Source organism: Erwinia papayae (assembly GCF_058241465.1).
Genome location: NZ_JBZCHT010000003.1, coordinates 1 through 54,996 on the forward strand (window position 1 = coordinate 1; position 54,996 = coordinate 54,996).

61 protein-coding genes and 2 pseudogenes (1 of these 63 only partly in view) are annotated in these 54,996 nt (G+C 56.5%); 6 read left to right on the forward strand and 57 right to left on the reverse strand.

The genetic code is table 11. From position 1 onward, the window contains the following. Positions 1-223: 223 nt before the first annotated feature. The 6 genes from AC3RPL_RS02185 to AC3RPL_RS02210 all read right to left on the reverse strand — a co-directional run bounded on the left by AC3RPL_RS02185 (position 224) and on the right by AC3RPL_RS02210 (position 4,905). On the reverse strand, positions 224-598 hold the full coding sequence (locus AC3RPL_RS02185; protein WP_490738833.1) for a hypothetical protein: 375 nt from the start codon (positions 596-598) through the stop codon (positions 224-226). A 493-nt stretch (positions 599-1,091) separates the two neighbouring features. After that, entirely contained in the window at positions 1,092-1,415 is a 324-nt protein-coding gene (locus tag AC3RPL_RS02190) for a theronine dehydrogenase (RefSeq protein WP_490738834.1), read from the reverse strand. Beyond that, positions 1,412-2,140: a plasmid SOS inhibition protein A gene (locus AC3RPL_RS02195; RefSeq protein ID WP_490738835.1), complete on the reverse strand. Its 729-nt coding sequence runs from the start codon at positions 2,138-2,140 to the stop codon at positions 1,412-1,414. The genes AC3RPL_RS02190 and AC3RPL_RS02195 overlap by 4 nt, the downstream gene beginning before the upstream one ends. Further along, positions 2,137-2,568, reverse strand: a complete 432-nt coding sequence (psiB, locus tag AC3RPL_RS02200; protein ID WP_490738836.1) for a conjugation system SOS inhibitor PsiB — start codon at positions 2,566-2,568, stop codon at positions 2,137-2,139. Before psiB ends, AC3RPL_RS02195 begins: the two co-directional genes overlap by 4 nt. Positions 2,569-2,610: 42 nt before the next feature. Next, on the reverse strand, positions 2,611-4,605 hold the full coding sequence (locus tag AC3RPL_RS02205) for a ParB/RepB/Spo0J family partition protein (RefSeq protein ID WP_490738837.1): 1,995 nt from the start codon (positions 4,603-4,605) through the stop codon (positions 2,611-2,613). Between the two features lie 69 nt (positions 4,606-4,674). Further along, positions 4,675-4,905, reverse strand: a complete 231-nt coding sequence (locus AC3RPL_RS02210) for a DUF905 domain-containing protein (RefSeq protein WP_490738838.1) — start codon at positions 4,903-4,905, stop codon at positions 4,675-4,677. A 284-nt stretch (positions 4,906-5,189) separates the two neighbouring features. On the opposite strand from AC3RPL_RS02210, the gene AC3RPL_RS02215 reads away from it, so the two are divergent. Beyond that, complete coding sequence (locus tag AC3RPL_RS02215) at positions 5,190-5,612, forward strand: hypothetical protein (protein ID WP_490738839.1); 423 nt, start codon at positions 5,190-5,192, stop codon at positions 5,610-5,612. A gap of 167 nt (positions 5,613-5,779) precedes the next feature. On the opposite strand, the gene AC3RPL_RS02220 is transcribed toward AC3RPL_RS02215, so the two are convergent. From AC3RPL_RS02220 to AC3RPL_RS02235, 4 genes are all read right to left on the reverse strand, one after another. Continuing rightward, positions 5,780-6,286, reverse strand: coding sequence for an antirestriction protein ArdA (locus AC3RPL_RS02220; protein ID WP_490738840.1), 507 nt, complete (start codon positions 6,284-6,286; stop codon positions 5,780-5,782). A 416-nt stretch (positions 6,287-6,702) separates the two neighbouring features. After that, entirely contained in the window at positions 6,703-7,119 is a 417-nt protein-coding gene (locus AC3RPL_RS02225) for a DUF1380 family protein (RefSeq protein WP_490738841.1), read from the reverse strand. A 47-nt stretch (positions 7,120-7,166) separates the two neighbouring features. Further along, positions 7,167-7,391, reverse strand: coding sequence for a YubE family protein (locus tag AC3RPL_RS02230; protein ID WP_490738842.1), 225 nt, complete (start codon positions 7,389-7,391; stop codon positions 7,167-7,169). Then, positions 7,388-8,068, reverse strand: a complete 681-nt coding sequence (locus tag AC3RPL_RS02235; protein ID WP_490738843.1) for a DNA methylase — start codon at positions 8,066-8,068, stop codon at positions 7,388-7,390. The genes AC3RPL_RS02230 and AC3RPL_RS02235 overlap by 4 nt, the downstream gene beginning before the upstream one ends. Before the next feature lie 448 nt (positions 8,069-8,516). On the opposite strand from AC3RPL_RS02235, the gene umuD reads away from it, so the two are divergent. Both umuD and AC3RPL_RS02245 read left to right on the forward strand, forming a co-directional pair. Further along, positions 8,517-8,939 (forward strand): translesion error-prone DNA polymerase V autoproteolytic subunit, encoded by a 423-nt coding sequence (gene umuD, locus AC3RPL_RS02240; protein WP_490738844.1) that lies wholly within the window; start codon positions 8,517-8,519, stop codon positions 8,937-8,939. Beyond that, positions 8,939-10,211, forward strand: a pseudogene (locus tag AC3RPL_RS02245) (Y-family DNA polymerase). The gene umuD and the pseudogene AC3RPL_RS02245 overlap by 1 nt, the downstream one beginning before the upstream one ends. A gap of 38 nt (positions 10,212-10,249) precedes the next feature. Here the strand turns inward: AC3RPL_RS02245 and AC3RPL_RS02250 are convergent. The 4 genes from AC3RPL_RS02250 to AC3RPL_RS02265 form a co-directional block, all read right to left on the reverse strand. Further along, a complete protein-coding gene (locus AC3RPL_RS02250; RefSeq protein WP_490738845.1) occupies positions 10,250-10,573 on the reverse strand; it encodes a hypothetical protein in 324 nt (107 codons plus the stop codon). Between the two features lie 433 nt (positions 10,574-11,006). Further along, positions 11,007-12,038, reverse strand: coding sequence for a ParB/RepB/Spo0J family partition protein (locus tag AC3RPL_RS02255; protein ID WP_490738846.1), 1,032 nt, complete (start codon positions 12,036-12,038; stop codon positions 11,007-11,009). Next, a complete protein-coding gene (locus AC3RPL_RS02260; protein WP_490738847.1) occupies positions 12,038-12,904 on the reverse strand; it encodes a ParA family protein in 867 nt (288 codons plus the stop codon). The genes AC3RPL_RS02255 and AC3RPL_RS02260 overlap by 1 nt, the downstream gene beginning before the upstream one ends. Positions 12,905-13,416: 512 nt before the next feature. After that, positions 13,417-14,379, reverse strand: a complete 963-nt coding sequence (locus AC3RPL_RS02265) for an Abi family protein (protein WP_490738848.1) — start codon at positions 14,377-14,379, stop codon at positions 13,417-13,419. Between the two features lie 276 nt (positions 14,380-14,655). On the opposite strand from AC3RPL_RS02265, the gene AC3RPL_RS02270 reads away from it, so the two are divergent. Next, entirely contained in the window at positions 14,656-15,285 is a 630-nt protein-coding gene (locus AC3RPL_RS02270; protein ID WP_490738849.1) for a recombinase family protein, read from the forward strand. Between the two features lie 188 nt (positions 15,286-15,473). After that, complete coding sequence (locus AC3RPL_RS02275) at positions 15,474-15,944, forward strand: hypothetical protein (RefSeq protein ID WP_490738850.1); 471 nt, start codon at positions 15,474-15,476, stop codon at positions 15,942-15,944. 295 nt (positions 15,945-16,239) lie between these two features. Here the strand turns inward: AC3RPL_RS02275 and AC3RPL_RS02280 are convergent, their stop codons facing one another. The 3 genes from AC3RPL_RS02280 to AC3RPL_RS02290 are packed head-to-tail and all read right to left on the reverse strand — an operon-like array spanning position 16,240 to position 18,819. After that, positions 16,240-16,851, reverse strand: coding sequence for a DUF2913 family protein (locus AC3RPL_RS02280; RefSeq protein ID WP_490738851.1), 612 nt, complete (start codon positions 16,849-16,851; stop codon positions 16,240-16,242). After that, the gene (locus AC3RPL_RS02285; protein WP_490738852.1) at positions 16,848-17,711 is read right to left on the reverse strand and encodes a 3'-5' exonuclease; all 864 of its coding nucleotides are present in this window, start codon (positions 17,709-17,711) and stop codon (positions 16,848-16,850) included. Before AC3RPL_RS02285 ends, AC3RPL_RS02280 begins: the two co-directional genes overlap by 4 nt. Next, positions 17,704-18,819 carry a DNA-binding protein gene (locus tag AC3RPL_RS02290; RefSeq protein ID WP_490738853.1) on the reverse strand — a complete coding sequence of 372 codons (1,116 nt, stop codon included), beginning with the start codon at positions 18,817-18,819 and terminating at the stop codon, positions 17,704-17,706. Before AC3RPL_RS02290 ends, AC3RPL_RS02285 begins: the two co-directional genes overlap by 8 nt. A gap of 263 nt (positions 18,820-19,082) precedes the next feature. On the opposite strand from AC3RPL_RS02290, the gene AC3RPL_RS02295 reads away from it, so the two are divergent. Further along, positions 19,083-19,571, forward strand: coding sequence for a cytoplasmic protein (locus AC3RPL_RS02295; RefSeq protein WP_490738854.1), 489 nt, complete (start codon positions 19,083-19,085; stop codon positions 19,569-19,571). A gap of 59 nt (positions 19,572-19,630) precedes the next feature. Here the strand turns inward: AC3RPL_RS02295 and AC3RPL_RS02300 are convergent, their stop codons facing one another. From AC3RPL_RS02300 to traB, 40 genes and pseudogenes are all read right to left on the reverse strand, one after another. Beyond that, positions 19,631-20,536 carry a hypothetical protein gene (locus tag AC3RPL_RS02300; protein ID WP_490738855.1) on the reverse strand — a complete coding sequence of 302 codons (906 nt, stop codon included), beginning with the start codon at positions 20,534-20,536 and terminating at the stop codon, positions 19,631-19,633. A 3-nt stretch (positions 20,537-20,539) separates the two neighbouring features. After that, positions 20,540-21,034, reverse strand: coding sequence for a GNAT family N-acetyltransferase (locus AC3RPL_RS02305; RefSeq protein WP_490738856.1), 495 nt, complete (start codon positions 21,032-21,034; stop codon positions 20,540-20,542). Positions 21,035-21,291: 257 nt separating this feature from the next. Then, positions 21,292-21,411, reverse strand: a complete 120-nt coding sequence (locus AC3RPL_RS02310; protein WP_490738857.1) for a replication-associated protein RepA4 — start codon at positions 21,409-21,411, stop codon at positions 21,292-21,294. 35 nt (positions 21,412-21,446) lie between these two features. Further along, positions 21,447-21,599 (reverse strand): replication-associated protein RepA4, encoded by a 153-nt coding sequence (locus AC3RPL_RS02315; RefSeq protein WP_490738881.1) that lies wholly within the window; start codon positions 21,597-21,599, stop codon positions 21,447-21,449. 449 nt (positions 21,600-22,048) lie between these two features. Next, positions 22,049-22,912, reverse strand: a complete 864-nt coding sequence (gene repA / locus AC3RPL_RS02320) for an incFII family plasmid replication initiator RepA (protein WP_490738858.1) — start codon at positions 22,910-22,912, stop codon at positions 22,049-22,051. Beyond that, complete coding sequence (gene tap, locus AC3RPL_RS02325; protein ID WP_125885564.1) at positions 22,905-22,979, reverse strand: RepA leader peptide Tap; 75 nt, start codon at positions 22,977-22,979, stop codon at positions 22,905-22,907. Before tap ends, repA begins: the two co-directional genes overlap by 8 nt. A gap of 237 nt (positions 22,980-23,216) precedes the next feature. Then, positions 23,217-23,471, reverse strand: a complete 255-nt coding sequence (locus AC3RPL_RS02330) for a replication regulatory protein RepA (RefSeq protein ID WP_125885525.1) — start codon at positions 23,469-23,471, stop codon at positions 23,217-23,219. 152 nt (positions 23,472-23,623) lie between these two features. Next, a complete protein-coding gene (locus AC3RPL_RS02335) occupies positions 23,624-24,178 on the reverse strand; it encodes a phospholipase D family nuclease (protein ID WP_165723327.1) in 555 nt (184 codons plus the stop codon). A gap of 11 nt (positions 24,179-24,189) precedes the next feature. Further along, the gene (locus AC3RPL_RS02340) at positions 24,190-24,426 is read right to left on the reverse strand and encodes a hypothetical protein (protein WP_243412644.1); all 237 of its coding nucleotides are present in this window, start codon (positions 24,424-24,426) and stop codon (positions 24,190-24,192) included. A gap of 97 nt (positions 24,427-24,523) precedes the next feature. Continuing rightward, the gene (locus AC3RPL_RS02345) at positions 24,524-24,832 is read right to left on the reverse strand and encodes a hypothetical protein (protein ID WP_257270506.1); all 309 of its coding nucleotides are present in this window, start codon (positions 24,830-24,832) and stop codon (positions 24,524-24,526) included. Further along, entirely contained in the window at positions 24,829-25,371 is a 543-nt protein-coding gene (locus AC3RPL_RS02350) for a hypothetical protein (protein ID WP_257270505.1), read from the reverse strand. Before AC3RPL_RS02350 ends, AC3RPL_RS02345 begins: the two co-directional genes overlap by 4 nt. 220 nt (positions 25,372-25,591) lie before the next feature. Continuing rightward, a pseudogene (locus AC3RPL_RS02355) lies at positions 25,592-26,199 on the reverse strand (DUF2726 domain-containing protein). Continuing rightward, positions 26,196-26,516, reverse strand: coding sequence for a hypothetical protein (locus tag AC3RPL_RS02360; protein WP_490738859.1), 321 nt, complete (start codon positions 26,514-26,516; stop codon positions 26,196-26,198). The pseudogene AC3RPL_RS02355 and the gene AC3RPL_RS02360 overlap by 4 nt, the downstream one beginning before the upstream one ends. A gap of 88 nt (positions 26,517-26,604) precedes the next feature. Beyond that, positions 26,605-26,877 carry a hypothetical protein gene (locus AC3RPL_RS02365; RefSeq protein WP_125885531.1) on the reverse strand — a complete coding sequence of 91 codons (273 nt, stop codon included), beginning with the start codon at positions 26,875-26,877 and terminating at the stop codon, positions 26,605-26,607. Between the two features lie 203 nt (positions 26,878-27,080). After that, entirely contained in the window at positions 27,081-27,872 is a 792-nt protein-coding gene (locus AC3RPL_RS02370) for a DsbA family protein (RefSeq protein ID WP_490738860.1), read from the reverse strand. Continuing rightward, positions 27,865-28,581: a fertility inhibition protein FinO gene (gene finO / locus AC3RPL_RS02375; RefSeq protein ID WP_490738861.1), complete on the reverse strand. Its 717-nt coding sequence runs from the start codon at positions 28,579-28,581 to the stop codon at positions 27,865-27,867. The genes AC3RPL_RS02370 and finO overlap by 8 nt, the downstream gene beginning before the upstream one ends. Before the next feature lie 33 nt (positions 28,582-28,614). Then, entirely contained in the window at positions 28,615-29,352 is a 738-nt protein-coding gene (traX, locus tag AC3RPL_RS02380) for a type-F conjugative transfer system pilin acetylase TraX (RefSeq protein ID WP_490738862.1), read from the reverse strand. Position 29,353: 1 nt separating this feature from the next. Then, positions 29,354-34,594 (reverse strand): conjugative transfer relaxase/helicase TraI, encoded by a 5,241-nt coding sequence (gene traI, locus AC3RPL_RS02385; RefSeq protein WP_490738863.1) that lies wholly within the window; start codon positions 34,592-34,594, stop codon positions 29,354-29,356. Next, a complete protein-coding gene (traD, locus tag AC3RPL_RS02390; protein ID WP_490738864.1) occupies positions 34,594-36,780 on the reverse strand; it encodes a type IV conjugative transfer system coupling protein TraD in 2,187 nt (728 codons plus the stop codon). Before traD ends, traI begins: the two co-directional genes overlap by 1 nt. A gap of 371 nt (positions 36,781-37,151) precedes the next feature. Continuing rightward, a complete protein-coding gene (gene traT / locus AC3RPL_RS02395; protein ID WP_096198065.1) occupies positions 37,152-37,883 on the reverse strand; it encodes a conjugal transfer complement resistance protein TraT in 732 nt (243 codons plus the stop codon). 74 nt (positions 37,884-37,957) lie between these two features. Next, a complete protein-coding gene (locus AC3RPL_RS02400; protein ID WP_490738865.1) occupies positions 37,958-38,389 on the reverse strand; it encodes a conjugative transfer entry exclusion protein TraS in 432 nt (143 codons plus the stop codon). Between the two features lie 16 nt (positions 38,390-38,405). After that, a complete protein-coding gene (traG, locus tag AC3RPL_RS02405) occupies positions 38,406-41,270 on the reverse strand; it encodes a conjugal transfer mating-pair stabilization protein TraG (RefSeq protein WP_490738866.1) in 2,865 nt (954 codons plus the stop codon). Further along, positions 41,270-42,640 (reverse strand): conjugal transfer pilus assembly protein TraH, encoded by a 1,371-nt coding sequence (gene traH / locus AC3RPL_RS02410; protein ID WP_490738867.1) that lies wholly within the window; start codon positions 42,638-42,640, stop codon positions 41,270-41,272. The genes traG and traH overlap by 1 nt, the downstream gene beginning before the upstream one ends. Then, positions 42,627-43,055 (reverse strand): conjugal transfer protein TrbF, encoded by a 429-nt coding sequence (locus AC3RPL_RS02415; protein ID WP_213808099.1) that lies wholly within the window; start codon positions 43,053-43,055, stop codon positions 42,627-42,629. Before AC3RPL_RS02415 ends, traH begins: the two co-directional genes overlap by 14 nt. After that, positions 43,048-43,602: a type-F conjugative transfer system pilin assembly thiol-disulfide isomerase TrbB gene (gene trbB, locus AC3RPL_RS02420; RefSeq protein ID WP_025759806.1), complete on the reverse strand. Its 555-nt coding sequence runs from the start codon at positions 43,600-43,602 to the stop codon at positions 43,048-43,050. The genes AC3RPL_RS02415 and trbB overlap by 8 nt, the downstream gene beginning before the upstream one ends. After that, entirely contained in the window at positions 43,592-43,840 is a 249-nt protein-coding gene (gene traQ, locus AC3RPL_RS02425; RefSeq protein WP_011901838.1) for a type-F conjugative transfer system pilin chaperone TraQ, read from the reverse strand. The genes trbB and traQ overlap by 11 nt, the downstream gene beginning before the upstream one ends. A 16-nt stretch (positions 43,841-43,856) precedes the next feature. Beyond that, on the reverse strand, positions 43,857-44,606 hold the full coding sequence (gene traF / locus AC3RPL_RS02430; protein WP_375531621.1) for a type-F conjugative transfer system pilin assembly protein TraF: 750 nt from the start codon (positions 44,604-44,606) through the stop codon (positions 43,857-43,859). A gap of 29 nt (positions 44,607-44,635) precedes the next feature. Continuing rightward, complete coding sequence (locus AC3RPL_RS02435; protein ID WP_125885541.1) at positions 44,636-44,824, reverse strand: hypothetical protein; 189 nt, start codon at positions 44,822-44,824, stop codon at positions 44,636-44,638. A 37-nt stretch (positions 44,825-44,861) separates the two neighbouring features. Then, entirely contained in the window at positions 44,862-46,712 is a 1,851-nt protein-coding gene (gene traN / locus AC3RPL_RS02440; RefSeq protein ID WP_490738869.1) for a type-F conjugative transfer system mating-pair stabilization protein TraN, read from the reverse strand. Then, positions 46,709-47,338: a type-F conjugative transfer system pilin assembly protein TrbC gene (gene trbC / locus AC3RPL_RS02445; RefSeq protein WP_490738870.1), complete on the reverse strand. Its 630-nt coding sequence runs from the start codon at positions 47,336-47,338 to the stop codon at positions 46,709-46,711. Before trbC ends, traN begins: the two co-directional genes overlap by 4 nt. Before the next feature lie 15 nt (positions 47,339-47,353). Next, a complete protein-coding gene (gene traU / locus AC3RPL_RS02450) occupies positions 47,354-48,340 on the reverse strand; it encodes a conjugal transfer pilus assembly protein TraU (RefSeq protein WP_063925890.1) in 987 nt (328 codons plus the stop codon). A gap of 2 nt (positions 48,341-48,342) precedes the next feature. Further along, a complete protein-coding gene (gene traW / locus AC3RPL_RS02455; protein WP_490738871.1) occupies positions 48,343-48,990 on the reverse strand; it encodes a type-F conjugative transfer system protein TraW in 648 nt (215 codons plus the stop codon). Continuing rightward, positions 48,990-49,337: a type-F conjugative transfer system protein TrbI gene (gene trbI / locus AC3RPL_RS02460; protein WP_011201813.1), complete on the reverse strand. Its 348-nt coding sequence runs from the start codon at positions 49,335-49,337 to the stop codon at positions 48,990-48,992. Before trbI ends, traW begins: the two co-directional genes overlap by 1 nt. Then, positions 49,334-51,964 carry a type IV secretion system protein TraC gene (traC, locus tag AC3RPL_RS02465; protein WP_490738872.1) on the reverse strand — a complete coding sequence of 877 codons (2,631 nt, stop codon included), beginning with the start codon at positions 51,962-51,964 and terminating at the stop codon, positions 49,334-49,336. Before traC ends, trbI begins: the two co-directional genes overlap by 4 nt. Beyond that, entirely contained in the window at positions 51,957-52,625 is a 669-nt protein-coding gene (locus AC3RPL_RS02470; protein WP_490738873.1) for a conjugal transfer protein TraP, read from the reverse strand. The genes traC and AC3RPL_RS02470 overlap by 8 nt, the downstream gene beginning before the upstream one ends. Further along, positions 52,615-53,019: a hypothetical protein gene (locus tag AC3RPL_RS02475; RefSeq protein ID WP_490738874.1), complete on the reverse strand. Its 405-nt coding sequence runs from the start codon at positions 53,017-53,019 to the stop codon at positions 52,615-52,617. Before AC3RPL_RS02475 ends, AC3RPL_RS02470 begins: the two co-directional genes overlap by 11 nt. Beyond that, positions 53,003-53,188 carry a hypothetical protein gene (locus AC3RPL_RS02480; RefSeq protein WP_008324139.1) on the reverse strand — a complete coding sequence of 62 codons (186 nt, stop codon included), beginning with the start codon at positions 53,186-53,188 and terminating at the stop codon, positions 53,003-53,005. The genes AC3RPL_RS02475 and AC3RPL_RS02480 overlap by 17 nt, the downstream gene beginning before the upstream one ends. Before the next feature lie 3 nt (positions 53,189-53,191). Then, positions 53,192-53,416 carry a TraR/DksA C4-type zinc finger protein gene (locus AC3RPL_RS02485; RefSeq protein WP_404600835.1) on the reverse strand — a complete coding sequence of 75 codons (225 nt, stop codon included), beginning with the start codon at positions 53,414-53,416 and terminating at the stop codon, positions 53,192-53,194. 119 nt (positions 53,417-53,535) lie between these two features. Beyond that, positions 53,536-54,075 (reverse strand): type IV conjugative transfer system lipoprotein TraV, encoded by a 540-nt coding sequence (gene traV, locus AC3RPL_RS02490; RefSeq protein WP_337258547.1) that lies wholly within the window; start codon positions 54,073-54,075, stop codon positions 53,536-53,538. Positions 54,076-54,096: 21 nt separating this feature from the next. Next, a protein-coding gene (traB, locus tag AC3RPL_RS02495) for an F-type conjugal transfer pilus assembly protein TraB (RefSeq protein ID WP_404600833.1) crosses the window boundary here: on the reverse strand, positions 54,097-54,996 show its 3' portion. It continues 495 nt past the right edge of the window; the window shows 900 of its 1,395 coding nt (coding positions 496-1,395); its start codon lies off the right edge, out of view — the gene reads right to left on this strand; it ends in the stop codon at positions 54,097-54,099.

Genomic DNA, 54,996 nt, shown 5'->3' on the forward strand with positions numbered 1-54,996 from the left:
TGAGTTCGCCCATATAGCGGTTTGCAGACTCGCCCAGCGCCGTTTTGTCCGTATTGCTCTGGTACTTCATCAGGGCTTTGCTGACGCGGTTTTGCAGGTTTTCAAGCTCGCTGAGTGCGCTTTTTTCCCATGCATCGAATCCGGACGTGCTGTTAGTGATACCGTTGCTCATGCTCATCATGTTCTCCGTTGTCGCTGACGGCATCACCTGCCGCCAGCTGGTCTAGTAATCTGCCACCAGTTCGTTCATCAGTCCGGCACACTCACCATGTGCACGGTCTTCTTCCGCCAGCGTCAGCGTGTAACCCCGCTTCGACGCCGCACCGATGAAAACCGGACGATCTTTAAGCGGTAGTTCGACGAGATATCGCATGGCCATTCCCAACAGGCGGGACTCGTAAATCTCGTAGTGCAGACCACACCCACGGTTAGCCTGTATTTCCATACGGGCCAGAACCACGTCCGCGCGAATAACATCGAACGGGTTACGGGAATGGATATTGCGCACAAAGCCATCAGTATGCAGGGACGAGGTTTTCACCCATCTTTCGGAAGATTCTTTGGTGGCGGTTTTGACGTTGACGTTCTGTGTGTTCATCCTGCTTTTCCTCTTATCTGGTGGTTAATCCATCTCTCGGTGAGTTCCCTGGCGGCAAAGGGCAAAGGAGCAACGGCGGGGCGGCAGGAGAAGGGCGGAGACAAAAGTTTTTGCGGTCCTTCGCAAAAAGTTTTGGCGGAGTTCATTTCACCCTTCGGATGACGACACGACGGTGCTACGACAAGCCCTCCGCCCGGGGACTTAACGGGAGAGGGCTCACCAGATGTATGGGGAGAGGATGAACACACCCGACACGGCGGTACGGCGTGGCGTCAGCGGACTGTCGGCAGTTTTACCGCCGACAGGGTGAAGCGGCGCGTCCGTTTACGGACGCAGCAAGCGCAGGGGTTGACGTTGCGTCAGGATGGACGCCCGGAGGGCAGAGACAGCTCGCTGGCTCTGTTCACGACAGCCGTGTCCCGTCAGGGACGACGCCCGGATATTGCCATACCGGTGATGCCAGCCAGTTCATTAGCCAGGCATGATATCAGACTCAGTGAGGCGACTTTCCCCGAAAATAGTCAGGCCGGGCCATCAGTTCCCGCCCGATGAGTTCATCAGCAAACAGGGGCGCGATCCTGTTAACACGACGCGCCAGATTCCGTCGCCGCGTGGCCGCCTTCCGCTCGTCGCTCCAGCGCCTGACGGGCCGTTCGCACAGAAAATCCACGCAGACGGCATATCCGGCTCCGGCCACCCACAGTGACATCACGGACTCAGGGACGGGCTTCCCTGCCTCCACCACTTCTGACGCCAGCTCAGGTTCACCGGGACAGGGACCGGGACGCTTCCAGCGCAGCGAGTAACGCCACTTCATGCCCGGTCCCGTGCTGTCAGCTTGTTGGGTACCATCCAGCGCTCCAGCTGCCGGACAGATCCCGGACTTTCCCTTGCCAGCGCATCCGTTTCAGCCATCACCGTCCAGAAAGGCTGGCTCTCCATCGTCCAGCGTTCCATTGGCTCCAGTGACGGAAAACGCTCGCTCCAGCGCCAGAACATCTCCTCCAGGTCGTACTGGCGCAGTTCAGTCCCCGACCAGCGCGCGCTCCAGCTGCTGACCGTTTCCGGCGTATGAAAGGCCAGCTCAATCTCCGCCTGCCCCGCCAGCGCCTGGTACGCCCGCTCACGCTGACACTGTTCTTTGTGGCGCTGGCGGGTGTATTTTTCATCCCGAAGGGCGTCCTGACAGCGAACCCGCTCGGTCTGCTGAAAGGCCACCTCCGGAAAGAGACGCTGACCTGCACCAACGGGAAGCGGCAGCCAGCAACGCGTCCCGCGACTTTCAATCAGAGCATCGATGGCACTGAGCCAGCTGTCCCTGCTGCCCCGCAGCTCCCGCGCCGTCAGCACCGGCGCAAAATGATGGATTTCCCTGAGTGAGATGCGCGTGCTGCCCGTGAGCCGCCGGAAAAAGGCGCTGGCATACGGATACATCGTGGACACCGCGCCGCGCGACCGCCGGCGTTCAACCTCAGCGATGGCCTCCATCGCGGCGCGTCGCTCAGGGCTGAAGGGAACCAGAGAGAGATGTGAAGGGATCATGCCGCGCCCTCCGCTGCCAGAATGCTGATGATGCTGGCCTGACCGTATCCGTCCGCATCGAGACGCGCCGTCAGGCTGACGGTGTGGCTGACAAGCTCCGGCTGGTAGCCGCTCAGGGTACGAATGACGGAAAACGGGCGACCGCTGGCGGGCACAAACACCACCATCCACGCCGGAGTGATGGCACCTGGACTGCACACGGCAATATGGTAATTGCCGTGCGAGGGGGTAAAGCGTATCTGTACGGGGAAGAACCCGCCGAACTCGCTGCGGTACTCGCCGTTCATGTCCCAGTTTTCAGGGCATGACAGGTCACGCATAACGGCGTGGGTCAGTTCACGGCGATAGTCTTCGCCGCTGTCGCGCCAGTCCTCCATCTCGTCAGGTGACATGGTTTTCAGCACATCGGGGGTCAGAACTGTTTGCATAACTATCTCCTTATCGCCGCCCCGCAGAGCGGCTCTCCGTTATCAGGCGGCGTGTGCCGTGTCAGTGGTGTCGGTATCTGAAACAGCGTCGTCAGCACCGGATTCAGCCGCTGGCTCCGGTCCTTTCAGCCAGGCAGGAACCCAGCGGGTGTGCTGCATAAAGTGCTCCGCATGCGCTGCTGCATCGCCCTTCTTCATCTTCTCCGCGTCACCCGCCGCGCCCGTCAGCCCCGCCTCTTTCAGGGAGGCCACAATCTGCGGATGTTTCAGGCCGGAGAAATAGTTGTCTTTCGTCGGCTGCCACCAGTCGCGCAGGTGGAATCCGATTGCCGCCTCGACCGCATCGAGGGTACTGCGCGAGGTGTGCCCCATATCGCGGGTCTGTACCCCGTCCACGGAACAGGCCGTGCAGAAGGCCATCAGCGACATCAACACCCCGCCGTCAAGGGCAAAGAAGGTGGTGAAGTCCTTCTCCCACCCTTCCGGCAGCAGGGCTTTCAGCCTTGCCTGTTCGGTCATCAGGATGTTAAACGCTGCGCCATCCTTACCGGACGGGGCATTCTCCGTCAGGCTGCCGTGGGACACGGTCAGGCTGATACGGAACGGGTGCGTTGTGGTGAGACAGCCGGAAAAGACGCAGGTACACATTCGCCAGACCATCAGCGCCACCGCCTTTTCGGGCTGCTGCATCAGCGCCGCCTGTACAGCCAGCGTACGCTCGGAGGTCATTTTAGTGAGCAGCGGAACGCTGATCCCCTCTGCGGCGTCGGGCTGGCGCGAGGTGAACGGCACCGTTACGCTGCTGGTTTCGGTTTCTTCCGGCATATCCGCTTTCAGGCGCACACCGCGCTGCACGTACACCTGCCCTTCGTACAGGCTGACCATCACCCCCGCACCTGACTTCATGTCGTCAGTCCACGCGCTGACTTCTGCCGCCGCCTGAATGGCGAGGATGTCCGCTTCGATCGCATCCGACTCGTCGCAAACGCTGTCATATGTGTCGTACTGCTCCCGCAGCGCATCAAGACGCTGCTGTTGTTCAGGGGTGTACACCGGATCGGGTTCGTCAGGCTGCACGAACTCTTTACCGTCTTCGCCGTGGTACCAGATGCGGGCTGCGCGTCCGCGACTCCATGCCCAGCCCTCACGCTGCTGAATGTCCAGAGCGATACGCTCCAGCTTCTCCTGCACCAGACGCTCAACCAGCACGCTGTCTGCCGTGCCGTCGCCCTCGTCCTGGCTGAAAAGATCTTCACGAACGTAACCCCCTGCCGCCTCATACGCTTCGCGCCCGATAAACCGGAATTTGGTGTTGTCGGTGCGCATCTCGGTGTCGGTAATGGCGCGTTTAATCAGGTGTGCGGGGGCATTCGACCAGCTGGCTTTAACGCTTTCGAATACCTCAACCTGACGGACAGGATCGTCCTCGAGACAGAGCGCCTGACACTGCTCAACGGTCAGTTCGTCCTGCGCGAGCTTCTCCATCAGGGACGGGGCGAGATTTGCCAGCTTCAGCATCCGCTGCACGTGGCGGGAGCCGAAGCCGAGGGCGTCGCCAATCTGTGCGGGAGTTTTGCCCTGCTCTGCCAGCGTACGGAAACCTGCGATTTGCTCGGCGGGATGCATGGCGGCGCGCTGCTCGTTCTCAGCAACGGAGGCAAGGGCAGCAATGTCGTCTGAGACGCGTTTCACCATGACGGTATGTTCGGCCGCAAGACGGTCTTCCTGTGCGAGCAACTGCAGGGCGGTCAGTCGGCGGCCACCTGCAGCCACGCCCGATTTCCCGTCTGCGAGGGTGTGAATAATGAGGTTCTGCAGCAGCCCGAGGGCCTCAATGGAGTCGGCCAGACCGCGTACGCTGTCCACGGAATACGGGATGGTGCGCACGTTAAGCGGGGATTTAACGAGAGCAGACAGCGGAACATACTCGACCACGGCGACCTCAAGGGCGGCCTTCAGGGCAACTTCCTGCGCCTTCGTGATTTTTTTGCTGCTCGCTTTTTTGGGTGCTTTTGCTTTAACATCGGTTACTGACATAGTTAATACCTCACAGATTGATGATTGTCCGGCCCTGCGGAGTTACCGCTCCGGCAGGGCACCTCTTTCTTACTGCTGTTTACGAATACCGTAACGTTCGGTGTAACGGTTGAGCCATTTCCCGGCATCCGCTTCAAAATTCCACGCGCGCCATACCATTACGCCGTTCTGACGAACGACCAGGCGAAAATGTGTACCCTGATCGTCCTCAATTGCCACGTTGTTGTACTCCGCCGCAACGGCCTCAGCCTGTTCGCGGGTAAAGGTGTCGTCGGGTAAAACCGCCAGCGCCTCGCTCATGTTGCTCCTCCTTCTGAACCTGTTTTGCCTTTAAAACCCCGTCACCCGTTGAGTTGCCGGGGCCGCGGTTTTGACGTTTTGCGGGGACCTGCTGAACGCTCCCGCTGGTTGTTACCTTCACCCGTTTGAGAGCCGTTCGCCGCAGGGGCGTAAACCAGCGCGGGCGATGGCAGCTGTCCAGGGCGCGGTTTACCGCGTGCCATTTACCCTGGACAGCTGACAGCGGCTGTGCTTGTCTCAGCCCAGGCGTTAGGACTCAAAAGGGTGAAAAAACCAGGCAAGGAATGAGCAGGAACCCGCCGCAACGGCGGAACGCGCGGGCGCGAAACGGCGTTGCCCCGAAGAGGCCCGGCAGCATTACCGCCGGGCTGGTGAGAGCGGCGCATCCGTTTACGGATGCCGCAAGCGTGATGTTTGCCCTGCGACAGTGCGATGGAAGCCCGACAGGGCGGAGACGGTTTACCGGCTCCGTTTACGACAGCGCCGGTTCCCGTCAGGGAAGTCGCCCGCAGGCAGATACAACGGGAAGAAAAGCCGACAGGACAGCGATATCAGCCAATACACCATCGGTATGGCCACTATTGCCAACGGCAACGGCAACGGCAACGGCAACGGCAACGGCAACGGCAACGGCAACGGCAACGGCAACGGCAACGGCAACGGCAACGGCAACGGCAACGCAGAAATTATCACCGGAACAGAAATAACGCCGACCAGCTGCAGCACACCGATATTCATACCCTGACACCACCGGAACATAAGGCACTGGCGAAGATGCGCGGCGCCGCAGGCGCGGCGTACTTCGCCGGCAGGCAGCGCCTGCCAGGGTTTTGCGCGCGGGCTGACAGGCGGCTGAACCGCCTGCCGGGGAAAATCAGTTGCTGAAGACGTAGCCGTCATGGAATACATAACCGCTGCTGAACAGGTCACGCGCCCAGGCTTCAAAATCGAAATAGCTGCGCAGCGGCTCCGGCACCACATTCAGCAGGCCGTTGTCTTCAGCCATTTCACGCGCATAGTCCTCCTCGCTCTCCGCCTCGCCGCGATACGCTTCGTCAAACGCGTCATAGTCACACTCGCCGGTATACTCCGCCCAGGCGATAAACGCGGCCTCCCTGCCCTCTTCTTCAGCCTGTTTGTACGCGGCGATAAAATCCCAGTCGATGGCGCATTCAGAGACGAACTTCGACGGAATGCCCTCCCAGTCCTGGAACATAAATTCTGCGTCCCATTCATCGGCGTGCAGCGCCTGACAGGCCTCATAAAAATCCTCCCTGCCGTCAAACTCCGTCAGGTCAAACCATTTGCCAAAAATGCTGCCGCAGTTGTATTTGTGGTACGTGCCAACGTAGACAGCGGGCGTGGTGGTCGTAATGCTCATGGAAATTCCTCCGTGGTCGATGTCGTCTGAGTTCCGGCTTACGCCGTGCCGACACGACAGCCCGACAGGGAGCGAAAAATGCAGGGGCGATGCATGAAGCCGCAGCGCCGGTAAACAGCGGAGAGGGTCTGGACGGTTAGCGAGCGAATATTGAGCGAGATAACGACGGGAAGAACCGCGACAGGCATTTAAACAAACGGCGACCGGGTGAAAGCATCGACGTCAGTGAACCCTTGCATTTGCAGCGTTCGGGCTAAAGTAGAGGCACGGCGTAAGCCGCAGGCCGCACGAACGTCACTCACTGCGCGGCCGTAACGCCGTGAAGGTCGCGCCGGCATAGCGGAGCGCGCGACATCCTTTTGCTTTGCAGGACCGGCAGAGCAGAGCCGGAATAACTTCCGGCCCTGTGGCCTGCATCAGATCCGTTCCATCAGCACTCTGACATCGTGAAGCGCCTGTTTAAGGGATTCAGGCGTGGGTCTCCCGGCCTCCCACGCCTGCCCGACAAGATTTTCCAGGTCGCCTTCCTGTCGCCGCAGTACGCGCATGAGCAGCGCCGCAGGAACGCTTACCTCGCGTGCCACGGCCTCACGGTGTCGTACCAGAAGGTCGCATACGCCTGAATTTGTAACGCCTTCCCTGCGATACACGGCCATATCCGTATTACCGGTTGTTTCCATCAGTCCCTGAATCTCGGCAGGTTCCGGCTTTACATCAAGTTCACCGCAGGCGACATAAAAAGCTTCTTCGGTCCATACCAGCAGTACCAGCGGCTCGTCGGGGGTGAACATGTTTTCGAGCCGGGTGCAGAGTTCTTCGCGTGTTCCGTACATTTTGATTCTCCTGATTCGTCTTCTACGGGCGTTTGCGCCCGCCCGTTTCAGTCTTTAAAGCTGGCGTCCAGCTCCAGCGCCTGCCGGTACGCTTCAAGATAAAGTGCGTTGATGCGGCAAATTGTCTGGCGGACCAGGCGCTCCGTCAGGTTCTCCGCGTCGTAGCGGTAGCGGGATTCCAGCGCATTGAGCGTGGCGCGCAGATCGCACATGCTGTTTGCCAGGGCGGCAACGTCGGCACGCAGCGCTTCGTTTCCGGCGTAGTTGGTCATGCGGCCTCCGGAAGCCAGTCACCGTTGGCGGCAGGCAGATGCATCGAGCGCTGAACGGCCGCCAGCCGCTGAACGCCAGCGCGGTGATACTGTTCGAGCAGCTCAATACCGATATAGCGACGGCCAGCCTGTAGCGCGGCCACGCAGGTAGAGCCGCTGCCAGCAAAGGGGTCGAGAACAATTCCGCCGGGGCGCGTGAAAGACTCGATAAGCGGCTGAAGGCTCGATACCGGCTTCTCCGTTGGATGATGTTTGTTGCCGGTGTACTTCCAGTCCAGCACGTCGCGCAACGGGGTTTCCGGCAGCGGCGGGCGGCCTTTTGCAAGCACGTAGGCGCATTCGTGGCTGTATCCGACGTAGGCGGAATTTGATGTGTAGGTCTTGGCAAAGACAAGATGACCAACCACGCTGAACCCGGCGTTTTTCCACGCAGCTATAAAGCGATCGGCACGGTTCCAGCCGTAGAAGCTGACCATCAGCGCGTCTTTTTTGAGCACGCGATACATTTCATTGCAGGCGGGCTGTAACCACTCATCGGTTTTGTCTCCCGCGATAGTGCGCCCGGAACGGTCGCGAAACCCAACGAGATAGGGCGGATCGGTGAGAATGAGATCGACTGCCTTATCAGGGAATCCGGCCATAACGTCAACGCAATTACCCAGGACGAATCGGGACATGATGTTTCTCCTCTGCTGAATGCGGCACCCTTTGCGCCGTGCCGATACGACAGCCGGGCGAAAAGCGCAGAATGCAGGGGCGGGACCGCAGGCCGCAGCGCAGTGAAACAGCAGACGCTGGCTGGACGGTTTGACGGCGAAAATTGAGCCGGAGAACGACGGGAAGACGGCGTGTTAAGCCTTTTAAATTAACTGCGACCGGGCGAGGATACCGGCGTAGCGGACCCTTGCATACGAAGCGGCCCGGCTACAGTAGCGGCACGGCGCAAAGGGAGAACGGCAACAACAGTTATCTCACAAGGTTATGCACCGTTTCTGTGGATAACCCATACACCTCTTTTTTCCGGCAGAACAACCACATGACAGGAACAGGTAAAATTCTCCTTGCAGGACGGGAGATTTCTTAAATAATACTGTATATAAAAACAGTAATTTTAAGAGGTATCCCATGATTGTTTTCGTCTCTCCCGCTTCTGAGCCGGCACTGTCTACAGCCCCGTTATTCACCGAACGCTGCCCGGCCGGATTCCCCTCGCCGGCTGCCGACTATACGGAGGACGAACTCGACCTGAATGCCTACTGCATCAGCCGTCCCAGCGCGACCTACTTTGTCCGGGCCATTGGTGATTCTATGAAGGATATGGGCCTACACTCTGGCGACCTGATGGTGGTTGATAAAGCGGAAACGCCTGTGCAGGGAGACATTGTTATCGCAGAGACGGAAGGGGAGTTTACCGTCAAGCGCCTGCAGCTGAAGCCCCGCATCGCCCTGCTGCCGATGAATCCCGCCTACCCCACGCTTTATCCTGAAGAACTACAGATATTCGGCGTCGTCACGGCGTTTATCCATAAAACCCGGGGATTAAGCTGATGTTTGCGCTCGCGGACGTGAACTCCTTTTACGCCAGCTGCGAGAAGGTTTTCCGGCCTGACCTGCGGAAAAAACCCGTTGTTGTGCTCAGCAACAACGACGGCTGCGTCATCGCACGTTCGAAAGAAGCAAAGCAGCTCGGCATCAAAATGGGCGTGCCGTGGTTTCAGCTGAAAGATGCGCAGTTTCCGGAGCCGGTCATTGCGTTCTCCAGCAACTACGCCCTGTACGCTTCCATGTCGAACAGGGTTATGGCGCACCTCGAGGATCTAGCGCCGCACGTCGAGCAGTACAGTATCGACGAGATGTTTCTGGATATCCGGGGCATCGATGGCTGTATGGATTTTGAGGATTTCGGGCGCCAGCTGCGCGAGCACGTGCGAAGCGGAACGGGGTTGACTATAGGCGTGGGGATGGGGCCGACTAAAACGCTGGCAAAATCGGCCCAGTGGGCATCCAAGGAGTGGCCACAGTTTGGTGGCGTCCTGGCTCTTACTCGAGGCAATCCAAAGAGAACAGAGAAACTGCTGTCCCTGCAGCCGGTAGAGGAAATATGGGGGGTTGGCAGGCGGATCTCGAAAACGCTCAACGCGATGGGTATCACGACGGCCCTGCAGCTGGCGCGCGCGAATCCGGCCTTTATCAGAAAGAATTTTAACGTTGTTCTGGAGAGAACGGTCCGGGAGCTCAACGGAGAGGCCTGTATCTCCCTCGAGGAGGCTCCGCCAGCGAAGCAGCAGAGTCTGCAGCCGTTCCTTTGGTGAACGCGTCACAACCTATGAGTCGATGCGACAGGCTGTCTGTCAGCACGCAGAGCGTGCAGCCGAGAAATTACGCGGTGAGAAGCAGTATTGCAGGCACATCTCCGTGTTCGTAAAAACATCCCCGTTTGCCGTGAACGAACCCTACTACGGCAATCTGGCCAGCGAAAAGCTGCAGACGCCCACGCAGGATACGCGAGACATTATCAATGCAGCCGTCAGGGCGCTGGAGCGTATCTGGCAGAATGGCCACCGGTACGCTAAAGCAGGATGCATGCTTAACGACTTCACGCCGACGGGCGTGTCGCAGCTGAACCTGTTCGATACTGCGCAGCCACACAGTAACAGCGAGCAGCTGATGAAAGTTCTGGACGGTATCAACCATTCAGGACTGGGGAAAGTGTGGTTTGCCGGAAGGGGGATTGCGCCTGAGTGGCAAATGAAGCGGGAGATGCTTTCTCCGGCATATACGACCAGGTGGGACGAACTACCGCTGGCCATCATAAGGTGATCGGACACTTGAAGATTTCGCATGCGAAATCTTATGAATCAATCACGCCTGTGCAGCTGTGTGAGTGCCAGAGAGGGCCGATAGTGCTGCTTCGCCCACCGCCCGTAATTATTAACGGACTCATACTGACGTTCTGCAGCACCATCACGGTAATACATTACCTGAATAATCCCATGCAACTGCAGATAGCTGGCTACAGTAGTTACATTATTGCGGACGAAGTGTGTATGGCCCTGGAAGTTATCAAGATCAACTCCGTCCTGTCCGTCATCAAGCGCATCAAGAATAAAAGCGATCAACGCTGAAGCTATAGAACGACGGCCAGAGCCTGCGATACAAGCATCAAGCTCCTGAAAGGTCATCTGGATTTCCTGCTATAACGGTAATGGGCGTCCTCTTCGATTGCAGCCACGAGCCATCCGGTAGCGGTTCGCCTGTCTATGTTCTCAGGCAAGGAAGCGACAAGCTGCTCAAGTGGAAGTGTACGATTAGATCTGAATAAAAGCGCCGACATTCCACACCAGTCCTGGTTACTTACTGGCTTCCATCCGGCGCCGAGCATCAACGTTAATGCCGTTTGAGCCGCCCATAACGGAGTTTCTTCCGGGCTCGAGGACCATGAGGTTAACGCTGCTCCGGGTACAGGCCGGCTTCTTGTTACGTACCCAAGATTGATAGCCGCTTCTGTTAGTGCGGCAGCAGCTTCGGATTGAGTTCCGGGATACTGAAGCGCCCAGAGGCGGACAATTTGGCCACGGAATCCCGTGGCCATTTCGGTGAACGGAGTAGATTTCATTACTGAGATCGCATCCCTTTAACACGGAGTTCAGATGCCTCAACTGAAATTTCACCAATTTCCAGTTTCACCCACACATATCCCTCTGCGTCTGGCGCGCGGTCAGTCATTATAGTCCCTTGTTGACCGTCTATGTCGACAACGACTTGCCAGGTTTTTACACCTGAATTGCTGTCTACAGGCCTAGCAGGATTTTTGTTCTGAGCCTTAGATTTCGCATGCGAAATCTTATCTTTGCCTTTGTTCTTTACTTCATCAAGAACAGCTTTAACCTGCGAGCGCGAAATACCTGACTCCCTCGCAGCTGCGACGAGCTTCTCGGCTTCTTCGGGGGAGTTTTCACTCACCTGAATCAATGTGTATGCCAGGTCGACATCGGATGTAACTTTATCCCGGAGAAGGGCAGTAACAATTTCTGGTGCATCAATGAGACGAAGGTGTTTACTGACAAACGAGGTAGGTTTTCCCATCGTTTTTGCGATCTGCTCACCTGTCATGTTGAACTGATGCTTGAGCTCATAGAACGATTTTGCAGTCGCTAATGGTTTCAAACCAGACTGCTGCAGGTTTTCAATGAGCTGGCCGATGATGCGTTCTTTTCTTTCCCGCGGTGGTTTACCAACATAAATATCAATATGGGTATCACCACGTTTTCGAGCAGTGCGAACTCGCGTTTCGCCTAACCATATCTGGTAGCCACGTCTGTCACGAGGATAGCAACGAGGTGGGGTAAGCATCCCTATAGTTTCAAAGGTGTCAGACATACCATCGATAACTTCTTCATCGAAGTCTTCTTCAGGTCGCACTTGTTCTTCAGCATATACAAGATTTATATCTACACGGATTATCTGCCCATCTGGTTCGATGTCCGGGCGAGCTATATCCGCCATAATCTGGTGCGCATCTATATCATGGCTCTGCACATCTGGCTGTTTGTTAACAATGACATGTTCGATATCAGGTACAGAAGTCGCATTTTTTTTCATTTCCTGCTGCGCCTGGAGTCGTTTCATGAACGGTTTCTTAGCCATCACTTGCCTCCAGCGAGCTTAATAATTTTCTGGGTAAGTTCTTTATACTGGATTGCAGGAAGACATTTAGGGTCATATTCATCAAAGGATAGGCCAAGCTCGATCGCCTCTTTTGCAGCTGCAGGTACAAATGATATATAAGCGAGAATGTATTCTTCGGAATACCCCTTACCCTGAAGGATCTCGATGAGGAGATTCAGGTTCAGTGTATCAATAGGCCCCAGGTACCCTTCTTTCAGCGGTTTTTTGTAATTTTTCACCTGCGTCTGGGTCACATACGTACCCATAAACTGAAGGGAAGGGTTATAGTTCCGCTTAATTTTCTGCATATAGGCAAGCTGTTTACCTACGGCATTACGGGCCTGTTTCTCCAGCAGGGTAGGGATCAGAAGGTAATCAGCTGACATATGAGCTGCGATCATAACATTCGAATATGATGGTGCTGAATCAGCAATAATAAAATCAAACTCCTTCTTCAGTTCTTCAATACGGTCCCTGAAGTCGAACATGCAATCGCTGTTGCGATAGTTAATTTCGTTTAATTCACTTGTAGCACCAATAAAGAAGCGCCCGCCGGGAAGTTCAATGGGTCGAACCTCTGTATCCGAGAAGAAAAGCTGGTATGTGTTCGCCTCGCCAGGTGTAAAACTGTTACTTAAAGGCTCGCGTTCAATTTCATAAGGTAAATCATCGGGGAAAGCTCTCTCCGTCAGACCAGTTGTCCAGTCCATATCAATTTCAAGCACACGGAAGCCAGCATTACGAAGGTCATGTGCAATTTCACTGGATGACTGCGATTTAACGATTCCGCCCTTCTGGCTGCATACAACTATAAGTTTTCCGATGGGTCCAATTTTCAGGGTCATGGATCTGTCCTTAAGATTTCGCATGCGAAATGTTTGTGAAGGGGCGGCAAGACTTGAGAGAGCAGTTTGGTAAAGCGATGATAATATGACAGTTTTTCATACACACTCCTGTGAGTCAGGCGTTTCGCCAGATGAAGAAGCAGCTATCTGCCTCTACGTTGATTGTCATGCTTTCAGGACGACACAAACAGTATACAGAAAAAATTTAGAGTATCAATAATGATACGCAATAGATTTCGGATCCGAAATTCATTCTTTGACAAGATACATATAACCAGTAAGTTTGGTTTACCAAGAGAGACTTCGCAAGGTACTGTCTTGTTCGAAAAAAAAAGTACCATATCCTTCAAGTTTAAGCTTGGGAATATGGAATTTTTTCTTCAAAGATATAAGTGGAAATAATTCTGAGGCAACAGTATCAAGTTTATTTTTATCTATAACAACTCAAATCAAGTCTATTTAAAATAAAAAATCCCACACTAGCTTCGCAGCAGTAGAATTTTTTTTACTTTTTAAATCCAGAACGGGTCTGCTAGCCAATTAGCAGGAAACCCAGCTTCACTCATATAATTTATCGACTCTGGATATTTAACGAATAAACTATGTAGCTCGTGCCGCAATGATATAGAATTAATTTGTAGGGATTTCATCATTTTGTGCACTACAACTATTGTGCCATAAGGTCTGTTCGACTGAGTTGGCATATGAACAAGTAAAGAATTTATATTTGATGGGGCAGCCAGCTTTGCATTCCATAGACGACTATGATGAGCACACCGATTTCGTACATCACGTAAACGTTGTATCCAATTTACTAAAATCTTATAATTTCCCGCACCAAATTCCCTAGCTAAATCATTCAATGCCAAATTATTTGGAGCGGGCAAATTATTTAAATATGTAAAATCTATAGAGTCATATAATTTCAAAACCTGTCCCAAGCTTATTAATTCACTGGCAATCCAAAAGGGAGGGAGGTTCTTATATTTATCATGTCTTTCGTTATAATACTTCGATCTGTAATTTTTTGCATACATTTCACCTTCGCGATTAAAATCAGAGGCTATACGATCTCGTATACTATCTATATTCCTTGTATTTCCCGGAGTGTAGAACCAAGAATTATCCAAATACCAAAAAGGATCGGAGCTAATTCCAGATATTGTATGATCCAGACGACTTCGAAGTTTCACCTCAATCTTCGCTATAACTTTAAACATTAATGACCGCAACTCTTCATCAAATCTATATAGCTCCACGCCTGTTTCAAAAAAAGTATTATTCATATAATGTTTTTTATTTGGACCATTTTTATCAATTAATGGATGCAAATAAATTTTGAAATGATAGTAGCTAATTTGACTTAGAAGTTTTTCAGCGGCAAGTTCATTTTTAAATGAAAGATTTTTTGCTTTTAAATCTTGAATGAGATCTGATGGTGTACGATACGGTTTAGCGAAAAGAGAGTAAGGCATGATTCATCTCATCCCTGATGTGAAAATCCCAAAAAAAAAGCCCACTAACTTCCACTAAAGTGGTTGTTGCAGGCGTCATTGAGATCAAATCTATACTAACAAATCCGTAATGTCAACACAGTTCGTAGTACATAGCTAGCTAATCGGCCCTTGATGTGTCACATTTGGGTATGCTCTATATATACCACCAGTAAAGATACCGACGAATGTTATTGTGACCACATAAGTGATACCATAGTACACAAGACCACTTAAATGTTACCAGAAGGACAAATAATGTTCGTTTTTGGTTACCTCCGGGCATCCACTTCAGAGCAGGATGCCAGCCGGGCAAAAAATGCACTGAAGGCATTTGCAAACCAACATGGCCACCGTATTGCTGGCTGGTATATCGATAATGTCTCCGGTACTACAATGAACCGTCCTGAACTGATCAGGCTTCTTGGGGATGCGGAGCCTGGCGATGTCATTCTTATTGAACAGGTCGACAGGCTTACCCGCCTGGATGATGCAGGCTGGGAGACACTCAGAAAGCAAATCACCGACAAGCAGCTGGCCATCGTCAGTCTTGATCTACCGACCAGCCATCTGGCGCTATCCAGCGCAGTAAGTGATGACTTTACCCGAAGCATGCTGAAGGCCGTAAATAGCATGATGCTGGATATGCTCGCCGCTATTGCCCGAAAAGACTACGAGGATCGACGACGTCGTCAGGCTGAAGGTATAAGCAAGGCAAAAGCGGAGGGTAGATATCGGGGCAGGGTAGCCGATGCGCAGAAACATGAATTAATACGCACACTTCGTCTTACGCACGGCAAATCCTTGAGGGAAACAGCCCGTCTGGCTGGAGTGTCAAAAATGACAGTGATACGCGTCTGCAGCAGTTCTGAAGGTGAGGAAGCGTAATCCCCGGACCAGCCCCGATGAAACTCAGGTACCAGAACTCCAGCTCCGGTATAATAACTTCCATTGGACTTCAAAACCCTATTATAAACGCGCTCAATACGCTGGGCTTCACCAGTACGACCAGGCAGAATGGACACACAACGGCCTGTGGGACTTTCAGTAATAACTGCGGGATATTGGATTGATGAATGGCTAGGCAGGGTAAATACGTTAGCATTGCTGGATCTCCAAACAGCCCTATAGCTCACCCTGACGGGTTGGCTTGCTATGGGCGCGTGCCAGAGATTGAGACGAAAAATGACTTTATTCCAGCTGGGGATATTTTCCTGCGTGTGGGGAGGCATACGGGGCCTAATCGTGGCTTTGGTGTTAACCATATTTGGGCTGAACATGAGAAGGAATTAGCCCGACTTGGCTATAATACAATCAGTGATGTAGCTCGCTTTGTGCGGGATATTATCCAGCCAGGAGCCCCCATTTATTGTGAGTTTAATCATCCGGGCGGGAAACACAGAACGACTGTTCTAAAATCTGCTTTAGGTATGGTGATTCTGGAGCCAAGAGAAGCTCCAGAGACTGATTCCGGTTGGATTTATGTGGTTGTAACGGCTTATTCGAAGCGTAATCCACATGGTGTACAGATAGGCAGAATTGTATAAAAAAACAGGGCGCATATAGCGCCCTTATGAATTTGTTGGTAGTCGCAGCATTTCTTTAGCACTAAGGGTTCAGAAACCGACTCATGTCGTAACTACCCGGCAGGTGATCAGCCACCTGACTGCCCGGCACAGAAGGCCTGTATCTGATTTGCGCCCCCTGCGTATGCTCTTGCAGTAAGATAATACTAGACTAATATGACAGGATATGCAACCGCCATTATCAACGTCAGACGGCACGGGGAGCGGCCTAACGGTTGTCTGGCTACATCAGGGACGACCAGATGTAACTCTACGACTAATCATCCTTTCCTGGCACTCCCTGTCTGGCCATCAGCGAATACTGGTGGGGCAGGGAGGCATCAGATTCAGGCTCGGCCTGCCAGCCACAGCGGTTAAACAGCTTAATCACACCTTCCACACTCCCCATCAGCTGAGCCATCAATGGGTTCACCTGATGACCATTATCATCAAAAGCGGCATCAAGATTAGAGCGCGAAAGGTAAACTCCGTTAACTTCGCCGTTCAGTGCCACGGCATACCGGCCGGACCATTCTCTGTCATTCAGCAGACGGTAATTCCAGTGCATGTCCTTCGCTGTCTCCAGGGCATACGTCAGCCGGAACAGGTCGTTCTGCTCACACAGTTCGCCGGTGCAGGATCGCCAGAGATAGTGCAGTTTGTTGGCCAGCTTCGCGTTGACGCCAAGCTGGCGCCCCTGTTTAAGCAGCCACTCAAGGTCGGGTGTGACATCGCGAGAAAAACGTCGTTGCTTCAGTGCTGTCGACAGCCAACGGGTAATAAAGAGGTTTTCCTGCGCTGGTGACAACACATCGCCATTCTGTCTGGCCAGCGCAAGCGCCACCAGGGCACACCATGCCAGATGGCCCGATTTTTCTGTCAGCGTCATGCTGGCTTACTCCCTGTATCTTCATTTATATCCTCCTGGAGCTGGCGCCAGTATTCAGCAACATCCTTCACTACCCGTGCCGTCATAACGGCATCAGTGACGGCAGAATGGGCTTCCCCGGACCAGCTCAGCCCTGCCTGACTGACAGCGCAGGAAAGCGATATGGTACCGTAGCGATTGGTGGGTCCGTAATAACCCGCAGCGAGCCGCATGGCGCAGTACACCGTCAGAGAGTCCAGCCAGCTGGCAGGGTCGTTATGCGCTGCCGCTGTCTGCTTCAGAATGCGCGTATCAAACTCAGCATTGAAAATAACCAGCGGGCGCCGGCCGATATGGTGCTGCAGCTGCTGCGCAATATCGGGCCACGATGGTGCACTGACCAGATCATTGTCACTGATACCGTGTACTTCAGCTGCTGCCGGATCGATGTCGACAGTGGGTTTAAGGCGGGTCTCAAATATCCTCTCACCGCGGGCATTCACCAGACCGATTTCCAGCGCCTGCGCGCCGGCATCAAGCCCGGTCGTTTCGGTATCCAGGAAGACGGGGTCCTGTGCTAACCAGGTATGTGCCAGCATGGCGAACCGGCCACGCTCACTCTTCATCCTGGCCTGCAGACCCAGACGTGCGCTGGCCTGTCGCTGCTTTTCTGTCTGAGGACGTTTCGCCCGCATCGGTACACAGTCAGCCAGCCGCCATACACCGTATTTCCCGCCGTAAGGACTTTTGTACATTCGGACGGGTTCCGCACCGGGGGCTGGCTTCATCCTGAACTCATCCCGGAGCCGCCCTCTGGTGTAGCATTTATCCTCCGCCCGGGGTGTTTCATCACAGGACTCTGAATTGTTATCATCACGCATTCTGGCCACCGGTCTGTTTATTGCCTGAAAGCGCCGCCATCAGTGACTGATTCTGACGCTGCAGGGCTTCAGCTTCACCACGCAGTGCTGCGACAGTTTCTTTCTCCCCCATGGTCTCCAGACGGGCATCATCACGCTGGTTTTCCAGCTGTGTGCAGCGATCTGTCAGAGTGGCTATTTCACTGCCCATACGCACCAGTTGCTCCGAGGAGGCCTTTTCCTGAGATTCCAGCCTTGCGGTGAGGCTGCTGACTCTGTCACGTTCAAGTGCAAGCTCACCGGCGCGCGCCTGCGCGTCAGCGACGGCCTGCTCGAGGCGCTGCTGCAGTGTTTCGCGGGTGGCCTGATGCTGCTGACGTTCAGAGGCCAGCGCATTTTCCTGCGATTCCAGGCGGGTCAGGAGAGTACTCACTTTATCGCGTTCTGACTTCAGTTCTCCGGTACGCGCATCAGCCTCAGCAGAAGCCTGTTCCAGTCGTTTCTGCAGATCTTCCCGCGTGTTTTTGTGCTGGGCCTGCTCCGCATTCAGTGCATCCTGCAGGACTGTCTTCTGCTCCTGATGCCGTTCCTCCCGCTGACGGGCATTCTCTTCAGCGGCCGCAAGACGTTCTTTCAGCTGGGCCATCTCCACATCCTGCTGCTGACGCAGTGAACGTTCTGATTCCAGCGCCCCCGTCAGCCGGTCGAATCTGTCCTGCAGTTCATCCAGTTTTTCTTCCAGGTCATCGACCGTCTGTGCGGCGTCGGCCAGCTCCCGCTCTGCCTGTGCGGTCTGTTCACCGGCAGCACGCGTGACTTCCGCAACCCGGCGTTCTGCAGCCCGGACAGCCTTGTCATTCAGTTCGGTCGCCAGCTGGGTGATGCGTTCGGACAGCGCGGCTGAGACGGCCTTCACTTCTTCAGCCACTTCCACGGGCAGCTCGGCAACGGGTTCAGTGACGACCGTGCTCTGTGATGCCTGGTATTCGTCCCATATCTGGCGGAGACGTGTCGGATTGCCGCCACCCACCTGGTTACGCAGTGCGAACCCGGTGATATTCCGTCCTTCAGCCTGCAGGGCCAGCCCTGCTTCAATAATCTGTTCTGGTTCGTATGTTGCCGGACGCATCTGTCAGTCTCCGCATAAAAGAATATGCTTATATTATACACAAACAAACTAACAAATAAACTAACTAACAAATAAATTAAATGCGTGACAGGGTAACGAAAAAGGACACCAGGACAGGACAGCGCACCGCCGATCGAATTGCTGGCATCGAGGTCCTGGAGCCCGGCGGGGATGCACCACAGGCACGATGCGCGTCTCTCCCCTTGCCGGGTACTGCTGTTAATGCTAATGTACGCATACGTTAGCATTAACAAGTGACTGACATGTCGCAGGATGAATCAGCAGTCGAACGGGCCAGGGAATATTTTTTCCGGCGCCACCGGTATACAGAGGAAGACCTGACCTGTGACTATCAGGCAGAACTGCGCAAATACAGGGATGACACCTGGGAAGCTCCGCAGCGGGCTGCCAGGCTCAGTGCAGCCGTCAAGCGCTACAAAACGTATGAGATGTTGTTTTTCTTCTTCCAGATCGCTGATGAGGCGGGGCTGGATTACACGCCGCTGGTTGTAAAGCGCCTGTGCGCTCATCTTTTCGACAGGCAGGGCAGCCAGAACATTATTGTTGATATCTTTGGCCAGAAGGGACGCATGCACCGCAGCCATGACAGTGATCCTGATATTATTGCTGCCGTTGCCGAACGCTACCGGCAGCAGGCAGACAACCACTGGCTGATCGTCCTGAAGAATATTGAAAAGGTGAAGCAGGACTACCGGAAAAATCAGAATAACGAGAGAGTTGAAGGTGATTAACGCTCACCATTAATGCTAATGTACGCATACATTAGCATTATGCAGAAGGGTCAGCAGCATCAGCGCCTGGCCCAGGCATAGTGTTTTTCCGCATAGTGGTACAGCCGGTGAGAGCGTTGCTCATCGCCACCAATAAAGATGCCGTTATCCATCACACTGTACGCCAGCCGCTTCGCATACTGATGAGACTCCTCATCCAGCTCCGCCCGGCTTCCCCACGCTCCCTGCTGCTTACGCCAGCTCAGCCGGACAATTTTCAGCAGGCGGCACATCTGCTGACAGACAAACCAGCAGACCACCACGTTCCGGGGTTCGCCGACGAAGACCACGTCGCTGTCCGGGCACATGATGTCGTCCCACAGATACACCTGGTAGCAGCCCAGCATCATGGCCACCCGTTTTGCCACAAAGCCGCCGTACCAGTAATACGCGGTGCGGGGGATATGCAGGCGGCGGCTCTCAGTCACGTTGGCGGCATGAAACGACAGCAGGTCGGCCTCAATCAGCTCGCTGACCAGCGCGCTCAGCACCAGGTGCCACGCCTCCGTTTCGCTGCGTTCTGACAGCGAGGCAAAGTGACGGTTGACCACACCGGCAATCTGCTGCTCCGGAACGGCATCGTCACCGGCCGGAACAGGAACCAGCTGGCGACGCAGCTCCTCACGCTCAACCAGGGCACTCAGTATGTCATCCGGCGTCACGCCCTGTCCGGCGGCAAGCGTTGTGAGGCGCTCGCGCAGATGGTCAGACAGGAACACCCCGGAGCTGGCAGCCGTAGCCACAGGAACCCTGACCCGCCGCGAAACAGGTTTGTAGATTTCGCCGGTCTCTGGCCGGATTTTCAGTCCGGCCTTCAGCCAGCGGCTCAGCTCCTGGGGCAGGATGTCGGAATTATCCTTCAGGAAGCGGGCGCGGCTTCCCCGGGAGGTGCCGTACACGCGGTCAATATAGTCGCTCAGTAGCATTGTTTATGCTGGCTCCAGGCAAAGGAACTCAGAGCCTCTCTCAGATGTTCCCATAACGTCAAAACCCCGCCGCTTAAGCATCCCAGACATCTGCCCTGACCCCGGATAGCACTTTGCCGTTACGATATGAGTACGGCATTCGTCAAGCGCGATGGAAAGCAGCAGGGTGCCACACCCTCTGCCCCGCATTGGTTTTATGATGTGGATTATCCGGATTTCGGTACATGGTCTGCCAGCCAGATCCCGCGCAACACATAACCATAAGAAACCTGCTTTTCTGTCGTCCGATTTGCGGAGCAGCATGAGAATGGAATGCCCAGTGTACTGACCTGAATCATTCATCCGGATAATCTGGCGGATCTGTTTTTCAAAAATCTTGTTGCTTTTCGGTTCCAGAAGCTCCTGATGTAAATGACCATTTCTGGCGCTGTCTTCACATTCACCCATGAAAAATGCAATGTCTGACAGTGAAATATGTTTTGTATAAAAATCACTCATTAATCAGTCCTTTTAATGATGCGCTATTTTACGGGTATATCACACAGGTGTTTATAAACACAATCGTTTATATAATGTGCGATCCGGACTGGCGAGCAGTGCGCAGCCGGTCCACTGAATGGCGCGAAGCGACATGGAGGCGCCAGCTGATGGTGAATATGGCTCAGTGAGAGACTGGCGCCGTAGCCCGGCGCAGCCGGTTACAGTTTTGATAGGTTCAGCCAATCCATCCCTTCCCCCTGCCAGACCAAAACCCGCTAGACGTGATACAGAAGCTTCTGTGCGCTGTCGGAGTGGTCACGACAAGGCGAAGCCGCAGTCGGGGCGTATCTCCGCGTTAGCGGGCCGTGAGGGCCGCTTACGGGCGTGTTACTCAATACTTCCAGCGATACGACTTACAGCGACTCAAATCCTAGTTACAACATCCATCATTAAAAGCGACGTTGTTCCGGGCCTTCGGCCCGGGGCGGCCTCGCTTTTCAGTGGTGGGGAGGGGCTGTGAGGTTTCAGACGGGCGCTGTTGGTGTTTTTGGGGAACTATTTCGTATGTTGTAACTACAGCTATGCTGGGGCCCGTCGCGTAGCGATGGGAGCAACTTCAGGTAGTTACCGAACCGGCGCGGACGTAGTCCGCTGCAAGGGCGGACATTTTCAGGAGCCTGTCCACAGGTCAGGCGGCGAACAGGTTATGTATTTATATGAAAGATATAAAAGATGTTTAAAAGAAGTACAGAGCAGGTTTTTAAAGGAAACCACGCACTTTGAAATCAGGTCGTATGGCGCTTTGTCAGCATAACGGTTGTAACCTTATGGAAAGTTCCCTTGCAGTTATTTGTGGGTAACTGAATTCAGCGACCAAAAGTGACACCAGCGATGAGATTTATGGCCATTCTTATGGAGGAATAGGGTGAATGTCAGTAAGGTCAGGCGTTATTTCGTGCAGAAAACCGTCAACCGGGAGCTGCAGACGTGCGAAACCCTCCGGCGCCAGCCGGATTTTTCACACTGGAAGGGTTATATGGGGACGGTGGCCAGCCGCGTGTAGTTGTTACCGCGTGACATCAGCATGCGCTCTTTCACGCGACGTTCCAGCTCGCGCTTCATCGCATCGAGCCCGCCGGTAAAGCGCCCGGTGGCATATTCCCGCGTCAGCTGCTGTTTCACCAGCGTCACAATGTCCTTGCGGGTTCTGTCCGCGTCACGACGTGCACGGGCACGTTTCAGGCCATGTTGTTTACGTTCAGACTGGTAACTTCGGAACCGTTCGCGCACAAACCGCCAGGCTTTCGCTATCAGCTCGTCCATCTCCAGCGGCTTCAGGCTCTGCTTCTGACGCTGCTGATTTTCCCATTCGACACGGCTGCGGCGGGCGGCCACAACTGCCACGTCAGAGATGTCCAGCGCGGAGAACAGTGCCGGCGTGAAGGTAATATCGGTCGGGATGTTGCAGCCAATCTGCGGGTCATACTCGGTCTGGTAGGTAATCAGCCCCAGCTCCGCCATAAACTTCAGTGCGCGCGTGGCGCGGGTGATGGACAGGTTGCCATTTTTCGATTCCGTGGCCAGCCCGCACTCGATGGCCAGATTGGTAATGGAACGCTGTACACGATTGGCCAGCGGGTCGTAGTGGAAGCACAGTCCCTGAAGCAGCGCATCGATGGCTCGACGACGCAACAGTGGCGGCATCCGCTGGCGGATGCCGAGCGAGCGCACGAACGCCACATGAGCAGCAAAATCAAAACGGGACGTGAAGCCTTCGGCTTTTGCCATCAGCTTACGGCAGAACGGCAGGGTCTTTTTCCCCTCGCGCGGCGTGAATACCGGATTCGGGTTTTTGACCTGACGATAATGGGAGAACAGGGTCTGAGCGTCAGTCACACCTTCCTGCGCTTATGTTGCACGGAAGGAGTAAGCGCAGAAACTGATCTTGAAGTTTTCTGAGCATGCACATATACTCCCTGCATAGAGCAACAGCTTCTATGCAGTTTTGAAAGGCCCCGTTAATCTTCGATCCCGCCAAGAATTGAGAGATTATCGGGGTTTTTGCTTTTCTGGTTCCGGGTAGACACCTCATCAGAACCAGTTCCCTGCCACCTTACGGCGTGGCCCGCCAAAATTCTCTAAACGATCAGTAATCTAGCACTCACAGACTGAAGGTTCAAGAAGGTAACTTAGTTACCAACTACTCGGAATTGTGCCTTGCGGCCTTTTCCTTCAAAATCCAGCGTTCAATCATTTCTGTTTGAGTTAAGCCTGATTCTTCGCAAAGTTGGGTCAGTTCATGCTTAAGTTCGCTCTGGATAAAGACATTAATCGCTTTATGCGTATCTCTTTTCCGGGAAACAGACATGCGCTGTTTCTCAGCCCCAGTTAGCGGATTACCTTTTCTGTAAGCCCGTTTCGATGAGGAAGTTACTGCATTTTCGATCTGCGACATCTCTGCCTCCTCAAGGATAAAACAAGGATCGTTTCGCAGAGGATACTACAGATTCGTGAAATCAGCGACTTAACTTTACGCGAAAGTGTGAGCCATGTTGGCGCATGGCTCACCTGGAGGGATGCAGATTGCAGATCACGTTACGATGCTGATTAGTATGAAGAATGCCAGTCAGTTCCCCCGTCCCAGCGCGACTGCCAGTGCTGAAGGTAGGCTTGTGCCACTTCCGGCACGTCATTAATCACCAGCACGTTCTCACTATTTCTCGAGGCCGCAGATCGGGTCATATTAAAGCTGCCTGACTCAACCGTCTGATTATCAACAATAATGACTTTGTCATGCATGATGGCGTAGTGGCCGTTGGTACGCAGTGGAATGCCGGCATTCACCACAACATTCATCGCCGCCTGGCTGGTTTTGTTCCGGTTTCCTTTCTCATCGAGGACTATTTTCACATCCACACCCCGGTGTTTTGCTCTGACAAGTGCGCTAACCACCTCCGGAGACGTAAATGAGTAGCCCATCAGCCGAATTTCGTGCTGTGCTGACTCAATAGTCTTAAGGACCAGCTGCAGGGCCGTTCCTTCCGGAGAAAAACCCGTCTCGATGCTGGCGGCATACGCTGCCGGTGCGGGGGCATAAAGCGCCAGACCGAGCAGCCCGGCCACCAACCATCTGCAGGTATTTGATTTGCTGCGTACGGCCATAGTTATCCTCATTACATACCGTCCATAAAGTGCGGGGAGAGTATCTGTACGTCATTAATCAGCAGCCAGAGGCTCAGGCTTAGTTCTTCCATCAGAACCACAACAGCAACCAGTGACGTCCACGCCCGCCGATCGCGTTTCAGGAGCTGACGAAACAGCGCCACGCTGGCCACAAAAATGCCGACAGTTATCCAGGGAACGAGCTGGTTGATAACCATTGCACTGCTGCTGCACTCAAAACATGCCATAGGATTTCCTTCACAGAATTGATTAAGAAACGCCGGGATCGGGGAAAAATCGCTTTTCCCTGGTTCCGGCGTTGGACAACGACGCGGAGCGGAGGCGTCAGGTCGTTCTGGTATGACGGAACCAGTAGCAGACAGGCCCGTCGTCGGTATCATGGACTGAGCCCAGAAACCAGCCGTCATCGTCCGGCGGTTCGGGTATCCAGCGCCGTGCGTCCGGCGCTTCATCGGTAAATCCGGCAGCAAAAACCTCAGGAGCCTCATCGCGCATGGTCATCACAAAGCACTGCAGCCCGTGGGTCCTCAGCCAGTAGCTGAACTCCGCCGCGGTTCCGCAGCCACTGCGGACATACGCCGGATGCGACCAGTACCCCTGCTCATCACGCTCTGCGGTAACAGGCACAATCATCCTCTGACCTCCCCCGGCACGGACTGACTGACGGGCGTTTCGGTGTGGCATTCACCTGCAGCGTCTTCACCGGGTACCGGTCCGTCGAGCATCTGCGTCCATCTCTGGCGCTCACCTTCCGACATTCTCCGGCACAGTCCCGGCGCCAGGGCACTCAGCAGGTGCTCGATGTACGCCAGCCGGCTCAGCGTCAGGGATGCGTCTTCGGACTCCGGTCGCCTTATCGCCCGTGCCACCTCACGACACTCAAGAATACCTTTCATGAGCCGCCCACCACCGGCCACGCGCTCCATCTCTTCGTAACGATGTATCTGCTCCATCATTCTCATGAAGATGACCTCATCGCTTTCACGGGCACGCGTTTTTTCACTCATCGCAGTAACGCGCTGATAAACCATCCAGATAAATAACGGCATTGATATCAACGCACATGTTTTCAGGCTGGCCCCCTCCGACTGAAAGTTATTTATTGCCAGATAAGCAAACAGGTAAATCAGGCAGCAGACAAATGCCAGCCCGGTATATTTATAAATTCGCATAGTTCACCTTTTAAGTTTGGCCTCTGAGTTAACACGTAAAGCCCATATTTAATTCCCGGAAAGCAATAAATACAAAAAAAACGGCATAACATTGTTGCCATTAAACCTGAATTGCTTATCGGAAATCATCATTAACGCAGTCATCCCTCATTAAGGAATGAGTTTTATTCTGCGCCGGGACAGCAGGAGAATGAATTAATACCGCATTGCGCTAAATAACTTAACCCGCTTTTTGTTGAGTGATGGCATCTGACACCCCGGACTCAGCCTCAAGCGCCGTCAGAAAGTCCCGTATCATCCTCTGCAGCTCCCGGGCATCACGGCTTCGCAGCAGCGGCATGCCCGCCTGGCGCATAACCTCATCCAGCAGGATGTCACGCCGGCAGCGGCTTTTCTTCAGGTGGGACGCATCGTCCAGCTCCACGGCAGCCACAACGCGAAACGTCCTGCGGTCAACGATAACCACGTCGCAGTCCACTGGGCCGCCATATGGAAAAGCTTCCACCACGTCCGGCTCCGGCCCCTGACGCGCGGCGTTATCTGCACGATATCAGCCACCCTGACCTGCGGGCACAGATACCACCGCCTCATGTCCACCGACCGGAACAGCCCCTGCATAAAGTGCACCTCACGGTCGGTCATCAGCTGCGCCTGCCGCTCCCAGAACACGCCGCCCGCCATCAGTTGCTCTGTATCGCCCACCCTGACGCCAGCCTCTCTCAGCCGCCTGATAAGCGGTGCCTGCGGCCGTTTCTGCTTCAGCACGCGGGAGAGCAGGAAAATCAGTACCAGCAACGAAATGATAAATAACACCACACTGGCATTCATGAACCCACGCTCCCTTCGCTTCGCACGCCCTCGGATAACTGCCCACCATCACCCGAGAGGGGTCTATCCCGGCCCAGCCCGAACCGTTCAGAGAACAGCCAGCCGCTCAGGATGAGGGTGTTGGCGGGTTCATCAGGTGCGCATATCGTAATACTATCTTCCGTCACGTCTGTGATATCAAAGTTCGCACCGCAGAGATGCCGGATAATGTCATCCCGCGAATGAATGCGACCGTCCCCAATCAGTTGCTTCACCGTCCCTTTAATTATATCCCTTGCTTCTTCATTCACACCGGAGCATTTAATTTCAACTGACATACTATTTCCTCTACTGGTTTGAATTTTGTTTATTCTAAAAAGATATACCCACCTCTCTGGCGGTAACTTCATAACGAAAAATAAAAAATCAGGCATCACGAACAGGCTTTGTTTTCCGCAGCCGGACATTACCTGCATCATGTCTGATAATATCTATCTCATTTAATACACGGCGTAACTCGTCACGCATGAACTCCATTTCATTCCATGAGCCAGAATGCCTAATATATTTAGTCATGTGGTAAAAAATTGTCGGCAGGAAAGAGGGGGCATAGTCAACCCTGTTTCTCCGGTAAAGTTTAATGACGGCAAATAGTAATAATATATTTAATATCACCGAAGCAATGACTACGGTATACATATCTGAGGCTCCGTTATATTGAATACAGAGAAGGACCTTTACCAAACGATGAAGGAACATAACTTCGTAAAATACCGTTCGGATGTGTTAACCAGAAACGCCGGAGACGGGGAAAACTTGCTTTTACCCTTCTCCGGGGTTGGACAACTGAGCACGGCGAAGGCGTCAGTCTCTTTTAGCGGTATCAGGTGGCGGACGCCTGATTATTTTTTGGTATCGCCGGCAGCATGACTGATGGCCTGCTGCAGTGCCTCCGCGCTGGTGTATCCAGGGATAACCGTCACGTTATCAGCACTGGCGCCGGTTGACGGGAGAACCACCAGGGCCGGGGTACCGCTGAAGCCCAGCTGCTGCGCGAGCGCGTTTATGCCATCCAGGGTCCCCTGAACGTCAGGGGCTGTCTTCGCATCGAACTTCACGGCTTTTGCGGCCGCGCTGATATCAGCATCGGTCAGCTTGCCCTCGTTGTGGCCGGTGGCGTAAATCGCGTTGTGATAGTTGAGGTAAGCATCGGCCCCCTTCTGCTTCCAGACCTGGAGCCCGGTTTTCGCCGCACTGAGCGATGCCGGCCAGCGCTGGCCAAATATCGGGAATTCCTTGAACACAAAACGCACGTCCGGGCTGGCTTTTATCACCTTCTCCAGCTCCGGCGCGAGGCGGGCACAGTAGATGCACTGGTAATCAAAAAACTCGACGACCGTTACTTTTGCATCGGCCGGCCCATATGACGACGTGCCTTTATCGTTGAGCAGCGCAGCCTGATTCTGAATCACGGCGGCCGTCATCGCCTGCTGCTGCTTCTCCTGCTGTTGAGCCTGCAGTTTCTGGCTGACCTCAACCAGCACCTCCGGATGGGCCAGCAGGTAGTCTTTCGCGATTTCCCCAATGCGGGCTTCCTGCTCCGGGGTAAAGGCAGCGGCAGGTTTCTCTGCCGCCCCCGCCATGCCGCAGACCAGAAGGCCAGCGGCAAGCATGACTGAAAGGGTTTTATTCATGTTCATCCTGTGTTTTTCTCTTCTCTGTTGTTATCAGTTCGTTCCGTGCACGGGTGGCGACGATTCTGGCCGCCCTGCGCATGCGCTTAGCGTGCTCCTGAGCCCTGCGCTCCACGGCATACGCCGCCTCCTCCGGACTCACCGGTGCGACCGGTTCACCGGCAAGGTTTTTACGCCACGCGCCTGCCGTCATGGCGCCCAGATACGCATCCGAGCGGGTGACGGCAGCAAGGCAACGCTTCAGCGTCTTCACGGAGACATCCAGCCCGCGCTGGCGAATGTCACTGACCATCGCCTCCCGGATATTGACCGCCAGGAGCTGCGGCTGACCATCCGTAACCAGGGCCGGCCAGCAACGCGCCAGGAGCGCGAGCGCGTCCGCAAGCGGCATGACCTTCCGGTACACCGGTTCCGGGGCAGGCTTGCGCCTGGCCGCCCGCATGGCCTCCCGCTCCTGCGCCTGTCGCTCTGCCCACAGCCGGGCTTTTTCGGCTTTTCGGGCGGCCTTCTCATCTGCCTGCGCCTTTTTCGCGCTCTCATCCACCGCCTGCTTCCTGACCTTCCAGGCGGGCGGCGTGTTCACCACCACGGTCTTTTTACGCCTCACGGACCTGACAGGTTCGCCTGGTCCGTCCGTCGACGGCGTATTCTTCTCGTCCACCACCGGCTTTCGCCGCAGCGTCAGCTTAGGGCGTTGTTCCTCTGTCATCTCAGACTCCTGTATTCCCTGTAATTCCCCTGATTACATCGCAATCAGCCCCAGCGCGGCAAGATGCACCGCATAGAACAGGGGAAAGAATTCGCGCGGCCAGAAGCGCGGCACGCGGCAACAGGTCCGGCTCAGCACCGTCAGGGTTATTCCGGGTATCACCAGCCCCGCGGTGGCAAAGGCGGCGCTGTCCGCGGCATTCAGCGCGAGTATCGCCAGCGCCAGACACAGTGCCAGCCCCGTGCGTGTGGTGCGCCGGCCCGTCATGCAGACGCCGCAGGCCAGCATCAGCATGACCACTCCCGCCAGACCGTAGCTTCCCGCCGAAAACGGCAGCCAGACCAGAACCAGCATCAGGGACAGCGACCACGCGCGCGGCCCGTGCCGCTGCATCAGCGCCAGCGCCTGTCCGCTGACCGCAAAGGCAAACAGGATATTGCCCAGGTCCGGGCGCAGCCCGGCCAGTATCCAGCCGCCCTGCGCCACCCCGGCCCATATCCAGAGCCGGTTCAGGGCGCGCTGCTCAATGCGCGGATGGCGGGCGAGGTTCATGGCCCAGACCAGGCCAAAGAGCGGAAACGCTCCCCGACCGGCAAAACGCATCCAGTCATTATCCAGTCCGCACAGCATGCTGATGTGGTCGGCAACCATCAGGAGCAGCGCCACGGTTTTGATAAGGTCAGTCTGGCCCGGCGTCCACACAAGCAGACGCTGCAGCCAGCAGTCGGCCACCACCACAAGGGGGAACAGCGGATGGTTTTCAGCGCGCATATCAGTCGCCTCCCAGGGTCTTTTCACGTTCAAGGTCGCGCACCGTTTCGCGCTCCATCTGCTGCAGGCGGTCCCGCTGCACGTTCTCGCGCACCACCTGAGACACCGCCTCATCACGGCGGCGTTCTTCCGGCGCGTCCGGCAGCGTGAGGGGAGATGCCGGCGTTTCTTTCACCCGCTCCATATCCCGCACCACGTCCTGGACGGCGACGTCAGCGCCCCCGGACGGTCGGTCGCCGCTGCGGGCCATCTCGCGGACCGCCTCTTCAGCCCGCTTATCCAGCTCCCGCTGCACCTCAGCCTCCCGGGCCTGCTGCGCCAGCACCTCCGGCGGAACCGCTTCTGCGGGCTGCGTACCGGTGCCGTCGGGCAGGCTGTCGGCCCAGACCCGACCGCCGGTAATGGCACCGGGGTTCCACGGTCGCGCCTCGCCCCCGAGCCGCACCACCACGCCGCTCTGCGGATTCTCCCGCGCCAGCCGCACGCCCTCTTCCATATCCCGCGCCAGCAGCGACTCGCCGTTACGGCTGACCTGAAGGCCCGCAAACGCCGCGTCCCCGCTGCCCATCACGCGACCTTCGCCGCCGAGCCCCTTCAGCTGCCCGTCTCCGGAGGTCAGGGCGCTCAGCCAGACGCCCGCCTGCCTGCCGTTGCGGTCGAATGCCGGGAGCGCCACGTGCGGCTGAGGATATTTACGCCCCGGCGAGATAAATTTCGCCATCGAGCCCTCGGGCTGCAGCCCGGCCTGGCGCAGGGCGGCGCGGCCGGCCGGCACCTCACCCAGCGCTTTTGCCGTCGCCGTCAGGCGGGCGGCATTCGCGACGGCGCGGTCGCCGCGCGGTTCGAGAATGTCATGCGCCGTACTTTTCGCCTGCGATTTTTCCATCGCGGCCACCCACTTATCCCGGTTGTCGGTATAGACCTGGGCGTGCTGCTTCATGCGGCTCAGCGCCACGTAGGCCGATTCGAAGCTCACCATCCGCTTACGTCCGCCGTCCGTGCCCTGCAGGGAGATGGAGAAGGGTTCGCTCGCCCCCTGTGAGCCTTCAACGGTCACGGCATAGGCCAGGTCGACGTGCTGCTCTGCCTGCTCGGCTGACGGCGTGAGCGTACGGGTCTGTTTCCCGTCCGACAGCGTGACGCTGTCACCTTTTATCTCACTGACCGTCCAGACGCTGTTGGCCACGAAGCCCCGCTCGTTGTCGCTTTTCGAAAAGCGCATCCGGTCACCTTCCGACACGGTGATGGTGTCCTGACGGTAGAGCGTGACGCCCTCTGTCGCCGCCTGCGCGGGCGACAGGCTGCGGGTGTTGCCCTGCGCATCCTTCAGCGTCACCAGGTGCGCGTCCCCGTCCAGCGACTCAATCCTGTAATAGGTACTGTCCAGCAGGGCCAGGCTGTCGCGGGATGCCTCCCACGTTGCCATGCGCCGCAGCTCCCCGTCGCGGATATTGGCAGGCGTGAGGACCGGCAGCGTGACCTCTTTTTCGCCCACCTCGCCGGCATCCTGACGGGCGTCATGAATCATGGCGTTCACCTGGCGGCGGTCGGCGTTCAGGGCGGTGATAACGATGGTCTGCGCCTGCGCCTCTGGCGTGCGCCCCGTGTAGTCCTTCACGATGGCCTCCAGCAGCGTCGCGGGCTGCCCGCCGGGCATCAGGTCGCCGGCCGCCACGGCCTTCACGATGGCCTCCTCCCGCTCTCGGCTGAACTCCATGACGGAGCCGTCCGGCTGCCAGGCATCCGCCCTGCGCGGCACCTGTGCCGGCGCCACGCTCTCAATGGTCGTCAGGGCGCTGCCGATATCGCGGTTAATCAGGCTGTAGACGGCAGGTTTAAGTTCCGGCGTCTGGCGGACAATCTCCTGCATCACCGCCACGTCGATGGCGCTGCGCTTCTGCAGCAGGCGGAAGGGCTGGCCCGGGGCAATGGACTGCAGCTGGTCGGTATCGCCGCTGGAGACCGCGCGACCGCCGCCCCCGGCAATCAGGCTGTACGCCTTCGCCATGTCGGCGTTACCAACCATCGAGCTTTCATCCACGAGAAACAGCACGTTGCTGAAGTCCGGTCGTTCGCCGCCGCGCAGCTGCTGCTGCGTGTCGTGAATAAAGGCTGCCAGCGTCTGCGTTTCCGGCACGCCCGCATCGCGCATCTCGCTCACCGCCCGGTGGGTGGGGGCCACGCCGATAACGCGCGGCTGCTCCCGTTCCGGCAGCGTGCCGATGGCCGACATGACCGCCTTAAACTGGGTGGTCTTACCCACCCCGGCGTAACCCTGCACCAGGGTAAAGCGGTCGGGGGATTCCAGTATCATGCGCGTGGCGTTCCGCTGCCCGTCGGTCAGGCCCGCCAGCTGCGCGTCCGGAACATTATCCATCAGCGGAGTGACGGCCTCCTTTCCCTCCAGAACGTGGCGGAGGATGCTTTTCTCCGCATTGTACGACTGACGTGAGACCAGCAGCTGCAGGCCGTTTCCCGGCGATACCGGCACCGACAGCAGGGCGCCGCTGCGTATCTGCCGGTCCGCCTCCTTTTCGATGGCCTGCAGGCTGAGGCTGTCCTGCTCAAATTCTTTCGCGGCGGCCATCAGCTGCGGCTTCGTGAACGCCAGGCCGTTACCCTCCAGCACCGGAATGGCCAGATGGATAGCCTGCTGCTCCGGCGTGTGCAGACCGGCTATCTGGTGCGCCAGAGCATCATCGAGCCTGTCATGCCCCGCCGCATCCTTAATCTGTTCAGACACCACGCTCCAGGCAGACTGACGCGACAGCTTCTCCGTCGTTTTCTGCGCCGTCTGCGCGGAATAGAGCCGTACCGCCGGACCGCTGAGCGCCAGTTTGTTCAGCGTGGTGTTATCCAGCTCGCGCTGCGACAGCGAGGCAAAGACCGTGGCACTGTCGCTCACCGAGCGGCCCGGCGACTCCACCCAGCCCTGCCCCACCTTCGCGGCAGTGAACGGACTGTCGCCTGCGGGCAGGACCACGTCCGCCTTACGCCCGGGCAGGCTCACGACAAGCCCCGCCTCCCCGAGGGCCTTAACGGTCACCGTATCCCCGCCCTTGAGCCGCGTCCCCTGCGCCTGACCCAGCACCGCCAGGCGGTCGCCTTCGGCCACCTGCAGCGTGCCGGTGCGGTACAGCGACCAGCTGCTGTTGAGTTCTGACAGGCGGGTCACCCGCGTCTCCCCCTGCGCGTTGCGCAGCGTCAGGCTGTTGTTGCGGCCCGTCACGCGGTCAATGACAAAGCGCTCCCGGCTGCGTTCTTCTGCATTCCAGCGCTCCATGACCATGCCCTCCCGGTAGTGGTCGCGCACCTGCTGATGGCGGCTGTCGAGCCAGACCGGCTCCAGCGTGGTGATGCTGACCTCCCGCTCGCCCAGCACCTTTTCCGCCTTTAGCGCCTCGCGGACAGCGCCTGCCAGCACCGCCTGCTCGCGCGGACCGGAGACCTGCGCCACGCTGTGTTCACCTGCGCGGACGCTTCGGGCAAAGTCAGCGGCCAGGCGGTCATACCGCTGCCTCCGGTCAGGCTCGCTGATAACCGAGACCTGCGTCTTCTCACCGCCCTGCCACGCGAGCGTGCTCACTCCCGCCTCCTTCATGACGGTGAGGGCGCTGCCGGTCCCGGTGCGCTGGCCGCTGTCGGCAATCAGCAGCTGGACGTTATGGCGCAGCGCACCGTCGAGCAGCGTGAGCGTTTCTTTCAGGGTCAGCTTCTCCCCCTGGTCCACAATCAGCGTGCTGCCGGGCGTAAAGGCCATGCCCTCCGTCAGCCCCCGCCTGTCGGTGATATGCTCGCCGCTGAGGCGCTCATCCTGCATAAGGGCGCTGCGCGAGCGCCTGTCGGCGGCGATAATCTGCACGTCACGCCCCTGTTCGCGCGCCATCATCGTCAGCTCCGCCACGCGCTCACGCTGGCCGGCCGCCCCGCCCTGACCCGAAATAATGGCCACCGGCGGACGGTCCTGAGCCAGAACGCTGACGGCATCGCTGTATGACCGGCTGCGGGGCACGCCCTTATCAGGAAAAATGTCCGCCTGACCCGTCCGCTGTAAATCGCGGGTCATGGCCGACACCGACAGCTCGTCCAGCACGTGGATGTTCGAGGTAAACAGCCCCTTCTCTTTATCCAGCGGAATAAGCTGCTCGTTTTTTATCGCCGCATCGATGCCGTCACGCGCCATCTCCACCATGCCCGACCGCGCGGGCAGCTGCCCGAGGGTGGAGGCCAGCAGTTCGGAATACGTGAACCGCGCCCGCCGGTCGCTCAGCATCGCAATGGACTGTCCGACGCTGCTGTTAATATCAATGGCTTCAGGCGTCGTTGCGGGAATATTACCCTGCATAACCCGCTGGTCCGCCGCCTCACGGTAGGCTTTAATGTCAAACCCCGTCGCTTTCAGGGTCTGCATCCACTCGGCCATGCGCTGTTCCGGGTCAACCTTCTGCTTCGACTGGCGGGTGTCGAGCGCCGCCACGTCGCGTGACTTCAGGGACGCGTCATCCCCGACCGCCTCGCTGATGGTCCTGCTGCGGCTGGAATACGGCTCCGTCGGTACGCCCTTCAGCTCCCACATGCCGTGTTTGCCGACCGTCTCAGTCTCATAGCCCATCGCCGCGACGTCATCCTTCAGCGCGGCACGATACAGGCGGCCAAAGGCAATCTGGTTGGCGTAGATATTCTCAATAAACCCGGTTTTACCCACTTTGTCGCTGCTGAGCGTGCGCCACTCATCGCCATGCTGAGTGGCGTTGGCCACCACCGCGTGGGTGTGCAGCTGCGGCTCCTGGTCGCGGCTGGTATCGTGGTTAAACAGCGCCATCACCAGGTTGCCGGTCAGCTGCGTCTCGCTCCTGCCCTCCGTCATAACCCGCGTGGAGGCCATCGCCTCTATCTGCTTAATGGCGGTCTCCACCGCGCGGTTGTGGGCCTCAATCAGACGTTTATCGCCACCGAGCATGGCCATCACGGAGACGCTTTTGGGCGCAGAGAAGGTGAAGTCGTAGCCCGGACGGTGTTTGTTCGCCCCGTCCTGGGTCCGGCTGAGGTCGCTGCCGTCCGGCAGGCGCCCCTCGAGAACCTTCGTAAAGACCTTCTGGTCCACCCCGCCGCTCAGTCCCAGCGCTTCAGCCCCTTTTCCGGCCCAGCGCTCGCCCATACTGCCGATAACGTAGTAGTTGTCCTTGTCGGTGTAATAATTGCCCGCGCTGCCGGCGGATTTGACCGATCCGATGCTCATCATCAGATATATCCTCCCGGCTCAAGATCCTTTTCAGGCGCACGGTGAACGTTGATGTTCATCTCTTCACGGCGCTGCCTCTCCTGAGGAGACAGTTCGTCCTGCTCCGCCTGCCACGCCTCCCATGCCGCCATATCCACCACCTCACCGCTTTCACTGATGCCGGGCGGCAGCTGCTCAGCCTCCTCCGCCTTTGTCTTCAGCTCAGGCTCCACGCCGCCTGTGCCGACGGTACCCGCCACGGATGCCGAAGCGGATGCCGCATCTGCAGCGCGGGGCGCAGGCGCCAGCTGCTGTGGCTGCTGTGGCTGCTGTGGCTGCTGTGGCTGACCATCATTTTCCGCACCGCCCTCTGGCGCGATAACGTCTGCATCCGGTTCAAAGAGCATGGCGATGCTGCGGGATTCATGTTCACGTGCAGCCAGCGCGGCATTCAGGCGTTCCTCCGCTTTCCCGTCGATGGTGCGCGGAATGAATTCCGGCGCCACCTTTGGACGCTGCTGATACTTCAGCGCCATCTTCACGGCAGGATAGGGGCCGGGAAGCGTGACGTAACAGGAGAGATCCGGCAGCGTCTGAACATCGGAGTAGCTCACCAGGGTGACGCGCTCCATGTCCTTGCCGACCGAGGTACCGTCGCGTACCGGGTCCACGCCGTAGGAATACTGCTCGGATGCCTTGAGGATTTCTTTCTCACCGATTTCACCGGCGGCGAACTCAGCGATATTGCGCGACGGCGAGCGGAAGAAGGCACGGGTGTTCAGCACGTCGAACAGCGTTTCCGCCGGCTTCTGCCCGTAAATATCTTCCAGCTGGGCGTAGGACTGGATGCCAATGACGTAGCAGCCGCCAAACTTACGCGCCTCCGGCAGGATCTCAACCAGGTCCGGCAGCTTGTGCAGGGTCGGCAGCTCATCGGCGAAGATCCACACGCGGCGGTTACGGTTTTCCCCCATCGCCAGCAGCCCGCGAATGGCGATGGACAGCCACATGGAGATAACCGGCTTGAGGGAAGCGTGGGTGTCGGCATTGGAAGATATGAACAGCCAGCCGTTTTTACCATCCTCACGCACGCCGCGCATCCAGTCGCGTATGGTGAACGACTCGCCGTTATTTTCGATGCCCTGCAGGTAGCGGATGGCCTTGACGTAGTTGGTCAGCACGGCGCGGATGGAGATGGCCGTTTTCTCGATTTTCTCTTCCACCAGGTTCGCCGCCGGGGAGTTTTTCAGGTACGAGCGCAGCTTCTCAATCTTGATGGAAAGCAGCGTGTCGACCAGCTTGCTGTAGCTGCGGTCTTTGTCGTTGCGCATCAGATAAGCGGCTTCGGCAAAGATGGTACGCCCCGACCCCTGCCAGAAGGGGTCTTCCTTCGTGCCCATCGGGATAAGCGTATTGGACACGTTGTCGAAGTCAGGCTGCGTCAGGCACTCCCGCCACAGGTCCCATGCGGCGCAGCGCGCATCCAGCGGGTTAAGGATTTTATCCGTGGCCGGATCATAGTAGCTTTTAACGAACTCACAGGAACGGTCATACACGATGACCATATCGCCACGCTGGCGGGCGTAGTTCATCAGACGGCGGATAACTTCTGATTTACCGGCCCCGACGGTGCCGTGCAGACAGAAGTTCTGGATCTCCGAGTCCTTAATAAGCGGCAGCTCACCGATTTTGATGTCGGATGCGAGACCGTCGCGCCTGAGCATTTTCGCCACCGCTTTCGGGTCATCAGTCAGCTGGCGCCCCCCCGTTATCTCGTCCTCACTCTGCTGCTTACCCTGATGGCCCAGAATCCAGGTGGTGACAAAGAAGGTAATAACGCACACCAGGGCCGCGATGATGGCGGCAAGAATAAAGGCCGTCCAGACCTGGTCTGCGCACCACTGGATATATTTGTCCTGCAGTATTTGCTGCGCGTTGTACTTCAGCTCATGGCCGTAATAACGGATGGTATAGACAGGCTGGGATTTGAAAATATCGCGCATGGGGGCCAGCGTCTGACACCAGTAATAAACCATGCCGTTCACGAACGTCTGCCAGGTCAGTTTGACCGACAGCGTAATCGCGACAATGACGCCGAAGAGAATGACGAGACAGTACACGATGATATTGGCTATCTGGCTGAACATACGGATGCGCATGCTCGCGATCTGACCGCCCTGGGTCATATCCTTTGCATTAAAACTCATGATGTATGGGTCCGGTATATATGGGGTTTAGACGGTTATGATGAGGCTACATTCAGGAACGGATATTTACTGCCCCGGCAAATAAGAAATCACTTACGAAAAAAGAATATCCACAGCAGTATTAACATAACTAAAAATGGAACAGCAAATAAAGCATTTGGATAACCACTTTCGATACTCACTACTAATGCAAATAGCGACATATTAATTCCTTTATTCACCGGCCCTGCCGGCAACCCTTCCCGGCAGCACAAAGGATTTGCGCCACCGCTCAGCGTTTTTCTTATATCAACGTAGAATGAGGAGAACAGATATTATTCGGGCTGAGTGAACCAGAGAATAGGGCGGAAGAAACCGCCCCTCGGTAATAATTAAAGAATGTTCGCGATAGATTTAGCCAGCTGATCTTCAAGAACTGGCTGGGCTTCGGGGAATTTCAGATTAACTTTGTTCGCATTTGATACCACACGGGTCTGATATTTATGCTGGTTCCCCTGCTCGGTACTGGTCTGAATTTTGGCACCAGAGGTTCCCTGGCGAAGGGCGGCGATGTTGTCCGTGGTCACGGTCGCTTTGGTACGCTCGGCAATCTGCACATCCGTGATCATGGTGTAGTTGATGTCTTCGACCATCGCATCAGCGGCCATGCCAACAAGGCCGGCAGCAAGTCCTACGCCCAGAGTGGCTCCGGCAGAGCTGGAATTATAGGCGGTAATACCGGCACCCAGCGCGGCCCCTGCCGCTGCACCTTCGTAGCCACGGCTGAGCCAGCTTTGTGACTCACGAAGATCCATTTTGTCGGCCTTAAGTACGTTCGCCTGAATCCAGTAGTAGGCTTTATCCGGTGAGGTCACGACCTGATAGCCTTTGGCTTTAACAGCTTCGGTAATTTTAGACTGGAGACCGCTCATGTCTTTATCAGACGTGTTTTTGATCTGCAGGAAAACGGTACGCTCGCTTGATGGTTCAAGCCAGACCGTTTCGCTCATCTGCGTTTTGACCTCAAGGTTACGTTTCTTAATTGCTGTGCTCATCGCGCCGCACCCTGAGAGGGAGAGAATCGCACCTAATAAAATTACAGAAGTATACTTATTTAACTTCATCCTGATTTCCTTGTTATCTACTTAGTTATGCTTTTTGATATTCTTAAGAACGATCTGACCTGTAAATTACCCTCCTAAAACTTCCATCCCATAGGATAATTATTTTCGCTATTGTAATTAATTCTTTCGAAAGATGGCGGTACTGATTCTTGGCTGATTGAAGAAGCATCCTTATTCTTCCGTCTCTCAACCCAACGATTCATTCTAGTTTCTCCTTGGACCTTGATTAAATCCCATATTGTCCCAGCAATGAATGCCGCCACTACAAAAATAGGTGAGAAAATCGCGAAAACTGGAAATATTAACAACCAGAAAAAATTAGCAAAACTGTTATGTTTAGCAATATGTCGTTTCGATCTGATTTTCATCATCAATAAAATGAACAGAAGCTGCCAGATAAAAACAAACGAAGCCATGAAAACTGTTTCTGGAAGCTCCCAGCCAGCGATGACACATGCAATAAGCAGAACAACTGTCACCAGACATATCTGAAAGACACTTCTCATTTATCCCCCTTGTTCGCTAATCTTTGCGATATTTTTTTTGATACTCCTCAGCCTTTTTCATCAATTCTTCAGGGCTGTCAGCGCCGGGTAAACTTTTCTGCGCACTTACTTCAGCAGTATATTTATTATCCTGCGTCATGTCCTCTTTTTTATGATGGTTTTTTAAGATGTTGTACTCATTTTCGATGTTTTCTGATTTTCCAGTGATTTGAACGTGCGTTCCGCCGATACTTTGATTGTTAACAGAGACCATGTTGTCTACCTTATCTTTAACGTTGTCTGTTATTCCACTGGACATTGTGCGTTCCTCTATTGCATCCCGGTGAGACTGGTGGTCAGCCATAACAGCCTCTTTGTTTCCGCCCGATGAAATCCCCTGCATCGAAGTCCCAATTTCCGATCGTCCTGAGGAATACGCCGTATCAACAGCTGGTTGAACCTGCTCCTGAACGAACGACCAGGCAAGCTCTCTGCGCTTACTCGCCACTTCAGGCGAAGCAGTATCTGTCAGCAGCGTGTCGGCATCATGTGGTGCCTGTTTACGAACGTATTGGGCAAACTGCTGGTTCAGGTCCTCATTAATCTGACCACTCATGCTTTCGGTACGGGACGCCATTTCAGCATATTCCTTGCTGCGCGCCTGGCTGGTCGAGTACTGCTCGAGACTTTGTTTTGCAGAGCTAAGTGACGCAGAGAGCTGGTCGGCGCGTGAGGCGGCGTTGTTATCAGTATGGCTCCCGGACTCACTGACCTTGCGGCTGGTAAAGTAATCACTGGCCTCTTTAAAGTCCTGAGAAGCTTTCGCATCTACATCATGACGCGCATCCTGACTTGAACGTGAACTACTGCTTGCTTGATGCATGTCATCATCAGTAAAATCAACACCGGTCTTAACACCAGCCTGGCCGCTTAATTCAACTCCATTCCCTAAAACCTTGAGTCCCATGCTTCCTTTAGCATTCGCATCGCCGTATAACCCAAGTGAATCGCGTGTGCTTCTGGTCGCCAACTCCTGAGTAGCCTGATCATTACTGATGTTATGCGCCTTCGCGTAGCTTTCCACCGCGCTGCGCATCTTGCTGGCCATCATGGAGTCCTGCGCGCTCATCGTGCTGTCGGCGCCCTGCGTCATCGAATCGCTGCTCCCCCGGTTGGTGCCAAACTGGCTGAGAGTCTGCCACGTGCTTGACATGCTGCTACTAAAGCTCTGCATCGCGCTCTGGGACTGCGTCTGCGCCTCGCGAGCCATCTCCTGCTGCGCTGAAGCCAGTTGACGGGCAAAATTAATGCTCACGGGCAGCTTACTCGCTGCCTGGGTAGAGTCAGTCACCGTACTACCGTCGCGCATCTGTGTGGACGTCGCTCCGTTGGCAAGCTGGTGACTCATCTGGCCAAACATGGTCGAACTGTTGGTATTCCAGCTGTTGCCGCTCACGTTCTCGGTCTGCATGTTGGCATAAGAGTAGTTCCCGTCGATTGACCCTGCCGCCGCCGTTGCCGCCGGACTGATGGCAGAGGACGCCAGGTGGCTGTAGAGGTTTGAGAAGCTGGAGCCCAGACCTTTCAGCATTCCCCATGCCAGTGGCGGGATAAGCATCGACAGATAGCCCGCCGTGGTGGCCAGATCCGAGTATTTAAGTTGCACCTGCGACAGCTCAGAGAGCACCACCGGCGAGCCGTTGGCTTTCGCATAAAAGGTCATGCAGCTGTTGAGGATGGCGTAAAGCAGCGGCCAGCTCTGCACCCACATGATGGCCAGCACGTACCCCTTCAGCACGTTAAGGGTGACGGCGTTAAACATCCCGCCCAGCACCATCAGGGGGAATATCCCGATAATCAGTCCAACTATCAGCGTCTGGGACATGGGCAACGAGCGCAGGGCCACCTGCCCGACCGTTGCGTGCGCGAGCCGCTGCTTCTCCATTGATGACGTGGTGGCGATGTTGAGCAGGCTTGAGGTATCGCCGTTACGGGCCGCATAGCCCATGATACCGTCGCGCAGGGCATTCATCGTCACGTTCTGGCGGATAATTTGCGAGGCGCTCTGCCCGGAGTTATAAAAATAGTTATAGCTTTCGCCGAGCATCTGGCTCAGGAGCAGGTCGGGATTCGGACGTCCGCCAAACAGCCAGCGGGCGTAGTAGCTCCAGCTTTTCCCTCCGGTCTGGGTATCAAGGCCCAGCTTCTGTTTGAGGATCACTGCGGCCTCTTCACAGGATAAAAACGCCTTTATCTCCGTTTGTCCGTTATCACCACTGGTCGTAAACTTCTTATAGTTCTGCACCTGACGCAGCGGACTGGGTTTAGAGAAGATGATGGTGTAGGGGTCGGTGCTGTTCATCAGTTCGTCCAGGGTGTACTTCCCGTTGAGGAAAATATCGCCCATCACGCAGTTCTGCACATAGTCCGCAAAAAGCGTGGTGATTTCAGGGTTTTTTGACAAAAAGTCGGTGCTGCGCGCGACCAGATTCGCGCCGAACAGCATCCCGGTCTTGCTGTAAGTAACGCTGTCCGGCTGAGAAAAGACCATCTCATAGCCCTGCACCAGCGCGTGCCCGATAGTGGTCGTCAGCGACGCCGGCAACGCCAGTCCGACGGGCACGTTATCCACCTGATACACCTTCGTCAGATCGCTGTTGTCAATAATCTGTACCGGCGTGCGCACGCTTACCAGAAGAGACATCAGGACGATGGTACCTATCCAGCCCAGCATATCCATCACGTTGTGACGGCGTATCCAGGTGATAGCCACGACGAGCACAGACAGTGCGATCACGATCCGGCGGATAATGACCCAGTTGTCCGTGTTCATAAAGGCCACAATGGCGTTCAGCGTCTGGCTCAGCCAGTCGCCGCCCGCGATAACGTAAATCGCCTGCATCAGCGCGCCCCCCCGAAGTGATAGTTGTTCTGATAGCGCTGCAACATCCGCGCCGAAACCTGCTGGCGCATATAGCTCATCTGGCGGTCAACAACCAGAAGCGCGTCCTGCTGCACCTGCACCTGCGCCTGGAAGGAGGCTATCTGCCGCGTGGCCTCGTTGAGGTTGTTATTGATGCTGTCGATAACGGCCTGGTCATAGTTGCCCGTTGCCATCAGGGCGCGCGCCTGCTGGACCATCTCCTGGATGTACTGCAGCAGAATGTCGTAGCCGATATAGTCCGTCAGCTGATAGACCAGGCTGTCAGAAACGCCCAGCATCATCGGGTCCACCAGGTACTTGAAGACCGGAATGGTGGTGCCGGAGATAAAGCCCTTTTCCTTCTCGGTCAGCTTTGTATCGGTCGCAGCCTTGTTCTGGATGCTGGAGAGAATGTCCTTGATCTGATTCTTCAGCGCGTTCTTTTCGGTGATGGTGACGGTCGCGTCAGCCACCACCTTCAGGCACTTCTCGCTGTCGTTGCAGTGGTAAATTTTCGCCGTGCCGCCCTCCATCACTGCCTTAATAATGTCACGATCTGTGGTGCGGGCAGGCAGCGGCGTGATGTTACCCTTCTCGTCAAAAATCAGGGTGCCGGTGAGGGTCATGATGAACTCCCTCAGCTCCTTGTTATCGCGGAACATGCCGTTCTTGCCGAGCGAGTGCCAGATGATATTGATGTTTTTAGTGATGCGCTCTTTATCGGCGGTACCGGCCTTGTCGCGCACCTTGTCGAGGCTGCCGCCCACGGTGCAGCCCTGACGGGATGCCGCCCAGTCTGCAAACATGTTGCTCTCGCCGGCAATGTCCTGGCAGACCTTCTGCTGGGAAACCTGGGTGCGCGGAAACAGACCGCCGACAATCCCCTGCGCCGCCTGGCAGGAGCTGAGGTTCATGCTGTTAATGTCGCTGGCCATCTTCTGCAGGAAGTCCTTTGCGGTCTTGATTTCCGGTACCGTGGTCTGCAGCGCCAGATCGAAGAAGTAGCCCGCCGCGTTGGACATAATCTGCTTGGCGAAACGCTGCAGCTGATCGCTGTTAATAAAGCTGAAGGAGCCCAGATAGGCATCGATGCCGCCGCAGCCGGCGTTTATGTCGGGCAGCGTCATGGAGATAAGCTGGACGGTTTTCACCTGCGTGCGCGCGTAGAGTGAGCCGCCCGTGGCGTAGCCCGCGGCCTGCCCCTGCCAGACCTGAGGCTGGCTGGTGTTGGACGCAAAGCCCAGCTTATTAAAGAAGGTGTTCATGTCGCTGTTCACGTCGGCACTCACGCTCGCTGAACACGTAAGAAGGATGCCACACAGCATGGAGAGAGGTTTACGGACGAACATCGGCACCCTCCCGGCTCGCCTGCTGGGCGAGTTTTCCCGTTTTTCGTTTTAGTATGAACATTTGCCCTTTCGTATAAAGCGAGTTCAGGATTGCATAAACGCCGCCTGCAACGGCAAGCCCGCCGCTCAGCGCGATAAATATCAGTGGAATGGCGTACATCAACACGTTCCACAAATCTTTCAGCTGCAGGTGACCGTTCTTGATCCAGTCGCCGACGCAGGCATCGAAAACGTATGTCATAAAGACGCGCGACAGCACGCCAGCAATGAGCAATATGCCCGCCCACTCAGCATAAACGCCGAACCGTGCGTCATTTTTCCGTGCCCTGAGCGTGATTAACTCTGGCGTCGTAGCTCTCTGAAGCATCCCGGAAGACATCATGTCGTGTTCCTTTGCATTGTTCTGATCAGCCATTGTTACCCACTCCGCGCATCTGAAGGACCGTATCCATGCGGGCCATAAAGCCCTGTTCGTCGGTCGCGCCCTGCAGCAGAGGCAGGGCTTCAAGGGTGTTTACGTTGACGAGAAAGGTGGTTGGCGTGGCCACGGGCAGGTTAGGGAAAAAGGTTTTCATCACCTCCGGCGGCGCGGGAAGCGCATCGGGAAAGGACGCATCCCCCTGACCGTCGATGGTGTAGGCCATCACCCCAAACCCCACCCGTGCCGACAGCGACTTCAGGACCGGATCAAACTGGTGGCAGTACGGGCAGTGTCCCTGCATAAACAGCACGACCTTCCAGTCGGCCAGATTGACCTGGCGCCCGTTGCTGAGGCGGTACCAGACCGGCTGCTTCGCCGGAAGTGGCTTAGCTTCAGGGTCTTCCGGGGATGTAGGCAGAGATCCCGACGCTCGCGCCCCCTGTGGATGCCATAACGATTTGATCTCGTCCATTGTGGAAGCCTGTGTGGCCAGACTGAGGGTCATGAGCGCCACGGTAAACACTGTATGTCTAAGGTTCATGTCGGCATCCTCCGGCATCACGGGCCTTTTCGGCCTCACGGGCAGCATCAATCCAGCGGTTGATAATGCGGTAGCCCCCCCAGAGCACCATCGATACGCCGATTATCTGCGCCAGAAGAATGGCCATCTCCGGCTCGCGTCGGACCAGGCGGGAAACAATGTGAAACCATATCCCGAGGCTCAGCACCCATAATCCGGGCACGTCGAACTCAGGCAGGCGAAAACGGAATTTGCGCATGCGAACTCTCCCTGTATTAAAAGTTGGGGGCAAAATCTGTGGAAACGTTGAGGAACTGCTTCGCCAGGTCATCCTGGCTGATAAAGCCATACGAGACGGGTTTGACCGTCCCGCTTTTAGGGTCGGCCAGCATCAGCGCCGGGAAGTAACGAATACCCAGCCGGCTGGCCTGTCCACCGTCCATTCGGGTATCCGGCAGGAGTGGATTCACGATACCGTCCACGGAGACCGGAATGACGCTGAGGTGATACGTTTCGCGGAAGTTTTTAATGACCTGAACCAGCTGGCCGTCGATCGGGTCCTGTCCGCGGTAGAAGAACATCACGCCATAGTGCTGAGCCAGCGTTTCAATGGCGCGGCGCTGGTCGGCAAAGTCCGCCGCCAGCTGGTTGCGCACGGTACCGTTGTAGTGGCTGTGCTGCAGGTTGTAGTCGAGCTCGGGGTGTTCGAGCATCGCCTTTTTAGCACTCATCGAGAACAGCCCGGCCTGCTGCGTCCAGTAGTTCTGCAGGCGGAAGTAGCGGGTAAAGTTCTCCACGCCCGGATACAGAATGGCCTCGTACATCGCCCGCTTCGTGGCCTGCTGGAGCGTGGCAAGCTTATCCATAATGTCCGGCGAGGCCTGCTGAGGCTGTGTTGAAGAGGGTTTGTCATCCTCCGGCGCTCTGTGCGATTCGTTGTACCACTGCCAGCCGGCATCTTTTCCGGTGGCGGAAAAAACGCTTCCAAGAAGCAGCAGCGCTAACGCTGTCTTTCTCTTTTTCACTGGAACCTTCCTTATCCGGAAGCTGGCCGTTATCGCTTAAAAAGCGGATATACCAGCCACGCAATCACAAGCGAGATGAGAATGCAGATAGCCAGAATGACCATGAAAAGCACATCTGAAGTGCTGGTTTCATTCATGATGTTCCTGCACCAGTAAAGTACCGGGAACGCAACGATCAGGCTGATGATAAGACGGGCAATAAATCCTTTAATTTTCATAGCGGAGACTCCAGTGTGATTATTTATCAGTGACATACTATTTGTTCTTCAGCTGCGCGGCGATTTCCTCGCGGACGCGCTTCGTCAGGGTGTCGTTATCCGGGATTTTCTTGTTCTTCTGCAGATCGTCGAAAAAGTTCGAGAAGTCGAGCGCTTCAAAATTAATTTGCTGCAGCTCGGTCTGGGTGATGCCGCGACAGTCCGGGCTGCTGGCCTTGCCAAAGCCGATGTGAAGCTGACCGTTACGCCCCTGCTGCTGCACAATCTGGGCAAGTTTTGAGTCAAACTGACAGTAGCCGCGCTTCTTCTCGAGACAGACGCCGAGCACTTTTTTTGAACAGAACTCTCCAATACTGACAGTGAGCTTATTTTCTTTGGCCTTGCCCAGCGCTTTCTCCTCGCTGCTGCAGCTGGCAAGCCCCACGTCCTGGCCCCAGCCGCCGTCCTTACAGCAGTTGCTGAAGCCTGCCGCAAACTTCTTGCAGAACTTCGCGCTGCCGGTAAAGGCGCGCACGTTAGCGCTGTTAATGGCGGCCACGTCCTTGCCCGCAGCGGCCAGCGCGGCGAGTGCCGAAACGACAGGTGCAAAATCGTTGTTTTTACCGTTCTGCGCCCGCTCACAGTCACCATCGAGACAGAAGGTGTCGCCGCCACATATCATCACCTGGCCGGAAGTACGTGTTTCACAGGAGTACGTCGCGTATTCATGCAGGCAGCCGCTGCCGTCTTCTGCCGTGAAGGCGCAGGTGCGTGAGGCAAGCGTACAGGCCGGATTGTTCATGTAGGTTTTGCAGGTGCCATTGTCAGCAGCCTGGGTCATATAGGTGTCTTTGTACTTCCAGCATGCCTGCGTGACCGGGTATGACACGCCGTCAACCACCACCGTTTTTGTGCTCCCCGGCTCAATACATTCCGTCTTCTTGAGCGTACCCTCGCTCTTGCTGAACGGGCAGGATTCGTTCCAGACCACGTCCGGCACCCATTTTTTGGCGGGAATTTCAATCTGGAGCGTAACGGTGAAGCTGTAGCGCATATTGCTGTGCTTCCAGATTGAATCTGTAGTGGGGTTGTTTCTCCTGGTACGAATGGAAAACACCATCCCGGCGCCTTTCTTCAGCTGCATGCCACCACTCAGCGCCAGGCTACCGGTATCGTTATCCATGGAAATCAACCCGAAAGGCGTGGTTACCCGCATAAACCAGTTAGGATTACTGAACGCCAGACGTTTATTCCAGGAATAGGTAGCTGTTGCAGCAACAACCTTCCCTGTCACCGGTGCAGTCCATGTTCCTGTGTATCCTGCTTCGGAGGAAGCAAACGAAATATTCTGAGACTGGATAACAATCTGTTTTGTTTCAGATGTATCTTCATAGTGGCCGGTAATGCTGGCCGTGCGCGTACAGGCCTGCTCAACCAGCAGGTCGCGCTCACAGGTATAGTTGGTGAACTCGCTGCGGCTGATGTTCTGCGCTTCGCACTGCGTCTGCCCCGTTTTGCCGATGATGGTATCGGCGCGGGACTGGACATCCTGGCTGGCCTTAATAAACGGCGCGTCGGGTGAAATGGGCTCCTTCGGGTTGTTAACAAACGAGTCGGTGACGGCCTTTGTGGCCTCATTAGTAGTCCAGCCCGTGGTACCGTCCGCTTTCAGCGCACCATCACCGGTCGCCGTCACGCCGCCATAGTACTTTTTCTCACCGGGTGAAGCGGTATAGTTAGGGATGGACGCTGAGGGGTTAAAGTTTTTCAGGCTGCTCTCCCCCTGCCCCTGTACCTGACGGGCAAAATCAGCCCCCGCCCTGTACTGCGCGTCAGCATCGGCAAATGCATTCCCGCCCGCCATCGCGGTGGCGATAGCCAGCACCGGCATCAGTATTGCTCTTTTCATCGGGCCTCTCCTTTATTAAGCAGCTGTTGCGCCTCATCCCTGCACTCGCCCTTCTCCACCACCTTTTCCAGCGCCTGCTTCAGATGAAGATTGCCACGGATAACGTCATGGCCACGTTCGCAGTACACCACCAGTGACGGCACGCTGGTGATCCCGTACTCGCGAAAGCGGGTCGGGTCGATGGCCACGCCGCTGGCTGAACCGTCCTGAACAAGCGCCATCACGGCGGTTGCCGTCGTTTTCATGTCGTTGTTGACCATGCCCCGCAGGGTGGCGGGAATGTCGTATCGGCGGGCCTCGGTCAGCATGCGCTTAAGCCCCGTCTGCGGGATGGCAAAGGAGACGAAATACAGCGCGCCGTGCGTGGGCTTATCCTGCTGAGCCTCCTGCTGGCGCTGTTTCAGCTCCCCGATAAAGCGCGCGTCGTCTGCCGAAAGAGGGTTCTGGCGCACCTGCTGCTCCAGCATCTGGCGCAGCGGCGCGTTGTCCTGCCCCCTCAGCTGCTGGCTGAAAGACTCCTGCTGACGAATAAAATCGCGGTTCGCCTCATCAGCCCCTGACGCCAGCGCAGTGCAACAATATGCTGACAGCAGCAGCGCCGCCGTCAGACCGGACAGAGTTTTCATTGAAGGTTCCTTTTCTCAGAGGAAGACGCAGTTACGCTTGCGCCAGAGCAGATAGCCGTAGTTTTTCTTCGTATTCGGCGGGTTACGCCCCGTTTCCCAGCGCATGACCGTGCGGCCGAAGGGGTGACACTGCGCCACGTCCGGATACATATTCACCATCTGATAGCGCCAGCGCGTTTTGGGAATAATGGGTGACGGATACTCAAAGCAGACCTTCTTGTCCTCCCCGATACTCTCCATTATCTGCCCCTGACGGTGGAGCTTGAACGCCATGCGCTCGCTGACCAGCACCGAGGACTGCAGGGGGCTGGACTCATTGCTCACCCAGCCGTTAAAGGGATACATTGACCCCTGCGATCCGGCACACCAGAACAGCGCATCAACCGACGTTTTTGCTGCACTGGCCACCGCGTCGGCCGCACATGCGCCCTGCGCGATGGGGTTGGCAAAAATGACCGCCTCCGGATTCAGAATGGAGGTCAGGGCGCTGTCCCCCCATGTTGGGTCAATTTCAGACAGGTATCCGATATCCAGATCGCCGCCCTGCAAACACCCGAGAGAGGTGATGATGTTGAGCCAGTACGTCAGCGGATATTTGTACCAGTGCACGTGGTAGAACGCGCCATTGACCTGTTTGTCATCTTTTTTGGCGGTGCCCATCCCCATTTTCCCGAGATTAACAGTGAATCCGCCGAGGTTCACCATGCAGCCCGGAGAACGTGCCACATCGGTCATGGCCATCGGCTCCCAGTACCCTATTGCCAGGCCAACGCGCTGAAATACCGGCGGTGGCATTGGACAAAACTGTATCGGGCTACCGGGATTGGACGTGTCCGGTAAATCCCCGCCCGTGACTTTTGTGCTGCCGAGCGACAGGGGGAACATGCAGCGCCAGCAGATATCGGTGATCGGATTGACGAAGCGCCCTTCGCAGGCGGCGTCCGCCGCTGCCATGTGGCTGTTACCCCACAGAAGCAGCCCGAACAGAGAGACGGTCAGCATTTTCACCGGACACCTCCTGCATCATGCTGCGCCATATCGGGCGGAATGATTTCCACCTGCAGGCGCTTTCCGCTGGGTGCCGCCGTTACCCGCGCCGGCACCTGGCTTATGCCGAACCGGGCGGTCAGCACCCCGTTCTGGTCGAAGAAAATGCGGCTGTCGAGCTTCTCCGACGTCTGCGGAATGTTGCCCTGAACCAGAATGATGCGGGTGATCAGGGTGTCAGGCTTCTGTCGCTGTACCCACGCGAGCTGCTCCGCATCGTCGCCGTTGATAAACAGCAGGGTTTCGTTAAACGGTACCACATCAAGCGGATTAAAGACCTGCCCCGCCTGAGCAAACACGTTGCCCCTGTCGTCGGCAAGCGCCTTGTCCACCCGCACGCTCGGGTCAAACCAGCGCCGCTCGTAGCGCACCGCGCGGGTTATTCCCTCAACGGCAGGCGGGCGCTGGCTGTTGCGCACCACGCGCGCCTTAAACTCCGACATCTTTTTGTCCATCTCGCCGGACTGCGCCAGCGTCTGCAGCCGGCTTTCGATAACGGTCAGCATATCCGGCTCCGCCACCGGCCAGAGATCGCCCCACGTCCCGAGGTCAGCGGCCGTCACGCTGCCGGTCAGCAGCGTCAGGCCCAGGGCAAGGGCGCGCATCACGCCCCCTCCTTCATCCGGCGGGCCACGTCAGTCTGGATTTCACGCGTGATATCAGGCGCCCCCTGCACCACGGCAGGTGCGACAAGGATGAGGGCACGATGGCGGATCTGCCAGTCCCGGAGGCTGGCCTCCAGTGACGCGTTAAAGCGGTCTGAGAGTGCTTTTGTCTGCGCCTCGTCCAGCGAACGGCGACCGGCGCTGTCAAAGAAGGCATCCACCGTGGATTTCATGTTGAAGGCCACAACCACAGGACGGTTAAGCTGGCAGACCAGCCAGCTGACGCCTGCGCTCGCAGCCAGCGTGCCGGCAATCAGCGCGGCGTTAATGAGTACGTGTTTTTTCATGAGATGGTCTTCCCTTCATGCTCGTGAAGCCAGCGCTCCAGCGCGGCCATTTCCGGCCCGGATTTTTTCCACGCCAGCTCCCAGACGGCTTCGTGAATACTCAGCCCCTCCCGGCGTCGCTGCTGCAGAAACTCAAAGTCCGGACCGTCCGAGGAGTACATTGCCCGGCTGAGCGGATCGACGAACAGTCGGTGCCAGGACGTCAGGTGCTCAACCGACAGCATAAAGCTGCTAAACCAGTTGTCCTTCGCGCTGCCGAAACCTTTAATCATGTCGCGCTGCAGCTGCGAATACTGGTCCGGGTACAGCTGGTTGTACTTGGCGAACTCTTTGGCGGACTGCTTGAGGATAATTTTGTAGGACGAGTTACCCCATGCCGCGCGGGCGGCGCTGGAGGCCGTTTCCGAGTCAAAGTCGACGATGTTCTGCGTAATGGTGATGTACGAACCGGTATGGCGACGGGCGGTACGGTAGCCCTTCTCGATAAACGCTCCGACCTTGTTATTTTTGAAGTCCAGCAGGCGCCAGCCTTCGTCTATCACGTTGAGCTTCTTCAGGCTGCGCGGCGTGCGGTACATGCGGTTCTCAATGTAGAGAATGAGCGAGAACATCACCGCCACCAGAAGGGACGGCCTGTCCTCCAGTCCGCCGAGCTCAAGCACCACCATCCGGGCTTCGTCCTTCAGGGACGGTTCGTCGGAGTTAAAGTAACTGCCGTACACCCCGTCGCGGGTGTACTGGGTCAGCAACACCACCATCTCATCGAGGCGGCTGCGGATGGTTGGCGATCCGCTGTACTCCTCGCTGTCGCGGGCCATCATCAGGTAGTCCACCACGTCGTCAATGCGCGCCTGGTTTTTCTTCGTAAGCCAGGTGGCCTTCACCGCCTTGAGCAGCAGACCTTCGTGCACCTCGTCCAGGTTGCCGTTGGGGCTGGCCATCACGGACAGCTGGTCCCGCAGGCGTTCGGCCATCTCATCGATGGTATCGTCGGTGACGTTAGCGAACGGGTTAAACTTCAGCGTCTCGCCGTCGAGGTAGACCCCGCCCATGTTCTCGCAAAGTGACTTGTAGCCGTCGCCCATGTCGAACACCACGGCGAAGCCGCCGGAGTCGATGACACTGCGTATCAGGGGCTGGATAAGCCCGGTTTTCCCCGCGCCGGAGGTGCCACACACCGCCATATTGAAGTTGGTGTTACCCATGCCGCGGCTGAACAGGTCGATAAACGCCAGCTGGTTGCGGTAGGTCGGTGCCAGCAGGCCGGAAGTGGCCAGCGGGCTGTCCGCCACCACCGGCATCAGATTGGCGACATTAAAGCTTTCGGCGCGCTGCAGCACGCCGGACTCGCGCAGCTGCTTAAAGAGGCCGCCGCCCGCCATAAACGGCAGATTCACGAGAAAATTGCGCATATGGTTAAAGCGCGGGGAAATCAGCTCGAAGCCATTTTTACGGAAGCTGTTCAGCACGTCCTGCTCGACCTTCAGCGCAGTTTCCTGGTCATCGCGGCAGAAGAGGGTCACGTTCAGAAAATAGCTCACCAGCGAGGACTGCCCGGACGACAGGCGCTGGCGCAGATCGCCCCACTCTTTTGCCTCCTGCGCCACGCCCGGGAAGAACTTGGCGTAGCTGGTCTTGGACTTCTTCTCAAGATCCATGAACTTCAGGTTGGCCTCGTTCTGCGCCTTCACCTGGTCTTCCACGCTAAGGACCAGCGTCAGGATAAACGGACACGAAACGGACAGTTCCGGGTTGAGAAGGTTGCTGTAGTTGTCGGCCATATTCCAGAGGAAGGCCAGCTCCGGATTTTTGGTCAGCTGAAAGTTCATGATGCGCGCGGTGCTGTTGCGACCGTTACCACGCAGCCCCAGCGTCATGTAGTCGGCCTTCACCTTCAGGTCAAAGGTATCGTCCACGCACTGGTAGTTCAGATCCTTGAGCGGGTCCAGTTCCCGTTCGGTGGGATACAGCGCATCCGGGTTGTGGTTAATCATTTCCCCCGCAATGCGGATAAAGGCATCCGCGTCCACGCTGCGGGTGGCTATCTGCGCCCCCTGCAGCGAGGCGCGGATGATTTTGACCTGGTTTTCCATTTCCATCACGCTGGCCTTACTTCCGCGCTTGCGGGGGACGCAGCAGGAGATGTACACACGGTAGTTACGCAGGGTCAGCGGCAGGTTGAGGTGATCGGGTAGCGGGAACCCTTCTTCTGCGGCCCTGAGATAGTAGGCGCGGGTGATGGCGTTGAACGTATCGGCCTTTTCCCCCGTCCAGGAAAGCTCACGCAGGCCATACTCGATATCCTGACCCACCAGATGGCTGGACACCAGGTGAATGGCCACCGGCACCTCGCGGGGTAGCTTGGTACGCATCAGGTTTTCCAGCGACGACACGATAGTTTCGTTGGCGCCGTTGATGGGCTGCGCCTCCAGCATAAAGCCCATCGTCTTCTCGTTCATGAAGAGGCCGGTTTCCGCATCGTAGTCGCGGTACGGCAGCACGCGGCTGAACTGCGGGAAGCGCATCTGCCCGAGGACATCGTTCGCCTCAGAGGACGCATCGGGCATCTTCAGGGCCGTCAGCAGCGAGTTGACCGTGCGGGTGACGGAGTCCAGCGGATTACTCATGATCTCCCTCCTTTTTGTCTGCAGGTGTACCGGTGCATTCATCCCCTTGCGCAATGCCGGGCAACGAAGATGCATAAACGTCGGCCCCTCTGTGCTTCTCTGTACCTCTCTTCACGAGGGGTAAAGGACAAACCCCCATACCTCTTTCAGGACGCGCGGTGGTATAGCGTACATAACCCTTGTCATCCCCCACAGAGACGAACACATAGCGGGAACGTTGGGGGTAATGCGTCATAAGCAACGCCGCCCCTGAATACATAATGGCCATCACAATCCACAGCAACTTAAACGCACTCAGCGCCCCGTCAACATGACCGGCATATCCTTTAGCATCGGTGACGACGCTGCCCCGGTCATGGCAGACGGTTGAGGGAGCGTCATGCAGCGTGAGGCCGGAGGACTTGCCCTGCGGGGCTGGAGGTATAAAGGGGTCTAAAGGTTCATCACGGCAGGCCGCAATACGAAACTCGCCACTGCTGACGTTATGCGTAACGGAAATAATTTCCTGCGCCATCGCCTCTCCGGGCGTGGTGTTCTCCATCCACAAAAGCATGGCAACCAGCAGCATCAGCGTGGCGGCAGGCCAGATAATCAGATAGTGAAAAGCCCAGGCAAGCCATCGAAGGTAATACAGCAGGACGGACAGAAGCTTAAGCATCATTCCCGTTACCTCCGGGATTCAGCGGAAACCAGACGCTACAGTTGTTTCTGATATCCTCCGCCAGCCTCTCCCCGCCCTCACCGCTATACAGCACCTTAATCTGGCTGACGTCAGATTTCGCCAGGAAAACCCGGGTCATCTGCTGTTTTGTTACGCTCATACCTGAGCCTGCTTTACCCAGGAACAGACAGTGCCCACGCTGCCGTTGCATTATGTGTTGAGAAATCCCAGCCTTCCCGTCGAGGGCGGAAGCGCTCTGCTGAGACGCTAAAAGCCAGAAGTCACGCTCTACGGCATTAACACAGATGACACGCATCCCCATCGCCTCGCAGCAGGCCGCTATATCGTTAAGGTGGCGGGTCTTACCTGGACCGCCGTTACTGTTGGTTGTCATGATGTTCGTCTCCTGGTTTTTTGCCATCGTTCTGAATGTCTTTGCGCAATTCACGCCAGTCGCGGAGTTGTCGTTCTGATAAAAAGGTCCGCATAACCTCAACGCTGATGGCTGTCTTACCGCTACCGGTTTTCCCCACGACCATCACATTGGTTTTTCTTCTTCCCATCGGTCACCTCAGATACTGTTTTTGTCGTATTTCCAGAACCCGCTGGCATTCCGTACAGGTACGTACGCCCGGGATGGCCTGCTGCCGCCTGAGGGGGATGCGATTACCACAGCATTCGCACCGGTTGCGGCTTTTTCCCTGCAGGCAGGACCGCTGCCTCGCGGCCTGTATATGAAGCTGGTTCAGCAATTCGTCCTGCTCCTGCAGGAGATCGAGTTCGTCTGCCATCAACGCTCCCTGCTCACACTGTCCGGACACGCTACCGCCCATCCCTTTTCACGTTTCAGGGCACGCGTGATAACGACAGATTGTTAAAATGGGTGCCACACGTGGTGGCGGTTCAGGACTCAGTTAACGCGCGGGGTTCCCCACGCTGACGGTTTCACAACAAAAAACACCCGCGTCGGCTGGTGATAAACGTCCTGCGTATCGATATAGGGCGCGATCCACAGCCCGGCCGTCTTTTCACCGACGCGAAGTGGCCTCGGGTCCACGATGGACTCGCGCCCTGGCGGCGGCGCAACAACCGGCGTGACCGTGGAGAGCGGCACCCGCGAGGCCGAGTGCGGCTGCGGGCGGGGGAGAGTCGGTGTGCCCGTCAGCGGCGTATTTCTGGATGCGACGGCATGCACCGGTTCAGCCGGCAGCGTAAGGGGCTGCACGGACCGGGTCCGGAAATCACCCTCAGCCAGGCGTGGCAGCGATGTCGCACCCGGCTTTACCGCGCTGGCCTCCTCCAGTCGTTTGGCTTTCTCATTGGCCTGCTCGATGGTCATGCAGGTATCGGATGTCGTCGCGTTACACTCAAAATCGCTCGTTGTACCGGCACATCCCGACAGCGTCAGGAGACTGGCCAGCGTGAGCGCAACAGGCACTGTCTTGTTCATTTGCGGTTCCTTTACGTGGGGTTACTGTGAGTCGGCCTTCGGCATAAACTGGCTCTGGTTAAGCCTGCCCAGCTGGTTGAGCATCTGGTCGGTACTGAACCCGTTCATGCCGCCCTGCGGGACTGACGGTGGCGGAACCGGACTGCGTTCGTCGCCCTCCGCCTTGCTTCTGTCATTCTCGTGCGCCAGCTCTTCAATGGTTTTCAGCTGAAAACCGTCCTGAAAGACAACGGTTACTTCGTTACCCGCCCCAATCGGGATGACGGGGTGGTACTGCTCTGCGCGCTTGATGTAGTAGTCGCTGAGGGTCTGGGCGGCTTTGGAGGCGCCTCCGCCAATCCCCATCTTCATCACGTCACCCGCGCCGAGGGATGCCGTGGCGCCAAGTCCGACCGAGGGCTGGGACGCGGTCTGCACGCCCTGCCCGATGCCGTCAACAAAACCCGCGCCCCATGCCCAGCCGAGGATTTTGCCGTTTCGCATCACCACCTCACCCTTGATGCCGTTTTTCCCCCGGAAGCTGACGTGTCCGGCAATGGGCTGGTCGATGGTGACGCCGTGCTTCAGGCAGCTGATGTTGCGGGTACGCACGATGGCGCGCTCGCTGGACACGTCGCCCCAGGCTTCAAGCCCGATGAAGCAGCCGGTGAGGTCGTAGCTTTTGCTGTTGGGCATTTCGACCCTGCCGGTAATGCGCAGCTGCATCGGCACCGTGGACTCGTTACCGGTCACGGAGGCGTTGGCGTCAGCCCCCTCAATCAGCATCGATTTGGCGAAGCTGCCCGACGGGATGTACGGCAGGGACGGACCTTTGTTTTCATCGCTGCGGGCAAAAGACTGCCGGCGCAGCTGGTTGGGTACGGGGATGGGCTGGTACTGTACCTGCGCCGGCGGCGTGACGCCGTTACCCGGGTAGAACGC

Bases quoted from the DNA above. Each gene is read 5' to 3' on its own strand.
- traN (WP_490738869.1), bottom strand. From the start codon at position 46,712: ATGAAAAGAGCAATACTGATGCCGGTGCTGGCTATCGCCACCGCGATG.
- AC3RPL_RS02190 (WP_490738834.1), bottom strand. From the start codon at position 1,415: ATGAAGTGGCGTTACTCGCTGCGCTGGAAGCGTCCCGGTCCCTGTCCC.
- AC3RPL_RS02415 (WP_213808099.1), bottom strand. From the start codon at position 43,055: ATGGCTGATCAGAACAATGCAAAGGAACACGACATGATGTCTTCCGGG.
- traI (WP_490738863.1), bottom strand. From the start codon at position 34,594: ATGATGAGCATCGGATCGGTCAAATCCGCCGGCAGCGCGGGCAATTAT.
- AC3RPL_RS02250 (WP_490738845.1), bottom strand. From the start codon at position 10,573: ATGACCTTTCAGGAGCTTGATGCTTGTATCGCAGGCTCTGGCCGTCGT.
- AC3RPL_RS02330 (WP_125885525.1), bottom strand. From the start codon at position 23,471: ATGTCGCAGATCGAAAATGCAGTAACTTCCTCATCGAAACGGGCTTAC.
- AC3RPL_RS02400 (WP_490738865.1), bottom strand. From the start codon at position 38,389: ATGAGAAGTGTCTTTCAGATATGTCTGGTGACAGTTGTTCTGCTTATT.
- AC3RPL_RS02235 (WP_490738843.1), bottom strand. From the start codon at position 8,068: ATGTCCCGATTCGTCCTGGGTAATTGCGTTGACGTTATGGCCGGATTC.
- AC3RPL_RS02210 (WP_490738838.1), bottom strand. From the start codon at position 4,905: ATGAGCGAGGCGCTGGCGGTTTTACCCGACGACACCTTTACCCGCGAA.
- traH (WP_490738867.1), bottom strand. From the start codon at position 42,640: ATGTTCGTCCGTAAACCTCTCTCCATGCTGTGTGGCATCCTTCTTACG.
- AC3RPL_RS02205 (WP_490738837.1), bottom strand. From the start codon at position 4,605: ATGTCAGTAACCGATGTTAAAGCAAAAGCACCCAAAAAAGCGAGCAGC.
- AC3RPL_RS02265 (WP_490738848.1), bottom strand. From the start codon at position 14,379: ATGCCTTACTCTCTTTTCGCTAAACCGTATCGTACACCATCAGATCTC.
- traW (WP_490738871.1), bottom strand. From the start codon at position 48,990: ATGCGCGCCCTTGCCCTGGGCCTGACGCTGCTGACCGGCAGCGTGACG.
- AC3RPL_RS02185 (WP_490738833.1), bottom strand. From the start codon at position 598: ATGAACACACAGAACGTCAACGTCAAAACCGCCACCAAAGAATCTTCC.
- AC3RPL_RS02215 (WP_490738839.1), top strand. From the start codon at position 5,190: ATGAGCAGGAACCCGCCGCAACGGCGGAACGCGCGGGCGCGAAACGGC.
- AC3RPL_RS02340 (WP_243412644.1), bottom strand. From the start codon at position 24,426: ATGGCATGTTTTGAGTGCAGCAGCAGTGCAATGGTTATCAACCAGCTC.
- AC3RPL_RS02335 (WP_165723327.1), bottom strand. From the start codon at position 24,178: ATGGCCGTACGCAGCAAATCAAATACCTGCAGATGGTTGGTGGCCGGG.
- AC3RPL_RS02470 (WP_490738873.1), bottom strand. From the start codon at position 52,625: ATGATGCTTAAGCTTCTGTCCGTCCTGCTGTATTACCTTCGATGGCTT.
- AC3RPL_RS02475 (WP_490738874.1), bottom strand. From the start codon at position 53,019: ATGACAACCAACAGTAACGGCGGTCCAGGTAAGACCCGCCACCTTAAC.
- traC (WP_490738872.1), bottom strand. From the start codon at position 51,964: ATGAGTAATCCGCTGGACTCCGTCACCCGCACGGTCAACTCGCTGCTG.
- AC3RPL_RS02270 (WP_490738849.1), top strand. From the start codon at position 14,656: ATGTTCGTTTTTGGTTACCTCCGGGCATCCACTTCAGAGCAGGATGCC.
- AC3RPL_RS02365 (WP_125885531.1), bottom strand. From the start codon at position 26,877: ATGTATACCGTAGTCATTGCTTCGGTGATATTAAATATATTATTACTA.
- AC3RPL_RS02480 (WP_008324139.1), bottom strand. From the start codon at position 53,188: ATGGGAAGAAGAAAAACCAATGTGATGGTCGTGGGGAAAACCGGTAGC.
- finO (WP_490738861.1), bottom strand. From the start codon at position 28,581: ATGACAGAGGAACAACGCCCTAAGCTGACGCTGCGGCGAAAGCCGGTG.
- AC3RPL_RS02350 (WP_257270505.1), bottom strand. From the start codon at position 25,371: ATGCGAATTTATAAATATACCGGGCTGGCATTTGTCTGCTGCCTGATT.
- AC3RPL_RS02360 (WP_490738859.1), bottom strand. From the start codon at position 26,516: ATGTCAGTTGAAATTAAATGCTCCGGTGTGAATGAAGAAGCAAGGGAT.
- traT (WP_096198065.1), bottom strand. From the start codon at position 37,883: ATGAAGTTAAATAAGTATACTTCTGTAATTTTATTAGGTGCGATTCTC.
- trbI (WP_011201813.1), bottom strand. From the start codon at position 49,337: ATGAAAAAACACGTACTCATTAACGCCGCGCTGATTGCCGGCACGCTG.
- AC3RPL_RS02285 (WP_490738852.1), bottom strand. From the start codon at position 17,711: ATGCGTGATGATAACAATTCAGAGTCCTGTGATGAAACACCCCGGGCG.
- AC3RPL_RS02295 (WP_490738854.1), top strand. From the start codon at position 19,083: ATGTCGCAGGATGAATCAGCAGTCGAACGGGCCAGGGAATATTTTTTC.
- umuD (WP_490738844.1), top strand. From the start codon at position 8,517: ATGATTGTTTTCGTCTCTCCCGCTTCTGAGCCGGCACTGTCTACAGCC.
- AC3RPL_RS02345 (WP_257270506.1), bottom strand. From the start codon at position 24,832: ATGATTGTGCCTGTTACCGCAGAGCGTGATGAGCAGGGGTACTGGTCG.
- AC3RPL_RS02195 (WP_490738835.1), bottom strand. From the start codon at position 2,140: ATGATCCCTTCACATCTCTCTCTGGTTCCCTTCAGCCCTGAGCGACGC.
- AC3RPL_RS02300 (WP_490738855.1), bottom strand. From the start codon at position 20,536: ATGCTACTGAGCGACTATATTGACCGCGTGTACGGCACCTCCCGGGGA.
- AC3RPL_RS02230 (WP_490738842.1), bottom strand. From the start codon at position 7,391: ATGACCAACTACGCCGGAAACGAAGCGCTGCGTGCCGACGTTGCCGCC.
- psiB (WP_490738836.1), bottom strand. From the start codon at position 2,568: ATGCAAACAGTTCTGACCCCCGATGTGCTGAAAACCATGTCACCTGAC.
- AC3RPL_RS02485 (WP_404600835.1), bottom strand. From the start codon at position 53,416: ATGGCAGACGAACTCGATCTCCTGCAGGAGCAGGACGAATTGCTGAAC.
- AC3RPL_RS02305 (WP_490738856.1), bottom strand. From the start codon at position 21,034: ATGAGTGATTTTTATACAAAACATATTTCACTGTCAGACATTGCATTT.
- traD (WP_490738864.1), bottom strand. From the start codon at position 36,780: ATGAGTTTTAATGCAAAGGATATGACCCAGGGCGGTCAGATCGCGAGC.
- AC3RPL_RS02220 (WP_490738840.1), bottom strand. From the start codon at position 6,286: ATGAGCATTACGACCACCACGCCCGCTGTCTACGTTGGCACGTACCAC.
- AC3RPL_RS02370 (WP_490738860.1), bottom strand. From the start codon at position 27,872: ATGAATAAAACCCTTTCAGTCATGCTTGCCGCTGGCCTTCTGGTCTGC.
- AC3RPL_RS02435 (WP_125885541.1), bottom strand. From the start codon at position 44,824: ATGAAAATTAAAGGATTTATTGCCCGTCTTATCATCAGCCTGATCGTT.
- AC3RPL_RS02255 (WP_490738846.1), bottom strand. From the start codon at position 12,038: ATGGCTAAGAAACCGTTCATGAAACGACTCCAGGCGCAGCAGGAAATG.
- AC3RPL_RS02275 (WP_490738850.1), top strand. From the start codon at position 15,474: ATGGCTAGGCAGGGTAAATACGTTAGCATTGCTGGATCTCCAAACAGC.
- AC3RPL_RS02260 (WP_490738847.1), bottom strand. From the start codon at position 12,904: ATGACCCTGAAAATTGGACCCATCGGAAAACTTATAGTTGTATGCAGC.
- AC3RPL_RS02225 (WP_490738841.1), bottom strand. From the start codon at position 7,119: ATGTACGGAACACGCGAAGAACTCTGCACCCGGCTCGAAAACATGTTC.
- AC3RPL_RS02280 (WP_490738851.1), bottom strand. From the start codon at position 16,851: ATGACGCTGACAGAAAAATCGGGCCATCTGGCATGGTGTGCCCTGGTG.
- trbB (WP_025759806.1), bottom strand. From the start codon at position 43,602: ATGAACCTTAGACATACAGTGTTTACCGTGGCGCTCATGACCCTCAGT.
- traG (WP_490738866.1), bottom strand. From the start codon at position 41,270: ATGCAGGCGATTTACGTTATCGCGGGCGGCGACTGGCTGAGCCAGACG.
- trbC (WP_490738870.1), bottom strand. From the start codon at position 47,338: ATGAAAACTCTGTCCGGTCTGACGGCGGCGCTGCTGCTGTCAGCATAT.
- traV (WP_337258547.1), bottom strand. From the start codon at position 54,075: ATGAACAAGACAGTGCCTGTTGCGCTCACGCTGGCCAGTCTCCTGACG.
- AC3RPL_RS02290 (WP_490738853.1), bottom strand. From the start codon at position 18,819: ATGCGTCCGGCAACATACGAACCAGAACAGATTATTGAAGCAGGGCTG.
- traX (WP_490738862.1), bottom strand. From the start codon at position 29,352: ATGCGCGCTGAAAACCATCCGCTGTTCCCCCTTGTGGTGGTGGCCGAC.
- traQ (WP_011901838.1), bottom strand. From the start codon at position 43,840: ATGCGCAAATTCCGTTTTCGCCTGCCTGAGTTCGACGTGCCCGGATTA.
- traU (WP_063925890.1), bottom strand. From the start codon at position 48,340: ATGCTGACCGTCTCTCTGTTCGGGCTGCTTCTGTGGGGTAACAGCCAC.